This window comes from Brevibacillus sp. FW301-21C12A (assembly GCF_058788915.1).
Window position 1 is genome coordinate 2501 of the sequence record NZ_JBYTBG010000002.1, and the last position, 56740, is coordinate 59240.

53 protein-coding genes and 4 tRNA genes (2 of these 57 cut by a window edge) are annotated in these 56740 nt (G+C 55.3%); 36 read left to right on the forward strand and 21 right to left on the reverse strand.

Translation table 11 applies throughout. The annotated features are described in order from the left end of the window. The 3 genes from AC3WQH_RS01570 to AC3WQH_RS01580 form a co-directional block, all read left to right on the forward strand. Window positions 1-72 (forward strand) — tRNA-Cys (locus AC3WQH_RS01570); it begins 2 nt to the left of the window's first position. Between the two features lie 6 nt (window positions 73-78). After that, window positions 79-155, forward strand: a tRNA-Arg gene (locus AC3WQH_RS01575). A 525-nt stretch (window positions 156-680) separates the two neighbouring features. Beyond that, window positions 681-854: a hypothetical protein gene (locus tag AC3WQH_RS01580; protein WP_155808668.1), complete on the forward strand. Its 174-nt coding sequence runs from the start codon at window positions 681-683 to the stop codon at window positions 852-854. 1956 nt (window positions 855-2810) lie between these two features. Here AC3WQH_RS01580 and AC3WQH_RS01585 read toward each other — a convergent pair. Next, window positions 2811-3068: a hypothetical protein gene (locus tag AC3WQH_RS01585; protein ID WP_005831964.1), complete on the reverse strand. Its 258-nt coding sequence runs from the start codon at window positions 3066-3068 to the stop codon at window positions 2811-2813. A 345-nt stretch (window positions 3069-3413) separates the two neighbouring features. Between AC3WQH_RS01585 and AC3WQH_RS01590 the strand changes: the two genes are divergently transcribed. The 3 genes from AC3WQH_RS01590 (at window position 3414) to mnmL (ending at window position 6198) form a co-directional block, all read left to right on the forward strand. Beyond that, a tRNA-Leu gene (locus AC3WQH_RS01590) sits at window positions 3414-3498 on the forward strand. Window positions 3499-3787: 289 nt separating this feature from the next. After that, window positions 3788-5026 carry a glycosyltransferase family 2 protein gene (locus tag AC3WQH_RS01595; protein ID WP_005831962.1) on the forward strand — a complete coding sequence of 413 codons (1239 nt, stop codon included), beginning with the start codon at window positions 3788-3790 and terminating at the stop codon, window positions 5024-5026. 203 nt (window positions 5027-5229) lie between these two features. Further along, window positions 5230-6198, forward strand: a complete 969-nt coding sequence (mnmL, locus tag AC3WQH_RS01600; protein ID WP_005831960.1) for a tRNA modification radical SAM protein MnmL/YtqA — start codon at window positions 5230-5232, stop codon at window positions 6196-6198. 52 nt (window positions 6199-6250) lie between these two features. On the opposite strand, the gene AC3WQH_RS01605 is transcribed toward mnmL, so the two are convergent. Continuing rightward, window positions 6251-6979, reverse strand: a complete 729-nt coding sequence (locus AC3WQH_RS01605) for a glycerophosphodiester phosphodiesterase (protein WP_005831958.1) — start codon at window positions 6977-6979, stop codon at window positions 6251-6253. Between the two features lie 371 nt (window positions 6980-7350). Between AC3WQH_RS01605 and ablB the strand changes: the two genes are divergently transcribed. Continuing rightward, a complete protein-coding gene (gene ablB / locus AC3WQH_RS01610; protein WP_007784997.1) occupies window positions 7351-8205 on the forward strand; it encodes a putative beta-lysine N-acetyltransferase in 855 nt (284 codons plus the stop codon). A gap of 2 nt (window positions 8206-8207) precedes the next feature. Here ablB and AC3WQH_RS01615 read toward each other — a convergent pair whose 3' ends face one another. After that, window positions 8208-9752: a PucR family transcriptional regulator gene (locus AC3WQH_RS01615; RefSeq protein WP_007784999.1), complete on the reverse strand. Its 1545-nt coding sequence runs from the start codon at window positions 9750-9752 to the stop codon at window positions 8208-8210. A 148-nt stretch (window positions 9753-9900) separates the two neighbouring features. Between AC3WQH_RS01615 and AC3WQH_RS01620 the strand changes: the two genes are divergently transcribed. The 7 genes from AC3WQH_RS01620 to AC3WQH_RS01650 all read left to right on the forward strand — a co-directional run bounded on the left by AC3WQH_RS01620 (window position 9901) and on the right by AC3WQH_RS01650 (window position 17599). Next, window positions 9901-11253, forward strand: a complete 1353-nt coding sequence (locus AC3WQH_RS01620; protein WP_026557002.1) for an aspartate aminotransferase family protein — start codon at window positions 9901-9903, stop codon at window positions 11251-11253. Between the two features lie 15 nt (window positions 11254-11268). After that, complete coding sequence (locus AC3WQH_RS01625; protein WP_005827939.1) at window positions 11269-11961, forward strand: 3-oxoacid CoA-transferase subunit A; 693 nt, start codon at window positions 11269-11271, stop codon at window positions 11959-11961. Further along, the gene (locus tag AC3WQH_RS01630; protein WP_005827940.1) at window positions 11943-12620 is read left to right on the forward strand and encodes a 3-oxoacid CoA-transferase subunit B; all 678 of its coding nucleotides are present in this window, start codon (window positions 11943-11945) and stop codon (window positions 12618-12620) included. Before AC3WQH_RS01625 ends, AC3WQH_RS01630 begins: the two co-directional genes overlap by 19 nt. Before the next feature lie 33 nt (window positions 12621-12653). Continuing rightward, window positions 12654-13934, forward strand: a complete 1281-nt coding sequence (locus AC3WQH_RS01635) for a peptidase (RefSeq protein WP_005827942.1) — start codon at window positions 12654-12656, stop codon at window positions 13932-13934. A gap of 156 nt (window positions 13935-14090) precedes the next feature. Continuing rightward, a complete protein-coding gene (locus AC3WQH_RS01640) occupies window positions 14091-15509 on the forward strand; it encodes an aldehyde dehydrogenase family protein (RefSeq protein WP_007785009.1) in 1419 nt (472 codons plus the stop codon). 78 nt (window positions 15510-15587) lie between these two features. Next, window positions 15588-15676 (forward strand) — tRNA-Ser (locus AC3WQH_RS01645). 354 nt (window positions 15677-16030) lie between these two features. Further along, a complete protein-coding gene (locus AC3WQH_RS01650; protein ID WP_025848496.1) occupies window positions 16031-17599 on the forward strand; it encodes an acyl-CoA synthetase in 1569 nt (522 codons plus the stop codon). 164 nt (window positions 17600-17763) lie between these two features. Here AC3WQH_RS01650 and AC3WQH_RS01655 read toward each other — a convergent pair whose 3' ends face one another. After that, on the reverse strand, window positions 17764-20031 hold the full coding sequence (locus AC3WQH_RS01655; RefSeq protein ID WP_492331880.1) for an exo-beta-N-acetylmuramidase NamZ domain-containing protein: 2268 nt from the start codon (window positions 20029-20031) through the stop codon (window positions 17764-17766). A gap of 278 nt (window positions 20032-20309) precedes the next feature. Between AC3WQH_RS01655 and AC3WQH_RS01660 the strand changes: the two genes are divergently transcribed. From AC3WQH_RS01660 to AC3WQH_RS01690, 7 genes are all read left to right on the forward strand, one after another. After that, window positions 20310-21104, forward strand: a complete 795-nt coding sequence (locus tag AC3WQH_RS01660) for a copper amine oxidase N-terminal domain-containing protein (protein ID WP_237716671.1) — start codon at window positions 20310-20312, stop codon at window positions 21102-21104. A gap of 64 nt (window positions 21105-21168) precedes the next feature. Continuing rightward, on the forward strand, window positions 21169-21792 hold the full coding sequence (locus AC3WQH_RS01665) for a hypothetical protein (RefSeq protein ID WP_005827951.1): 624 nt from the start codon (window positions 21169-21171) through the stop codon (window positions 21790-21792). Window positions 21793-21909: 117 nt separating this feature from the next. Then, complete coding sequence (locus AC3WQH_RS01670) at window positions 21910-25134, forward strand: AfsR/SARP family transcriptional regulator (RefSeq protein ID WP_310670600.1); 3225 nt, start codon at window positions 21910-21912, stop codon at window positions 25132-25134. 204 nt (window positions 25135-25338) lie between these two features. Further along, window positions 25339-25920 carry a TetR/AcrR family transcriptional regulator gene (locus AC3WQH_RS01675; protein ID WP_005827954.1) on the forward strand — a complete coding sequence of 194 codons (582 nt, stop codon included), beginning with the start codon at window positions 25339-25341 and terminating at the stop codon, window positions 25918-25920. A gap of 47 nt (window positions 25921-25967) precedes the next feature. Then, the gene (locus AC3WQH_RS01680; RefSeq protein WP_005827956.1) at window positions 25968-27158 is read left to right on the forward strand and encodes an HlyD family secretion protein; all 1191 of its coding nucleotides are present in this window, start codon (window positions 25968-25970) and stop codon (window positions 27156-27158) included. After that, window positions 27151-28326 carry an ABC transporter permease gene (locus tag AC3WQH_RS01685; RefSeq protein WP_005827958.1) on the forward strand — a complete coding sequence of 392 codons (1176 nt, stop codon included), beginning with the start codon at window positions 27151-27153 and terminating at the stop codon, window positions 28324-28326. Before AC3WQH_RS01680 ends, AC3WQH_RS01685 begins: the two co-directional genes overlap by 8 nt. Before the next feature lie 93 nt (window positions 28327-28419). Continuing rightward, window positions 28420-28932: a DUF3907 family protein gene (locus AC3WQH_RS01690; protein ID WP_005827960.1), complete on the forward strand. Its 513-nt coding sequence runs from the start codon at window positions 28420-28422 to the stop codon at window positions 28930-28932. Window positions 28933-28995: 63 nt separating this feature from the next. Here AC3WQH_RS01690 and AC3WQH_RS01695 read toward each other — a convergent pair whose 3' ends face one another. From AC3WQH_RS01695 to AC3WQH_RS01725, 7 genes are all read right to left on the reverse strand, one after another. Beyond that, on the reverse strand, window positions 28996-29589 hold the full coding sequence (locus AC3WQH_RS01695) for an NAD(P)H-dependent oxidoreductase (RefSeq protein ID WP_005827962.1): 594 nt from the start codon (window positions 29587-29589) through the stop codon (window positions 28996-28998). Between the two features lie 33 nt (window positions 29590-29622). Then, complete coding sequence (locus AC3WQH_RS01700) at window positions 29623-31026, reverse strand: S8 family peptidase (RefSeq protein ID WP_005827965.1); 1404 nt, start codon at window positions 31024-31026, stop codon at window positions 29623-29625. A gap of 71 nt (window positions 31027-31097) precedes the next feature. Further along, window positions 31098-31730 carry a trimeric intracellular cation channel family protein gene (locus AC3WQH_RS01705; protein WP_005827967.1) on the reverse strand — a complete coding sequence of 211 codons (633 nt, stop codon included), beginning with the start codon at window positions 31728-31730 and terminating at the stop codon, window positions 31098-31100. Between the two features lie 19 nt (window positions 31731-31749). Further along, on the reverse strand, window positions 31750-32526 hold the full coding sequence (locus tag AC3WQH_RS01710; protein ID WP_005827969.1) for a Cof-type HAD-IIB family hydrolase: 777 nt from the start codon (window positions 32524-32526) through the stop codon (window positions 31750-31752). Window positions 32527-32660: 134 nt separating this feature from the next. Further along, window positions 32661-33776 carry an ABC transporter ATP-binding protein gene (locus AC3WQH_RS01715; protein ID WP_005827971.1) on the reverse strand — a complete coding sequence of 372 codons (1116 nt, stop codon included), beginning with the start codon at window positions 33774-33776 and terminating at the stop codon, window positions 32661-32663. A gap of 108 nt (window positions 33777-33884) precedes the next feature. Continuing rightward, on the reverse strand, window positions 33885-34919 hold the full coding sequence (locus AC3WQH_RS01720) for a PucR family transcriptional regulator (protein ID WP_025848506.1): 1035 nt from the start codon (window positions 34917-34919) through the stop codon (window positions 33885-33887). Window positions 34920-34963: 44 nt separating this feature from the next. Further along, the gene (locus AC3WQH_RS01725) at window positions 34964-35872 is read right to left on the reverse strand and encodes a metallophosphoesterase (RefSeq protein ID WP_005827974.1); all 909 of its coding nucleotides are present in this window, start codon (window positions 35870-35872) and stop codon (window positions 34964-34966) included. A gap of 162 nt (window positions 35873-36034) precedes the next feature. Between AC3WQH_RS01725 and acsA the strand changes: the two genes are divergently transcribed. Next, window positions 36035-37750 (forward strand): acetate--CoA ligase, encoded by a 1716-nt coding sequence (gene acsA, locus AC3WQH_RS01730; protein ID WP_005827976.1) that lies wholly within the window; start codon window positions 36035-36037, stop codon window positions 37748-37750. A 125-nt stretch (window positions 37751-37875) separates the two neighbouring features. Here acsA and AC3WQH_RS01735 read toward each other — a convergent pair whose 3' ends face one another. From AC3WQH_RS01735 to AC3WQH_RS01745, 3 genes are all read right to left on the reverse strand, one after another. After that, window positions 37876-38841 (reverse strand): cation diffusion facilitator family transporter, encoded by a 966-nt coding sequence (locus AC3WQH_RS01735; protein WP_327990839.1) that lies wholly within the window; start codon window positions 38839-38841, stop codon window positions 37876-37878. A gap of 27 nt (window positions 38842-38868) precedes the next feature. Then, complete coding sequence (locus AC3WQH_RS01740) at window positions 38869-39915, reverse strand: flavin-containing monooxygenase (protein WP_290426103.1); 1047 nt, start codon at window positions 39913-39915, stop codon at window positions 38869-38871. Window positions 39916-40050: 135 nt separating this feature from the next. After that, window positions 40051-40452: an ArsR/SmtB family transcription factor gene (locus AC3WQH_RS01745; RefSeq protein ID WP_005827982.1), complete on the reverse strand. Its 402-nt coding sequence runs from the start codon at window positions 40450-40452 to the stop codon at window positions 40051-40053. 139 nt (window positions 40453-40591) lie between these two features. Between AC3WQH_RS01745 and AC3WQH_RS01750 the strand changes: the two genes are divergently transcribed. The 3 genes from AC3WQH_RS01750 to AC3WQH_RS01760 all read left to right on the forward strand — a co-directional run bounded on the left by AC3WQH_RS01750 (window position 40592) and on the right by AC3WQH_RS01760 (window position 43158). Then, window positions 40592-41596 (forward strand): permease, encoded by a 1005-nt coding sequence (locus AC3WQH_RS01750; protein ID WP_007785036.1) that lies wholly within the window; start codon window positions 40592-40594, stop codon window positions 41594-41596. A 13-nt stretch (window positions 41597-41609) separates the two neighbouring features. Then, window positions 41610-42761, forward strand: a complete 1152-nt coding sequence (locus tag AC3WQH_RS01755) for a TIGR03943 family putative permease subunit (RefSeq protein ID WP_122952658.1) — start codon at window positions 41610-41612, stop codon at window positions 42759-42761. Window positions 42762-42885: 124 nt separating this feature from the next. Then, the gene (locus AC3WQH_RS01760) at window positions 42886-43158 is read left to right on the forward strand and encodes a gamma-glutamyl-gamma-aminobutyrate hydrolase family protein (protein ID WP_005827988.1); all 273 of its coding nucleotides are present in this window, start codon (window positions 42886-42888) and stop codon (window positions 43156-43158) included. 49 nt (window positions 43159-43207) lie between these two features. Here AC3WQH_RS01760 and AC3WQH_RS01765 read toward each other — a convergent pair whose 3' ends face one another. The 3 genes from AC3WQH_RS01765 to AC3WQH_RS01775 all read right to left on the reverse strand — a co-directional run bounded on the left by AC3WQH_RS01765 (window position 43208) and on the right by AC3WQH_RS01775 (window position 45162). Next, window positions 43208-43609 (reverse strand): SET domain-containing protein, encoded by a 402-nt coding sequence (locus AC3WQH_RS01765; RefSeq protein WP_005827990.1) that lies wholly within the window; start codon window positions 43607-43609, stop codon window positions 43208-43210. 99 nt (window positions 43610-43708) lie between these two features. Next, window positions 43709-44359 (reverse strand): response regulator, encoded by a 651-nt coding sequence (locus AC3WQH_RS01770; protein WP_005827993.1) that lies wholly within the window; start codon window positions 44357-44359, stop codon window positions 43709-43711. After that, window positions 44356-45162 (reverse strand): sensor histidine kinase, encoded by an 807-nt coding sequence (locus AC3WQH_RS01775; protein WP_005827995.1) that lies wholly within the window; start codon window positions 45160-45162, stop codon window positions 44356-44358. Before AC3WQH_RS01775 ends, AC3WQH_RS01770 begins: the two co-directional genes overlap by 4 nt. Window positions 45163-45268: 106 nt before the next feature. Between AC3WQH_RS01775 and thiD the strand changes: the two genes are divergently transcribed. Beyond that, entirely contained in the window at window positions 45269-46063 is a 795-nt protein-coding gene (thiD, locus tag AC3WQH_RS01780) for a bifunctional hydroxymethylpyrimidine kinase/phosphomethylpyrimidine kinase (protein WP_026557009.1), read from the forward strand. Between the two features lie 62 nt (window positions 46064-46125). Here thiD and AC3WQH_RS01785 read toward each other — a convergent pair whose 3' ends face one another. Further along, the gene (locus AC3WQH_RS01785; protein ID WP_492331881.1) at window positions 46126-47463 is read right to left on the reverse strand and encodes a DUF4179 domain-containing protein; all 1338 of its coding nucleotides are present in this window, start codon (window positions 47461-47463) and stop codon (window positions 46126-46128) included. A gap of 6 nt (window positions 47464-47469) precedes the next feature. Next, window positions 47470-47994 carry a sigma-70 family RNA polymerase sigma factor gene (locus AC3WQH_RS01790; RefSeq protein WP_025848525.1) on the reverse strand — a complete coding sequence of 175 codons (525 nt, stop codon included), beginning with the start codon at window positions 47992-47994 and terminating at the stop codon, window positions 47470-47472. Window positions 47995-48134: 140 nt separating this feature from the next. Between AC3WQH_RS01790 and AC3WQH_RS01795 the strand changes: the two genes are divergently transcribed. The 10 genes from AC3WQH_RS01795 (at window position 48135) to AC3WQH_RS01840 (ending at window position 55185) form a co-directional block, all read left to right on the forward strand. Beyond that, window positions 48135-48344: a hypothetical protein gene (locus tag AC3WQH_RS01795; protein ID WP_035317425.1), complete on the forward strand. Its 210-nt coding sequence runs from the start codon at window positions 48135-48137 to the stop codon at window positions 48342-48344. An 80-nt stretch (window positions 48345-48424) separates the two neighbouring features. Continuing rightward, window positions 48425-49498 carry a spore photoproduct lyase gene (splB, locus tag AC3WQH_RS01800; protein WP_005828004.1) on the forward strand — a complete coding sequence of 358 codons (1074 nt, stop codon included), beginning with the start codon at window positions 48425-48427 and terminating at the stop codon, window positions 49496-49498. Window positions 49499-49658: 160 nt separating this feature from the next. Then, window positions 49659-50300: a deoxynucleoside kinase gene (locus tag AC3WQH_RS01805; RefSeq protein WP_025848528.1), complete on the forward strand. Its 642-nt coding sequence runs from the start codon at window positions 49659-49661 to the stop codon at window positions 50298-50300. Between the two features lie 44 nt (window positions 50301-50344). Then, entirely contained in the window at window positions 50345-51034 is a 690-nt protein-coding gene (locus AC3WQH_RS01810; RefSeq protein ID WP_005828008.1) for a deoxynucleoside kinase, read from the forward strand. A gap of 268 nt (window positions 51035-51302) precedes the next feature. Continuing rightward, on the forward strand, window positions 51303-52040 hold the full coding sequence (locus AC3WQH_RS01815) for a class I SAM-dependent methyltransferase (protein ID WP_005828009.1): 738 nt from the start codon (window positions 51303-51305) through the stop codon (window positions 52038-52040). An 88-nt stretch (window positions 52041-52128) separates the two neighbouring features. Then, window positions 52129-52413, forward strand: a complete 285-nt coding sequence (locus AC3WQH_RS01820) for a 4a-hydroxytetrahydrobiopterin dehydratase (protein WP_005828012.1) — start codon at window positions 52129-52131, stop codon at window positions 52411-52413. Window positions 52414-52518: 105 nt separating this feature from the next. Continuing rightward, the gene (locus AC3WQH_RS01825; protein ID WP_007785058.1) at window positions 52519-52842 is read left to right on the forward strand and encodes a hypothetical protein; all 324 of its coding nucleotides are present in this window, start codon (window positions 52519-52521) and stop codon (window positions 52840-52842) included. Further along, window positions 52839-53612 carry a DUF3109 family protein gene (locus tag AC3WQH_RS01830; protein ID WP_197187735.1) on the forward strand — a complete coding sequence of 258 codons (774 nt, stop codon included), beginning with the start codon at window positions 52839-52841 and terminating at the stop codon, window positions 53610-53612. The genes AC3WQH_RS01825 and AC3WQH_RS01830 overlap by 4 nt, the downstream gene beginning before the upstream one ends. A 67-nt stretch (window positions 53613-53679) precedes the next feature. After that, window positions 53680-54189, forward strand: a complete 510-nt coding sequence (locus tag AC3WQH_RS01835) for an acyl-CoA thioesterase (RefSeq protein ID WP_025848534.1) — start codon at window positions 53680-53682, stop codon at window positions 54187-54189. A gap of 75 nt (window positions 54190-54264) precedes the next feature. Next, window positions 54265-55185, forward strand: coding sequence for an aldo/keto reductase (locus AC3WQH_RS01840; RefSeq protein WP_026557012.1), 921 nt, complete (start codon window positions 54265-54267; stop codon window positions 55183-55185). A gap of 106 nt (window positions 55186-55291) precedes the next feature. Here AC3WQH_RS01840 and AC3WQH_RS01845 read toward each other — a convergent pair whose 3' ends face one another. Next, window positions 55292-55720: a thiol-disulfide oxidoreductase DCC family protein gene (locus tag AC3WQH_RS01845; protein ID WP_005828022.1), complete on the reverse strand. Its 429-nt coding sequence runs from the start codon at window positions 55718-55720 to the stop codon at window positions 55292-55294. A 105-nt stretch (window positions 55721-55825) separates the two neighbouring features. Then, window positions 55826-56740, reverse strand: partial view of a histidine ammonia-lyase gene (gene hutH / locus AC3WQH_RS01850; protein ID WP_197187734.1) — the 3' portion only. The gene runs 594 nt beyond the window's last position; only the last 915 of its 1509 coding nucleotides appear in the window; its start codon lies off the right edge, out of view; the stop codon is at window positions 55826-55828.

The window sequence follows — 56740 nt, forward strand, 5'->3', positions numbered from 1 at the left end:
GAGTATAGCCAAGTGGTAAGGCACGGGTCTGCAAAACCCTTATCCCCGGTTCAAATCCGGGTACTCCCTCCATCATCTGTCCCAGTAGCTCAGCAGGATAGAGCAACGGCCTTCTAAGCCGTCGGTCGGGAGTTCGAATCTCTCCTGGGACGCCACACTTGTTAAAACTGTGATATGACAGCGTTTGTCAAACGTCAATGATTGCGTGATTGCGTCAGGCCATTTGAAGGTCGGCGGTCATATGGTCAGCGAACGTGGAGAACGTGGGAATTATCCAGGCTGGGATTTTAGACAGCACGACACCTTTTGGTTAAAAAAGATCTCTTACAGACTCAAGTTTCTCATTTGAGTTTGAAAGAGGTCTTTTTTCGTGAGGTAAGATATGCGAGCTAGATGTAGCGTTGTCCGATATAAACAGGAAACGACAGTAACTGGGGGAAAGGGAAGATTCCGACGCCGGAAACAGAAGGTACTTTTCATTTCAGCTATTCAATTAAAAGGCAAGATCAAGCGGGGAACGTATGGGGTGGATTTGACTGTCAAAAAATCGAAACCCATTATTTTTAGCCCACCGGAAGCAACAGTCAAAGTAGGGAAAAGATCTTTTTAGTTGGAAAGCACTCAAAAGGCAAGAGCGCCAAAACGGTTGGAATGCGTCCAGCGATACCGGGTGTTATAAATTGACGAAGAACGTAGAAAAGCTGGCAGATGCGGATGGATACCGCAGGGAAGTGCCTTCTTTCGTAGCGGGGAAGCCAGGGGTTTACACGATTTATTATGGAATTGATTACAAGGAAAACGGTCAAAACGTGCGCGTGTATCTTTCCACGAAAATTACGGTAGAGAAACAATAAGCAAACGCCCACTAAGCGGAGTCGGTTCCGGTCGGTGGTTTTTTTACCCCAAACTTCTGCAGCAGGGAGACACGATGTCAAAGACGACCAGGAGCGTGTTTGAGTCGTTTTTGGTTCCACAGTAACATTGGGCAGCAGGGCATACGCTCCGTTGAACAGCAGACGGCCTAGGCAGGCGTGAAGTCGAGCGCAAAGTCTGCGTTTCCAGACGACACGATGAAAGGCTTTGTGCGCCGCAAAATTAGCGGTTGTAGACCAACTGCAAGCAGGAAGCCGGGTCTCATCATTTTCACGATTGTACAAGAGAACTGGCGGCATGTATGCTGCACGTGTTCGGAAAAATGGAAGGCAATTCGGCCACGATGGTGTATGCGAATCCGTATGTAGAGGCGTGCTTCAAGGAACGGCATAAGTAGGAGAGGTAAAAAGTTTACAGAAGTTGTGAAGCTGTTAGCGACGCCTAAGACCTGGTACCGCTATATTTAGTACGAATTAGACAATGTGTACATATCCCACTGAGAGCACGATGCAGTGCAGCTACTGGCGCCCGCTTTCGTTCCCATGTCAGTTTCTCACGAAGGTTAGAGCGAGAAAGCAGAAGGCGTACGCGCGAGTTCAGGAGGAAAGAACAACAAATGCACGAGGGGTGTTCTCAAGACTTGCCGACTTGCCGTATGATGCCGCATGCCTTTTGCATCTGACCAATTTTCATCTGTTTGACTTCTGCAAAACCGCAACGCACAATCCAGCCTTTTTGCGAAAAACGATCCTGCTTGCGATTAGGCGGCCTTTGCTGCCGCGAGATATAGGGGCCTCTTCGCTCTCATTCAATAGCAGAGCGTGCGTAGACAGGAGAGGGGAAGGAAAGCTTCCGTGCATGATACATGAACAGCGCAAAGTACTCTCTTACCACGTTCTCACTTTTATCCGTACGCAGCACGAAGCATGTACGTGTATTACAAGGAGGTGTTTACAGGACGACTTACTCCGCAAATAACTCCCCACCTTTCCTACCTCTACGATCTATTCAGATCTATTCATACCTGCAAAGCAGCTTTTATGTATATAGCCGACCAATCCTATAACACAAACGAGCCAAAAAAAATTCAAAAACGCACAGCCTCTCATAGCTATCTTTCCTACACGCTAGGGCAACTCAAACCGATTTTTGCAAGGCGAAGAGACTTTAGGTTGAAAACCCATTAAGAGCTGAACGGCAAAACGTAGAGACTCGCAAAAATGTAACAAAATAAGAGCCATTTTGTCGACAGAAAATGACTAAAAATGACACACATATAATAAGGAAGCTTTTCGATGGACGAGCATATTCACTACGAGTAGATTCCCCTGAAAATTCACTCGCTATTCTATATAACGTATCACAAGAAAAAAAGATACTCCTCTCTGCAAAAATGATTTCAAGGGCTGCTATTTTTCTCCGTCCTCGGAAAGTAGAGTGTCAGTGGCGAGAGGACCGTCGTCAGAAAGAGGACAGTCATTGGCAAGTGGACGAAAGGAAACAGGCTACAGACCATGCAAGCCGTTCAGGGACATTCCTTCGTGTTATCCGATCATTGCCCGGCGACCTTTGCTATTTTCACAGAGCAAATAGTCTAGTAGCAAAACGCAAGGGCAAGAGGACAAAACGACAAAACGATACAATCCAACCGATGGTGGGAGTCAGGGTCAAATCCAGGTCCTGAAAAGTCCTGAAAGGTGCTGAAACTCGCCTGGAGACGCCTAAGCATGAATAGCTACTTGACGCTACAGCAGTCGTTTTGCACCACGCGGTATGCATCAGAGAAGAAGAACGGCAAAAGAACACCCAAAGAACAGAACAGCCAAAACAAAGCCAAGTACAACAGAAACCCCCACAAGTAGAAACCTGGCAAAGCCCTTGCTCAAACCGCAGCCGCTGCCCCCACCCCAGAAAGGAAGACCACGAACATATCGTGGTCAAATAAAGGGATTGTAGTAGTAAAGGCCATGCAGGTAACGCCGCTCTGCTTTTTCTAGCGCAACCGCCTTTTCGCTCTCAAGGGAAGCACGGAGCTTCTCCCAATACTCGGGAGTGGCATCGCTCAAATCGACCTCCAGCTCGTCGCCAACCAGGTTGCGGATTAGCTGCCAATCATCTGGATGCTCATACTGCTTCATGCCGCCGCCAATGAGCCGAATATCGTGCAGAAGCTGTTTGATATTCTCGGGAATCATCGTTTTTCCCCCATGACGAAAAATTTTTTTGAGAAAGTTGGCCTTCCACTACTGGTAATAATTTGTCTTTTTCGCCCTGAAATATGTAAGAAAGCCGAAAAATATGGCGCTGCGGTCTATGCATAATCGTGGCGAATCGAGGAGAGCGGATCCCAAAACTACTGTCCCTATTTTTGGAAAAACAAACAAAATCCGCGTGTTTTCGACAGGAAATAAATGCGGTTCCCAGATAGAATTTGGGCACTCAGATGGAGGAAAACGCTATTGACTTCGAAAAATGGATTGTGTATACTCAAAAACGTGATTCTGCGGCAGGTAACCTGCACAAACGGTCACGGATAACAGGCGGTCGTGGTGGAATTGGCAGACACACCATCTTGAGGGGGTGGCGGGGCGACCCGTGCGAGTTCGAGTCTCGCCGACCGCACCATCGTATCGAACCGGGGACTAAGCTTGGACCTCGTGTTTTCGAAATAAATCAAGCCTTTTCGACAAGGGCTTTTTTTTCTGCTCATGTTCAAGGCTTGTCGAATAGAAAGAGAAAAAGGTGGGAAAGGTGTTAGCAGTGCCTTCTTTTTTCCCACTTTTGGGTCATTGATCTTGAAACGCTTTTGATGTACACTCCCAATTGGGAGAAATACAATAGAGAAATGTTGGAAAAACAACACTACCTGAAGTCAGATCAGACCCAATTTGATTCAGGTCGAGGAGAAGAACCCATGAGTGTAATTAGAGAGATCATTGAGGGATTATTCATCGGATTCACTTCAACGGTAGGTGTGATTAGCACGTACCAAACGCTGGTTTCTTGTGCGGGCCTGTTCCGCAAAAAGGAGCAGGTGACAAGCGAGCCACAAAAAACATTTGCTGTACTGGTTGCGGCGCATAACGAAAGTGCCGTAATCGCTCCACTGATTGAGAACCTGAAAAAGCTGGACTACCCACGCGAAATGTACGACATCTTCGTCATTTGCGACAACTGTACTGACAACACTGCTGAGATCAGTCGGGCACACGGAGCCATCGCGTGCGAGCGTTTTGACACGTCCAAGCGCGGAAAAGGCTACGGGATTGAGTGGATGCTGGAGAACCTCTGGGCAAGGCCAAAGCAGTACGATGCAGTCGTCATGTTTGATGCAGACAACCTGGTTGAAAAGAACTTCCTGAAAGTGATGAACGACCGTCTGGTCAAAGGGGCGCGCGTGATTCAAGGCTATCTGGATTCGAAAAACCCGTTTGACTCCTGGATTACCCTGTCTTATGCTGTGACGTATTGGTTTACAAACCGCATGTGGCAGTTGGCCCGTCACAACCTTGGCCTGCCGAACACGTTAGGCGGTACGGGCTTGTGCATCGAGAGCAATCTGCTCAAGGAGATGGGCTGGGGAGCAACCAGCCTGACGGAAGACCTGGAGTTTGCTACGCGTTGTATTGAGCGCGGCATTTATCCGACCTGGGCCCATGATACGAAAGTATGGGATGAGAAGCCGATTGACTTGAAAGCTTCGATGCGCCAACGCTTGCGCTGGATGCAAGGTCACTACGATGTGGCTGGACGCTACATCGGAAGCGTACTGAAAAACGGCTTGAAGGCAAGAAGGCTGGGCATGCTTGACGCGGCTTTCTACCTGTTCCAGCCGATGTACGTGCTGATGGTGACGATGATGTCCTTGCTGTTTTTGGGCCGATATTTTGACATTGCGGCTCTGACGCCTGCTGCTACCATCCTGCCAACCTGGCTGGTGTACGGATCTACGGCTGTGTTTTATTTATTGCCGATTCTGGCGCTCTACCTCGAGAAAGTGCCACTAAAAGGATATTTGGGACTGCTCTTGTTGCCGTTCTTTTTCCTGACGTGGCTGCCGATCATGTTTTACGCGTTTTTCACCAAGAAAAATCAGGTGTGGAGCCATACGTCCCACACTCGCGCCATTCGTATCGAGGAGATCCAGCAATAGGCACGTGAAGCAAAAGACCACAGGTGCATCTCGCCCTGTGGTTTTTCTGTTAGCGAAAGTGGCGAAAGAAGCCTGTGATCTGGTATAATGACGCGATCACCACACGAAAAGAGAAAGCGTTGCAACTGGGAAAAAGGCACCCTGAGCGTTGGTTGCGCGGACAAAACCGAACCCGCAGCCGGGCGACGAGGAGGAATACGGCGATGAAGCTCGCACCACAACATTGCGATCACGATACTCCCTTGCTGTGGGGAGATAAACGATACCATACATGGAACTACCATTTGCGTTCGACTTTTCACGAAAAAATTTTCAAGGTTCCGCTGGACGGGGGCTTCAGTTGCCCGAACCGGGACGGCAAGGTCGCGACGGGTGGCTGCACGTTTTGCAGTGCGCGCGGCTCCGGCGATTTTGCCGGGGACCGGAGAATGGATCTAAAGCGCCAGTTTCACGATGTGAAAACCCGGATGCATGAAAAGTGGCCCCAGGCCAAATACCTTGGCTTTTTCCAGGCGTACACGAACACGTACGCCCCTGTAGACGAACTGCGCGAGATGTACGAGGTCATTCTCCGGCAGGAAGGAGTTGTCGGCCTCTCGATCGCAACGCGTCCTGACTGTCTCCCGGACGATGTGGTGGAGTATTTGGCGGAGTTGAACGAGCGGACGTATCTGTGGGTGGAGCTGGGCCTGCAAACGATCCACGAGCATACCGCGCAACTGATTAACCGGGCGCACGACTACGCCTGCTATGTCGATGCGGTGGAGAGGCTGCGCAAGCACAACATTCGCGTCTGTACGCACATCATCTACGGGTTGCCGGGAGAATCGCACGAAGAAATGATGCAGACGGCCGATGCGGTCGCCCATCTCGACGTGCAAGGGATCAAAATTCATTTGCTGCACCTGCTGCGCAAGACGCCGATGGTCAAGCAGTACGAAGCGGGCCTGCTGGAATTTCTTTCGCAGGAGGAGTACACCAAGCTCGTCGTCGATACACTTGAAATTTTGCCGCCGGAAATGATCGTCCACCGCATCACAGGCGACGGGCCAAAGGATTTGCTGATCGGTCCGATGTGGAGCCGCAAGAAGTGGGAAGTGCTGAACGGGATCAATGCCGAGCTGAACCGCCGAAACAGTTGGCAAGGGAAGTTTTATGTTCCGCACAGGTAAAAGTTGATTGATAAACAAAAAGGAGCCTCCGAGAAGGCTCCTTTTTTCGTGGCTATTCAACATGGATGATTTTTCTGGCGCGCCCCGGATAGTTGGTAATGATCCCGTCCACGCCGATATCGACGGCCCGCTGGATTTGCCGACTGCTGTTTACCGTCCAGCCGTAGACGGTCAACTGGCGCTGTTTGGCCTGTTGAACCAGTTCGGGTGTGAGCTGGTCGTACGGGACGTGCAACTGCTCGCAACGATACTGGCTTGCGACTGCCCACGGTTTTGCGAGCGGGCCGACGTATAAAAGGCCGGTCGTTTGCGCAGGATCCAGTTCTTTGATGCGCAACAAACTGTCGAAGTTGAACGTGGAAATGATCGTTCGCTCCGTGAGCTGGTAGCGCTGGATCAGCTCAATGACTTTTTCTTCAAGGTGGGGCTGGTTTTGAAAAAAATTTTTCAATTCGATAATAAAGCGTAACGATGTATCGGAAAAGGCTTGAAATACCTCGCGCAAAACGGGAATCCGGGCTTTTGGATAACGCGTGGAGCAAGTTTTGTCTGCGCGAAGCTGGCGCAGCTCCCGCATCGTATAGCCGCGCACAGGACCGGAGCCGTTTGTCGTCCGTTCCAGTCGGTGATCGTGAATGACGGCCAGCTTGTTGTCGCGGCTTAGCTGGACGTCCAACTCAATCCCGTCCGCCCGCTTGCGGACAGCAGCGTGAAAGGCTTCCATCGTGTTTTCCGGATACAGGCCGGAAGCGCCGCGATGCGCGAACACAAGTGTGGACACGTGGGCTTCCTCCCTTCTCAGACGTGTCATGCATATTACATGCATATGTAAGTGGCCCCTCGATACTACCTATCCTGAGGGGCACAAAAGAGATTCTATGAGATTGAGACGAGAACGATGACGAGGAGAACGAACAGGACCAAAACAAGGGCGAAATCGTTGTTTCTGCTGCAGCTCATTAATACCCCCTCCTTCCCAGATGGAGCAACTCCCTTCATCTTATGAACCCATAGGGAAAATGGCGCTCGTCGAATGCCCAACCTGCCCGCATTTGTGCCTGGCTGCCCACTTTTTATACAGATTGGCAGATGACGGAGAAGCTCCATTTGCTACAATGAAAGCACAAGGAAACAAAGGGGAGGGGTAGTTTCATGACACAGACACAGATTGAGGAAATGCTCGCTGCGGGCGATTTGGTGGACGATCGGCAAAACCGCAGGGTCAAGCTGCATCTGTACGACCGGGCGCGGCTGAAGGAATACGACCAGATGCTGCGGCAGGTGGCCGAGAAGTCGAATGCCACCAAGCTGATCGTCTACGGGAAAAAGCGGGACGTAGCGGAGTGGCTCGCGCTTGGCTATCGGCAGGAAGGGGTCATTGACGGATTTTTTCGCGGAGAAAATGCCTACATGCTCACGGCGTATGTGACAGAGGAACGGGCGACGTCGACAGCGCCTGAGCTGGCGGAGGAAATTTTGGCGCTGAGTCTGGCAAAGGCGGGAGCGGGGGAAGAAAAGCCGCTGCCGGAAGGGTACAGCATGCGTCCGGCAACAGAGGCAGATGCAGAGGAGCTGGCACGCCTGTACGGCCTTGTGTTCGCGACGTATCCTACCCCCATGGATGATCCGGAGTACGTGCGCAAGACGATGCAGGAGGGGACGGTGTACTTCGTCGTCGAGCATGCCGGGAAGATCGCCTGCGCAGCGTCTGCCGAAGTGTCGGAGCGGATGGGCTCGGCGGAGATGACCGACTGTGCCACCCACCCCGATCACGCCGGAAAAGGCCTCCTCCAGCCGCTGTTTTGCGCTCTGGAAAAAAAGATGGAGGAGGCAGGGATTTACTATCTCTATACCTTGACCCGGGCGCAATCGGCCGGGATGAACGTGACAGCAGCCAAGATGGGCTATGAATACCGCGGTCGGCTCATCAACAACTGCACGATTTTTTCCGGATTCGAAGATATGAACATCTGGGTGAAGCCGCTGCGGCAAACCAGGGACGAATAAGGCTACTCGCGGGAAGGAAACAGTTGCTGCTGCAGGCGGCGGGCCATGAGCGCCAGTTGAAGCTGCCAGCGCTGATGGGCATCCTCCAGGCGGTAGCCTGTTTTTTCCTCGATCTGGGTCAGGCGGTATTTCAAGGTGTGGCGGTGAATATATAACGCTTGGGAGGTTTGCAGGCCGTTCCCGTTTTGCGCGAGGTACACCTCCAGCGTCTCCAGAAGCTGCTGGTTGTATTTGCTGTCGTAGCGAATCAACGGCTCCAGGATCGGCTTCCACAAGCCGAGCATGCTCTGCTCGTCGCGGTGGTAAGGAAACAGGAACTGGTAGCCTTGCATGTCCCGGTAGCGCAGCATTTGCGGGGCGCGGGCGAGCAAAGGATAGGCTTGCAGCGCGAACATGGCTTCCTCGGACGCGCCAGAAACATCTGTCAACTGATCGCGCGGATTGCTGATGGCGACCTGCAAGGGAGTGGAGGAATGCAGCCCCTCCCAGCGGGCTGTGAACTGCTCCAAGAGCTGCAGGCTCGTCCGGTCATCGGGCAGCACGAACAGCAGGCAATGAGGCCGTTCTCGCAACAAATACGAGCGCTGGTGGCGGTCGCAAAGCCTGCGCATCAGCGTGATGGCGCTTTGGTGCAGCTCCCCGAGCCTGTCCGGTTCGGCAGTGTCCACCTTGACGGCCACGACGAGATGCTTGCCCGACAACGGGTATCCGAGCATGCGACAGCGGCTTTCCAGCTCTTGCGGACTCATCGGCTTTCCGTTTAAAAGCTCCTCGACGAAGTCGCCTTTCAGCCGCCATTCTGTCGCAGAAACGGCGCGTTCTTTTACATATTCGAGCGCACACAAGGTAGCTGCGTGCTGGAGCGCCACATCGTCCAGCTCCTTCCACGCTTCCCGCGGCTTGGCCAGGCTGAGCGTGCCGAAATGCTCGCGACTGGCGCGGATGGGTACCGTATGCACGTGCTCTCTCGCTTCGTCATCGGTCGGCGCTGTCGGGCAGCCGTGCTGGGTCACTTCAAAGCCGAGCGCATCCAAAAGCGTCACGCCGCCGCCCGTCAGCTCTGCCAACTCGGCGGCGATGGCAGGCAGACCGCCTTTGGACAGGGCAGCGTCGATCATCCGGTTGTGGATCGCCTGCGAATAGGCGAGCGTCTCGAACTGCCGGTTGACGATCGGCTGCAAAATGGCTCTGGTAATCGTCGAGAAGTTGATTTCGGTCGGAATTTCGATGAGCGGGAGCTGGTGGCGATCAGCCAGCTCAAGAAAGCTTTCGGGAATTTCCCGCAAGTAAAATCCGGTATGGATGGCGACTCCGCTCAGCTTTTGCCTCGCCAACGTCGGAATGAACGAGCTTTGCCGCTCCATATTTTCAGCGAGGCCGAATCCGGTCGTAATCAAAAACTCGCCTTCCTGCAGCCGGCTGGCGTCTTCGAGCACCTCGACAATCGTCACCCAGCGAATCGGATTGTCCAGTCCGCCCGCTCCGGCGATCAACCGCGTCTGCACCATGTCAGGCAGTTGCAGAGCCTCTCTGATCGTAATCGTCACGAGGCACACCTCCGTGTTGCAAAGTTCTTTATACAAAATGTACAAAAGATTTTGTCTCTTCGCCATATTTTTTTGCCAGCGCGTCGGATGGATGAACCGCACAGGTCAGCTAGGATAGAGGGAGAGAATAAGCGAGGTGGCGACGATCATGAGCAGAAGCTATGTAATCAAACCGGAGTTGGGCAAGACGTATCCGTTCATTTCTCATGGCAAAGGCATTTATTTATACGATAAAGACGGCAAGCGCTATATCGACGGCTGCAGCGGGGCTGTGACTGCGAGCATCGGCCACGGGGTGGAAGAAGTCGCCGAAGCGATGTACCAGCAGGCCAAAGAAGTATCGTTTGCGTACCGCTCGCACTTCAGCAGCGACGCTGTGGAGGAGCTGGGGGCGAAGCTGGCCGAGTGGGCGCCAGGTTCGTTGAACTGGACGTTTTTTGTGAGCAGCGGCTCCGAAGCGACGGAGACAGCGCAAAAAATCGCGATCCAATACTGGCAGGAAAAAGGCAGGCCGACGAAAAACAGAATCATCTCCCGCTGGATGAGCTACCACGGCATCACCATGGGGGCGCTCTCCATGTCGGGGCACGTGCTGCGCCGGAAGCGCTTCGTACCGCTTTTGGAGGACTATCCGACGATTACCGGGCCGTATCCGTACCGCAGACCAGCAGGCATGTCGCTGGAAGCGTACGCCCTGGAATGCGCGAATGAGCTGGAGCGGGCCATTCTGCGCGTCGGAGCCGAGCAGGTGGCGGCCTTTATCGCGGAGCCGGTTATCGGGGCTTCCGGTGGCGCGGTCGTCCCGCCAGACGGCTACTTCCAGCGGATTCGCGAAATTTGCGACAAGTACGAAGTGCTGTTCATCGCCGACGAAGTGATGACAGGGGTAGGGCGCACCGGAAAAGCGTTCGGGGTCGATCACTGGGGTGTCGTGCCTGACCTGATGACGCTTGGCAAAGGGATGAGCGCCGGCTATACGCCGATGGCTGCCACGATGGTGACGGATGAAATTATCGAGACGATCACCCAGGGAAGCGGGCTGATTATGGCGGGACACACATACAGCGCCAACCCGCAGTCTGCTGCCGTCTCGCTCGCGGTTTTGAAGTACGTCGAGAAGCACGGCCTGATCGAGAAAGCGGCCGAGCAAGGCGCTTACTTGCTGTCTCGCCTGCAAGAGCTGGCAGATGAATTGCCGCTGATTGGCGAGGCGCGCGGTTTGGGCATGCTCTGCGGTCTGGAATTTGTCAAAAACAAAGAAACGAAAGAGCCGTTCGCCTTGTCAGAAGGAGTGGCGTCCAAGGTCATCGCGAAGGCATTCGAAAAAGGTCTGCTCATCTATCCCGCCATGGGGGGAATCGAAGGCGTGGCAGGAGACTCGATCATCGTTTCCCCGCCGCTGACGATTACAAAAGAGCAGATTGATGAACTGATCGCCCTCTTGAAAGATGCGATTGTCAGCGTCCAGCAGGAGCTAAAAGACAAGGCGCTGATTGGCTAGAGGGGGGAGACTGAAATGACAAACCGTTTTGATAAAGTGGTGACCGTACAGGAGGCGTTGTCCCATTTTCGCGATGGGATGACGCTGCTCGCGGGCGGCTTTGGCGGGGTAGGCAATCCGCCGACACTGATCCAGGGCATTTTGGATCTGGGTGTGCGCGACTTGACGCTGATTAGCAACGACACGGCGTTTCCGCACATCGGAATCGGCAAGCTGGTGACAGAACGACGCGTGAAAAAAGTGATTGCCTCTCACATCGGCTCCAACCCGAACGCAGGGGCGCAAATGACGGCAGGCGAGCTTGAGGTCGAGTTTTGCCCGCAGGGGATTCTCGCCGAGCGTGTACGGGCGGGCGGCGTCGGTCTGGGCGGGATTCTCTCCGACGTCGGCATTGGCACGATCGCGGAAAAAGGCAAGCAAAAAGTCGTGCTGGACGGAAAAGAGTACCTGCTGGAGACGCCGCTGACGGCGGAAGTGGCGATCGTCCATGCGAAAAAAGCGGACCGCTTCGGCAACCTGGTGTACGATACGAGCGCGCGCAACTTTAATCCGCTCGTGGCGATGGCGGGCGACATTACGATCGTGGAAGCGGACGAGATTGTCGAGGTAGGCGAGCTGGACCCGGAAGAAATCGTCACGCCTGGCGTCTTCGTCAACTACATCGTGCAAAGTGAAGGGGTGAACTGGCAATGGGCGTGGGAGAAGTAAAAGAGACCGAGAGCTACCGCGAGCGAATCGCGCGCAGGGCGGCGATGGAAGTCGAGGACGGCATGATTATCAATTTGGGGATCGGCATTCCTACGCTGGTGGCCGATTTTATCCCTGCTAACAAACGCGTCATGTTTCACGCGGAAAACGGCATATTGGGTACCGGACCGAGCCCGGCCAAAGGAGAGGAAAACGCCATGCTGTGCAATGCGGGCGGTTTTCCGGTCACGCTTGCGGCGGGGGCGTCTTTTTTTGACAGTGCCACGGCCTTTGCGATCATTCGCCGCGGCTTGCTGGACATGACGATCCTCGGCGTCCTCGAAGTGAGCCAAAACGGGGATATCGCCAACTGGATCGTGCCAGGCAAACGCGTGCCGGGAATGGGCGGAGCGATGGAGCTGGCGCAAAAAGCGAAAAAGGTCATGGTCGTGACCACGCACCTCGACAAAAACGGCCGCTCCAAAATCGTGCGCGAATGCTCGCTTCCGCTGACAGCGAGCAAGGCGGCAGACTGGATCATTACCGATATGGCCGTGATGGAAGTGAAGCCGGACGGCCTGTATTTGCGCGAGGTCATGTATCCGTACAGCGTGGCCGATGTGATCGGAGCCACCGAAGCTGAACTGAAGGTAGAGGGAGAAGTGGGCGTATTCCGCTAGGCAAAGACGATTCCAAAAGAACGGGGGAAGAACATGGCGAACTGGCAAGCGCTGATACGAGAGCAGTTGGAAAAAGATCGGGAGGCTTCCGTCAAGCTGCTGCAGGAATGGGTGCAAAGCCCGAGTGTGCAAGGAGCGGAGGAGTCCATTCAAAAAAGCATCGCCGAGCTGTTGGCGAAAATGGGTCTGGACGTCGATTTGTGGGTCATGGCGGGGGAGGAGCTTGTTTCGCATCCGTACTTCGTGTCGCCGCGCCAAACGTTTGAAGGCAGTCCGAACGTCGTCGGGGTCTGGAAGGGCGCAGGCGATGGCCGCTCGCTCATTTTGAACGGGCACGTCGATGTCGTTCCCGCTGGCGATTACGCGCAGTGGAGCGACGATCCGTTCAGCGGAAAAGTAGCGGATGGCAAGCTGTACGGCCGCGGCGCGACAGACATGAAGGGCGGCAACCTGTCCTCGCTGCTCGCGATCTCTGTCTTGCAAAAGCTGGGCGTGCGGCTGAAGGGGGACGTCATCTACCAAAGCGTCGTGGAGGAAGAGAGCGGGGGAGCAGGAACGCTCGCTACGATTCTGCGCGGCTACAAGGCAGATGCCGCGCTCATCCCTGAGCCGACCAACATGAAAATTTTCCCGAAACAGCAAGGCTCGATGTGGTTCCGACTGACCGTCAAGGGGCGTTCTGCTCACGGCGGCACCCGCTACGAAGGGGTGAGCGCCATCGAGAAGAGCATGCTGGTCGTGCAAGCGATTGGCCGCCTGGAAAAAGAGCGCAACGATCGCCTGGACGATCCGCTGTACGCCAAGCTGCCGATCCCGATTCCGATCAATATCGGGGTGATCGAAGGCGGAAAATGGCCGTCGTCCGTCGCCGATCTCGTCAAGCTGGAAGGCAGGATGGGAGTAGCGCCTGGCGAGCAGATGGACGATGCCAAGGCGGAGATGGAGACGGCTTTGCAGCGTCTGGCCGAGGTCGATCCGTGGTTTGCCGAGCAGCCAGTCGAGCTGGAGTGGTACGGCGCGCGCTGGGTGCCGGGAGATGTCGCGCAAGATCATCCGCTCATGGAGATTTTGCAGGACAAGTTCGCGGCAGTGACTGGCGAGCGCGCGATCGTGGAAGCTTCGCCATGGGGAACAGACGGAGGCTTGCTGACGGCGCTGGCCGACACGCCTGCGATCGTCGTGGGGCCGGGCGTCACACAGGTCGCGCACTACCGGGACGAGTACATCGTGCTGGATGACGTGTTCCGCTGCGCGGAGATTTTTGCGCTGACCATGCTGGACTGGTGCGGCGTTGCAGAAGGGCCAGCGAAGTAGGAGAGCGGGTAGCGGGCAGCTTTCGGCTTAGGGTTCGATTTTTTATGCGAAAAATGAAAAAGTTTCGCCTCCACGCAAGGAAGCGCGATCTGCTCTGGAGAATGATTGGAGGATGAGATGCGATAGTCCAATCGTTGAAGGACGGAGGAGATGGCGATGAAAAGAGCGTGTTATATCGGGGGAAAATGGGTGCCGATGGCAGAACATGCTCCGTTGTATTCACCTTGTACGGGCCAGGCAATTGCCCATGTTCCCCAGGCCGACGCGCAGGCAGTAGAACGGGCGATCGCGGCAGCCGAGGAAGCGACGACGGTGATGCGGCGGATGCCTGCTTACCAGCGGGCGGCTATCCTGGAAAAAATCGCGCTCCTTTTGGACGAACGGATGGAGGAGGCGGCCCGGATCGTCGCGCTTGAGGCCGGAAAACCGATCAGGACGGCGCGGGGGGAAGTGATCCGCACCGTGCAAACGTATCGGTTTGCAGCGGGAGAAGCCAAACGGCTGCACGGAGAAACGATCCCGCTCGACGCCGCAATCGGCGGAGAAGGTCGCCTGGCGTACACGGTCCGCGAGCCTTTGGGCGTCGTCGGGGCGATTACGCCGTTCCCGTTTCCGCTCAATCTGGTTGCGCACAAGGTCGGACCTGCGCTCGCTGCGGGCAATGCCGTGGTGCTGAAGCCCGCTTCGCAGACGCCGCTCAGTGCGCTTTTGCTCGCCGAACTGGCCGAGCAGGCGGGACTCCCGCCAGGGGCGTTGAACGTCGTCACAGGCAGCGCAGCCGTCGTGGGCGAAAAGCTGGTGACAGACCCAAGAGTTCGCGCCTTGAGCTTTACGGGAAGCCCGGCGGTCGGGATCGACATTCGCAACCGCGCTGGCCTGAAAAAAGTGATTTTGGAGCTGGGGGCCAACTCTGCGGTCATCGTCGATTCCGACGCGCAACTGGACGAGGTGGTGCCGCGCTGCCTGTTTGGCGCATTTGCTTATTCCGGCCAAGTCTGCACGTCCGTCCAGCGCATTTACGTCGCAGAGGGCCTGTACGACGAGTTTGTCAGCCGCTTTGTGGCGCAGACGAAGGCGCTCTGCGGCGGCGACTCGCTCGATGAGCACGCTGACTTTTCCGCAATGATTCACCCGCGGCAGACCGAGCGTGTGCTGGAGTGGATTGGCGAGGCGCTGCAACAGGGAGCACGGCTTGCCTGTGGCGGCGAAGTGGTGGAGCGGATGCTGTTGCCGACCGTTTTGACCCATGTGCCGCATACGGCCAAAATCTGTTGCGAGGAAGTGCTTGGGCCTGTCGTGCTCATCAACCCGGTAGCGTCCCTGCAAGAAGCGATCCGCCTGGTCAATGACTCGCGCTACGGTCTGCAGGCAGGCGTGTACACGAACAACCTGAGGGCTGCGCTGGAAGCGGCAGATGAGCTGCGGGTTGGAGGCGTCATCATCAACGACATTCCCACCTTCCGGGCCGATCATATGCCGTATGGAGGCGTCAAGGAAAGCGGCTTGGGAAGAGAAGGCGTCAAATACGCCACAGACGAGCTGAGCGAGCTGAAGCTCGTGGTGGTCAAGCGCTGAGACAGCCAGCGGCAGTCGGTCTGGAGGCGCTTGCAAGCGCGCTTGGCGCTATGCTATAGTTAAATCAGTCAGCAACGCGGAGGGATACCGAAGTGGTCATAACGGGGCGGTCTTGAAAACCGTTAGAGTGCAAGCTCACGCGGGTTCGAATCCTGCTCCCTCCGCCATCTTTTTTGCAAGCAGCCGATATAGGATGTACAGGACGAAGCGATCTCTTTTTTGCAGAAGAGGTCTTTTTCTTTTACAGCAGGAAAAGGTCAAGCTGCGGGTTTGGCAGCAACGAGACGGTCGCTGGGCAGGACAGCCGTTTTTTTCCTGAAAATCCAGAAGAACCAATATCGAAGCTTGGCGCGATATGATATATGCTGTACACAAGGACTCGATTGTTTCTTGGGGCCTGCGGCAGCTTCAATAATGCAGAGGGGGCTTCCGCTTTTTTTAGGATAAAATATCAGAAAATAAACATTATATAGAAGATTAAGATATAATAAAAGGGAAACGAGGATGAGGGAGGTATCACGATGATCGAAGCCCAACGAGCCAGAAGAAATACGCTTGGTGACATCCTGCGAAGAAGCCGAATGCGTTACCCGGACAAGATTGCCTTGCAGTTTGAGGAGGAAGTTCTTACATACAGCGAGCTGGATCAGCTTGTCAATCAGGCGGCGCACACCTTCCTCGCCAACGGTTTGCAAAAAGGCGAGAGAGTGGCGGTGCTGTCCCGAAACTCCATGGATTTTGTCATTCTCAACTTCGCGCTGGCCAAAGCGGGACTGATTATGGTGCCAATCAACTTCATGCTGAATACGAGCGATGTGGCGTTTATTTTGGGGCACGCGGAGGTGAGCGCCTGCTTTGTGGCACCGGAGTTTCTCGCCGTGGCGCAAGAGGCGATTGGACAGGCCGATCTTTCGCCCAAGCTGCTGTCGCTTGTCTCCAGACCCGCGAAGCCGGAAGGGGAGTGGGTGCCGTTTCGCACGTTGATTCAGGACGCGAGCACGGACGAGCCGGAGCAGGAGCTTTCCGACGACGATGTCGCCCACATTTTGTACACGAGCGGTACGGAGTCGCGGCCAAAAGGGGTCATGCTGACGCACGGCAGCATTTTGTCCGAGTACGTGAGCACGATTATTGATGGGAACATGTCCCACGACGACGTGGCGATCCACGCGCTCCCGTTGTTCCACAGCGCACAGTTGCATTGTTTTCTCGGTCCCTATATTTATCTCGGGGGCACGGGCATCATTTTGGAGCAGGCGACGCCTGGCCTGATGCTGGAGATGGTCGAGACGCATAAGGCGACACAGCTTTTTTGCCCGCCAACAGTTTGGATTGCCTTGCTGCGCTCTCCCGATTTTGCCTCCCGCAACCTGTCCTCGCTGCAAAAGTGCTACTACGGAGCGGCGATCATGCCGGTGGAGGTGCTGAAGGAGCTGGGGACACGCTTGCCGAACGCACAGTTCTACAACTTTTACGGGCAGACAGAGGTAGCGCCGCTGGCGACGGTTTTGTCGCCGAAGGACCAGATTCGCAAAGCAGGCTCGGCAGGCAAGCCCGCGCTGAACGTGGAGACGAAGATTGTGGATGATGAAGGTGTCGAGGTGCCAAGAGGCTGCATTGGCGAGATCGTGCATCGGACCAGCCATGCCATGATCGGCTATTTCCGCGACGAGGAAAAGACGCGGGCTGCCTTCCAGGGAGGCTGGTTCCATAGCGGTGACCTGGGGATTATGGATGAGGAAGGGTATATTACGGTCGTCGATCGGAAAAAGGACATGATTAAATCGGGTGGCGAGAACGTAGCGAGCAGGGAAGTGGAGGAGCTGATTTATCAGCATCCGAAAGTGTCCGAGGTGGCGGTGATCGGCGTTCCGCACCCGTACTGGATCGAGGCGGTGACAGCGGTCGTTGTGCCGAAGGCTGGCGAGACATTGACGTCAGAGGAGTTGCTCGCGTTTTGCAAGGAGCGTCTTGCCTCGTTCAAGGCACCGAAGTACGTCTTCATCACCGACACGCTGCCGCGCAACCCTAGCGGGAAAATATTGAAGCGCGAACTGCGTCTGCGGTACGATACGCTTCCGACTTCGTAGTTGCCTGTTTGCAGACGGGCAGGGTGATGGTGATAAATGAAAGTCCGGTTTGACTGTGGCAGGTGGGTAGAGGGATAGTGGCAGACTGACAGACTAACTGCGATAACAGAAAACCCGCCCGATGGCCGGAAGCGTCCGGTTTGTCGAGCGGGTTTTTCCGTGTTCTATTTCACATTGGAGACAGTCGGCCGGTCAGGGCTGATGACTTCGAAGCGGTAGCCTTTTGACTTTAAAAAGGTGATGACTTCCGGAAGTGCTTGCGCTGTTGGCGTTTTGGTGCTTGCGTCGTGCATGAGTACGACAATCTCTTTTTGCGATTTTACTTGCTGCTTGATATTGGCGAGCGTCTGTTGGGCTGTGTATTGATTGCTGCGGGCGTCGCCGTTGGTGACATTCCAGTCGATGAAGATGTAGCCTTTTTTGTTCGCTTCGGCTTTGATGGCACTCATGACTGTTTTTTGCTTGTTGTACCGTTTCGGGTCCTGGTATTTGAGGCTGACCGTGTTGGTGCTGCCGCCCGGGTAGCGGAACAAAACAGGCTTGGTGCCGATCGCTTTTTCTATGAGCTGATTGCCTTTCTCCAGGTCGGCGAAAAAGGCTTCGGTGCTTTTGTAAACGACTTGGTAATCGTGCGAGTACGTATGCCCGCCGATGGCATGGCCTTCCGCGACCGCCCGCTTCAAAATCGCTTCGTTGCCAGGGACGTGTCTGCCTACGATGAAGAAAGTAGCTTTCACCTGGTATTTTTTCAGTGTATCGAGTACGTGCGGCGTCACAGGCGACGGGCCGTCGTCAAACGTCAAATACGCGATTTTTTCCCCTGGCTTCGGCGCTGGTGCAACGGGCGGCTTGGGAGCCGGAGCGGTCGCGCCAGGTGGCTGGGCAGTTCCCGGTTTCGGAGCCGGAGCCGTCGTGCCGGGCGGTTGAGCAGTTCCAGGCTTCGGACTGGGAGCCGTCGTACCCGGAGGCTGAGCAGTTCCAGGTTTCGGAGCCGGAGTAATCGTGCCAGGCGGTTGAGAAGTCCCAGGCTGCGGAGCCGGAGCCATTGTACCGGGCGGCTGAGAAGTTCCAGGCTGCGGAGCTGGGGCCGTTGTACCGGGCGGCTGAGCCATTCCAGGCTGCGGAACCGGAGCCGTCGTGCCGGGCGGCTGAACCGTCCCAGGCTCAGGAGCCGGAGCGGTTGTACCAGGCGGCAGTGTTGCCCCAGGCTGGCTGTGGATCGCCTCAGTCGGAATGAACGGGGCATCGCCATAGATTAAAAAGCTTTTACGCAGCTCCGTAAATTTGCCCAAGGCTTCTGCATAAGAGTCAACGATTTCTTGCGGGCTTTTGCCTTGCGCAAGCAGTGGGCCGATCTTGCTTGTGCCCATCACATGCTCGAACAGCGTCTTTTCCTTGTCAGTGCCAAGCGGTACGGGAAACGGCTGGAGCTGTCGCGCATAGGCAAGGGCGTACATCCCGGTTTTCACAGGATTGAAGCTGCGCGGATCGTAAATGTGCAGCCGGACGCCGCCCGCTTTCTCCTTTTTCTCCGGGAGAAAAATCACGCCAGGCAACAGGCTGCCGTTCATGAGATCGGCGTATTTCACGGAATCGATGCCTTCTGCGCCAACCCAAGTAAAATGGTCTGCCTGGGTAACAGGGGTGCCTTCGCCGAGTCCTGTCGCCATGTAACCGTAGACAGAAGCGAGGTCAGGCAAATGCGGGGAGCCCGGAACCCAGCTCAGCCCGGTCTCCTGATAGAGCATGGTGCGGGTGTAGCCTTGCATCGGGACGACGTACAGATCCGCGCCAATGGAACGGTTGAAAAACAAGGCAATCTCGCCGATGGTCATTCCGTGGGCCAAAGGCAGCTCGTCGACGCCGATAAAGGACTCATACGGCTTTTCCAACACGGGTCCTTCCACGATGGTGCCGCCGAGCGGGTTGGGCCGGTCGAGCACGATGACTTGCTTTCCCTGCTCCTTTGCCGCCGTCATGGCGTATTTCAGCGTCGATATGTAGGTGTACGTCCGGGAGCCAATGTCTTGCAGATCGACGAGAAGGGTGTCAAAATGCTCCAGCATTTCCGCTGTCGGCTGGCGGGTCGAGCCGTACAAGCCGTAGACCGGAATGCCGTAAACCGGATGGAGGAAGATCTCCGGCTGGTTCCCCACCTGTGCCTTGCCATCCAGCCCGTACTCGGGAGCGAACAAAGCTGTGAGGGTAACGGAGCGGTCACGACGCAAAAGGTCAATGGTGCTCATTCCTTGACTGTTGACGCCTGTTTGGTTCGTAATCAGCCCGACTTTTTTTCCTTCGATCAAATAATGGAATCGGTCGAACAGTACATCGCTTCCCAATTGAACGGCAGCGGTGTTGGCGGAGCTGCCTCCGGGGGGAATCATGGTCAAGATCAGTGCCAGGATAAGAAAAGGAATAAACTTTTTCATCATCATTGCCTCTTTCGAAGAAAAATACAGTCGTTTCTTGTTCATTGTAACGGTTTTTGTCAGGAGTATGGTTGTATTTTTGTAACAATTTGAAATTAGGTCTAAAGATAGAGGAATATCGTATTTATTGACGATTTCCAGTTGGTTTCTGCTTGTCCAATCGGGTTACTTCCTTCTACAATGACAGTACGATCTTGGTAGGCTATTTGCAGGAATGGCTTGAAACCGCTCCAAGCCTATAGTAGATTAAGAATCGTGTGAATCTTATTGGAAACGGAGTGGACATTTTGCTGAAAAAACTCGCATCATTCGTGCTGGCAATTGCCCTGGTGCCTATGGCAACATTTTCTGCCGCGGCAGCTCCTGCCCCTGCGCAGACTGCCGTCAAGGTGGAGTACAATAAAAAAGCGATTGTATTCCCCGATCAAAAGCCTTTGATCCGCGACAGCCGGACACTGGTACCGATTCGTCCCATCGCGGAAACGTTGGGCTTTAAAGTCGACTGGAACGAGAAAACGAGAACCGTAACGATCGACAAAGGCAACGACAACATCCGCCTGGTCGTCACGCAAAAAATTGCCAAGAAAAATGGACAAACCATCAATCTGGACGTGCCTGCGCAAATCGTCAACCAGCGCACCGTCGTGCCTGTTCGCTTTATTGCCGAGGCACTGAGCTACAAGGTTGATTGGGACCCGGCTACGCAAACGGTTTTGATTGCGGATCAGGCTGTTGCCAATCCAAATGGGACAGAAGAAAAGCCGCAGGAACAAACAAAGCCGACGGAAGAGGGCAAAAAGCAGGATACGGTGAGTCTGATCGACAAGGAGAGCGTCGTAGGCCAATTTTTTACTTTCTCGCCAATGGGGATATACAAAGTAGCAGGTAAGGTAGACCCTAAAGCAACGGTTATCGTCGATTTGGAAGGAACTTCCTATTCTGTTGATGTGAAATCAGACGGAACATTTGAATTTTATCAAACTACACACGATGGCATTCGCAATTTCACCGTGAAGGCAGAATTGGACGGTAAACAGGATACATTTGAAGGCGAATTGCAAAGTGCAAACTAAGCCAGCCACTTCCTGAGTAAGAACACCTCCCGCGCACAAACTATGCGCAAGGAGGTGTTTTTTGTTGAAGCGAATTGGTTTTGGCCTATACGCGTCCATTCTGCTTGCCGGTCTGTTGACGGGCTGCTCGCCAAACAAAGAACAAGGCACCGAAGATCGCAACGGAAACCAGGCCAAATTCGAAGCGTACGGCATCAACTATCGCAATGACAACGTCGGGATGGACAAAGGACCCGCAGCGATGATTAGCCAAAAAATGGTTCATAACCGCGAGCCGCACCTCGTCGCCTATCTGGAGCGGCATGCGGAGAAGGTGCCGGGCGTAGTCGATATCAAGGTGCTCGCGTACAAGGACAATCTGCTGGTCGGTGTTTTGCCAGTGGATACGCCCAAGCCGGATGAAGTCAATCCGCGGCCGTCGATCCCCTATACACCGGGAAAAATTATCCGCAACGACAACGGGCATACAGATGCGCTGCAAAAGCGCGTGGTAGACCGAATGCGCAGCAGGCTGCAGACGGAGTCGCGCTTCAATCTGATGTACGTGTCCACCAACAGGGCGATTTACGATCGCATATCCGATTTGCACCAGCGCATCCTTCGCGGCGAGGAAGTCAGCAACGAGGAGTTCCAGGTGCTGCTCAATGACATCGGCTATACGGTCAAGGGGTACAATCTCGTCGATTGACAAAAGACCACCTGGATGCCCGGGTGGGCTTTTTGTCGAGCGGGGCTTGCGGCAGGAGTTTTGCAAGAAATGGGGAAATAGTCTGGAAGAGTAGGTGAACGGCAAGGAGTGCAACCGATGAGTCAATTCCAGGTACCCATTTCCAAAATAACTCTTCCTTCGCAAAAGCCGTATGTGCTGAGGCGTCCTGCGCTGGCGCGGAAACTGCGGCTTCTCGCGCATGCACAGCTCTGTCTCATCCACGCGGGGGCGGGTTACGGCAAAACGACATCGTTTGCGACGTTTTTGCACGATGAAGCGCGCCGTGCCTCTTGGTATTTCATCACGGAGGAAGACGCGGCCGTCGCTGATTTTTTGTGGTGTCTCACGGAGAGTGTCCGCCGGGTCGTACCTGACTTCGGACAGACGCTGCGGGAGCTGCTGCAGCGGCAAGCGCAGCACAGTGCCTCATCTGAGCAAGAACGGGAACAGGCGACAGACGGCGAGCGGCTCGCGGACTTGTTTGCCCAGGAGTGCGCGCAGCTTCCGGACGATTTCGTGATCGTCCTCGACAACTACCACCGGATTGCCAGCGGCAGTGCGGCCGACTGCTTCGTTTCCCAATTGGTTGAGCTGTTGCCGCATAAAGTCAAACTGGCGATCTTGACCCGCGTTCGTCCTAACTGGACACAACTGGAGCTGCTCACGGCGCGTGGCGAATGCCTGGAGCTTGCGACAGACGACCTGGCGTTTACGCTGGAAGAGAGCGAAGCTTTTTACTCGGATCAGTACGATATCGCCCTGACAGACGACGAGTGGAAGCAAGTAGACGAGGTCACGCGTGGCTGGGTGATCGCACTGCGCTCGATCGGTGAAAAAATTGCGAGGGGGTTCAAGCTGGCCGACAGCCTGCACGAGCTGTCCCGGCTGCTGCATGTACTGGAAGCGGACGTGTGGATGGGGCTTGACGGGAACATACAGCAGTTTTTGATGGAGGCCGCGGCACTTGAGGCGTTTACCCGCGAAGACTGTCTGCAAGTACTGGGCGCAGGGGCAGAGGAAAAACTGCAGGAGGCGAGACGCAGCAACCTGTTTTTGCATGTAGATGAACGGGGCATGTACTTTTTCCATCCGCTGTTTCAGCGGTTGTTGTCGAGCAAGCTCGCGTCGCGCCAGGACATTTACCGACGGGTCAACCAGGGAGCGGCCGTCTGGTACCGCCGCAAAGGCGAAGAGGAGCGAGCATTTGAGCGTTTGCGCCTGATTGAGCAGTGGGATGTGCTCGGCGCGTGGCTTTGTCTCGCTGCGGAGCGGTTTTTGAGCGCAGGCGTGCTGGACGGGCTGTACAAATGGCTGGCGCTTGTGCCGGATTCGATCAAAGCGCAGGAGCATTGGCTCTGGTTTTACCAGGGAGAGGTGGAGCGATACCGCTGCCTGTACGCCAAGGCGTTTGCCTCCTATGAGCAGTTTCTCGCCTTTTGCGAGGAAAAGCACGATCAGATCGGCCTGTGCCGCGGGCTGGAAGGCAAAGCGAGAGTCCACCTCGACAGCGTGCAGGGCGTCAAGGCGGAGGAGTTGCTCAAGCGGGCGATCCAGCTTCTGCCGCCGCAAGAGCAGGAGAGCGAAATGGCGCCAAGGCTGTATCGCTTGCTGGCGGAGATTTATACGAACCGCGGCGACTCCAGGCAGGCAGCGGCTTGGTATGAAAAAAGCCAGGAGCTGGAGCAGCAGACAGAGGTAGAGCTGGAGTCGCGGCTGCTGTTTCGCACAGGTCGGCTGCAGTCGTCCATCCAGCTTTTGGAGAACAAATGGCAGTTGGAGCAGACCCGGCATCCGACCTTGACGCGCTCGTATCGGGAAACGTCGCTGCTGCTGTCCTTTGTCTATGCGTTAAACGGCGAGTGGGAGCGCGGCTTCGAGGCGGCAGAGACGGCTATTCAGCTCGGGCGTGCGGCGCATTCCCCGTTCGTGGAGGCGAATGGCTACGTCCGCAAAGCGCACGCGGCGCTCATCAGCCAGGGGCTGCCTGCCGAGGAAATTCGCCAGCTCTACGAAAAAGGCTTGCAAATGATGGAGGAGTTGCAGTCGACGCGCGGAAAGTCCGAGACGCTACTCGGGCTGACGCTGTTTCACGCCAGTCAAAAGGCGCTCGACCAGGCGCTGTTGTACGGCAGGCGAGGCATCCACGAGACGGAGGCGATGCGCGATGACTGGCTGGGCAGTCTGGTGCGCATGGCAATCGGCATCGCCTATGCCAAATACGGCAAGGACAGCGAGGCGCTGGAGACGTTTCGCGATTGCTCGGAGCGGCTGAGTCATTGCGGAGACAGCTACCACGTGGCGATTTGCCAACTGTGGCAGAGCTTTCTTGCGTACCGCAGCAAGCAGTGGGAGCTGTTCGTCCCCGCCGTGACCCAGGCGCTGTCGCTGATGCAGACCGGGGAGTACTCTTTTTTGCTGCAACGCCCGACTTTGCTCACTCCGTACGACGTGCAGCAGTTGATGCCGATTTTGTTGGAAGCGGAGCGGCGCAAAGTGTCGCCGGACTACGTTTCACAACTGCTAAACGATCTCGGCCTGCAAAATGTCACGTTTCACCCGGGCTATACGTTGCGCATCCAGACGTTGGGGGCGTTTCGCGTCTGGCTGGGAGAGCGCGAACTGAGTGAAAAGGCATGGCAGCGCGGAACCGCCAAGCTGCTGTTCCAGTTGCTGTTGACCAAGCGCCATCACCTGCTGGCCCGCGAAGAGATCATGCATCGCCTGTGGCCGGACAGCGTCGAGGAAGCGGCGATTCGCGACTTCAAGGTCGCGCTTAACGCCTTGAACAAAGCGTTGGAGCCAGATCGGGCGGCGCGGACCGACACCTTTTTTATCCAGCGCCACGGCAGCTCCTACGGCTTCAACCTCGCGTCGGGGTATCACCTCGATGTGGAAGAATTTGAAAAGCTGGTCACATTGGGTTTGGCCGAGCAGGACGAGCGCCAGGCTGCGCTTTTGCTGGAAAAAGGGCTGGGCTACTACTTGGGCGAGTACATGCCGGAGTGTCGCTATGAGGAATGGTGCGTGGAAGAACGGGAGCGACTTCAGGCGCTGTTTTTGCGGGGCGCAGAAAGGCTGGCGAAAATCAGGCTGGAGCAGCGGCAACTGGAAAAGGCGATTCGCTGGTGCGAAGCGATCTTGCGGGTGGACGATTGCTGGGAGGAAGCGTATCGCCTGCTGATGACGGCTTACTACGAGCAAAACAACCGGACGCAGGCTATCCGCTGGTACAAAAAATGCGTGGCCAAGCTGCAGGAACAGCTCGGCGTCGCGCCGATGCCAGCGACAGAGGAGACGTACAACCGCATCCGGGAAAAATGAAAGACCGCGTACAAGCGGTCTTTTTTGCGTGCCCTGCGCCCGACACGGCTTTTCGCCCGTCCTTGCCCAAATGCAGCGGGAGTTTTCCCCGTCAAAAAAGCCGCCAGCGGATGCCGCACAGAGCTATTGACAAAACTAGGAGTGTTCCGTACACTGTTTTTGTACTGACCAGTCAGTTCAATAAAGACAAGGGGGACGGGAGTGATGGCACCATCCAAAAAAGACCAAATTGCCCAAGGAGCGCTGACGGCGTTTGCCCAGTTGGGCTATAGCGAAACCACGATGGACGCGATCGCAGAAATGGCACAGGTAGCGAAAGGAACGCTGTACTACCATTTCTCGACCAAAGAGGAGCTTTTTTTGTACGTGATTGAAAAAGGCGTGAAGATGCTGATTTACCATGTTGACAGTGTGATGCAAAACGAAGAGCTGTCTTTGGAGGATCGCATTTTAAATGTGCTGGATGAGCATCTTCGCTTCTTTTGCGAAAATCGCGAGCTGTGCTTCCTTTTGCTCAGCGTCTTTACGGGCGACGAACAGCGCGATTTGACAGTCGCCAAGTTGTTGACGGGCTATTTTACGATGATGGAAACGTATCTGAAGCAAATGCAGGAGCAAGGCTACATACGCCCGGATATCGAAATCGGAACGCTTGCTTCGGGCCTGTTCGGCATGGTCGGCTTTACGGCCATCCGCAAGCAATATCGCAAGGAACCGTTGGACACGGAAGAAAACAAGTATACGCTGCGCTGCTTTTTGGCAGGCATGCTGCAAGCGAAACAGTGAAACAGCCGTAAGGACCATACAGAAAAGACACAGAGGAGAAATCGACTATGAAAAAACGAGCATGGATCGGGGTGGCCGGTTTTGTGGCCGGAATCGCAGTGTTGGGAACCGTTTTGTTCGCATCCGGCGGAAGCAGTCTGGCCGGGGAAAAATCGACCCAGTTGACAGGCGTCATCGAAGGAACGGAAGTGGACCTGTCCTTTAAAATGGGCGGCTCCATCGAGCAGATCGCCTTTAAAGAAGGCGATGAAGTAAAAGCAGGGCAAGTGGTCGCCACGTTGAACAACGAAGAACTGCTGGCGAAAAAGGAACAGGCAGAAGCGGCCTATCGACTGGCGCAGGTGAAGCTCGAGCAGGCGAAAAAAGGTGTGTCGCTGACAGACAGCTCAAGCAATGCCCAAGTCGATCAGGCGCAGGCGGTAGTCAGTTCGGCCGCGGCCCAGCTTGCGGCGAACAAAAACGGAGCGCGCAGCGAGGAAATCGCCCAGTTGAAAGCGAAGCTGCAAGCAGCGCAAACAGCGAACCAGATCGCGGCTTCGAACCTGGAGCGGATGCAAAAGCTGCTCGCTGAGGGAGCGGTCCCGCAAGTCAAAGTCGAGGAAGCGCAAATGCAGGCGGAAAAAGCCCAGGCAGAGCTGAAGGCCGCTGACGAACAGTTGAAAATGGCTCAGTCCGGCGCACGCCGCGAACAGGTCGATGCCGCGCAGGCTCAGCTTGACCAGGCCAAAGCAGCGTATAAGCAAGCGGTAGCGGCGCGCGGTCAGGTAGGTTTGAAGGAGCTGGATGTGAAATCGGCCGAGGCTGGCGTGCTGCAAGCCAAAGGCGCTCTCGCGGAAATCGAGGCGTATTTGAACAATACGAAGCTGGTCGCGCCGATGGACGGAGTGGTCAAATCCGTTGCCGTGCAAAAAGGCGAGCTGGTAGCGCAAGGCTTTACCGTTCTTACCTTGCAAACGAAATCCGATAACTACGTGAAGCTGTACGTAAACGAATACGCCCTCGGCCAGATCAAAACAGGCGACACGGTCAAACTGTTCGTCCCTGCGCTCAAACGGGAAGTAGAGGCGAAAATTGCTACGATTGCCCCGGCAGCGGATTTTGCCGTCAAAAAGGCAACCCAGGAGCTTGGCGACCGCGACATCCGTTCGTTCCAGGTGAAGCTGCTCGTCTCTGACCCAGAGCTGCGGCCAGGCTTGACGGTCGAGTGGAAGCTCGAAGGAGCTGTTGAAGGTGAGTAATTTCTCCCGGCTCTTCTGGAGCGAATGGCAAAACTTGTTTGCCAACAAAACGATTCGCAATGTGCTGTTTATCGTGCCGATTATATACTTGACGCTGTTCGGCTTTTTGTACAGCGAAAAGAAGGTAATGAACATCCCGACTGTCATGGTAGACGCGGACCAGACAGAGCTGAGCCGCGAGCTGTACCGCGCGTTTGAAGTCGACCAGACGTTCAAGATTACTTCCATCGTCGGAACAGAGGAGGAAGCGATGCGCCTGGTTGACAAAGGCGAGGCGAACATCGCCCTGATTATTCCGGCGGAGCTGGAGAAAAACGTCAAAGCCGGACGGCCCGCAGAAGTTTTGACCGTCATTGACGGCAGCAACATGATGATCTCGAACACCGCTGTCCGCGCCGCGAGCACGGTAGTCAAATCCGTGTCCGCAGGTGCGACGCTGAAAAAAATGGAAGCGAAGGGTAGCTGGGGCGAGGAAGGGAAAAACTTGTTCACCGGGATCGACTACCGCTATCGCGTCTTGTACAATCCGACGTTCAGCTACATGTCCTTCATGGTCTTCGGCTTGACGGGAACGGTGCTGCAGCAAGTGCTGTTCCTCGGGATTGCCTTGTCGGTAGCGCAGCAGAAGGAAGAGGGGACGTGGAAGGAGACGCTTAAGTCGCACAGCTTTTTCGCGATCACGGCAAGCAAGCTGCTGCCGTACTTTTTGGCAGGCACGCTCAATGTGTTTTTAGGCTTCACCCTGCTGCTGAAAGGGTTCGAAATTCCGTACTACGGCAGCACCTTTGACCTGATGCTCGTCGCAACGGCGTTCAACCTGGCGGTGCTCGCCATCGGCTACGCGATTTCCTTTTTCTCCAAAGACCAGTTGCAAGCTACACAGATCGCGATGATGATTGCCGTTCCTTCGTTTATGCTCTCCGGCTTCACCTGGCCGCTCGCTTCGATGCCGACTGCGGTTGCCGCGATTGGTAAATCTTTGCCGTTGACGTACTTCCTCGACGGCGTGCGGGAGATTTTGAGCAAAGGGCATGACCTGTCCTACGTGACGCATGATTTGGCCGTTTTGGGCTTCATGACCCTTTTGGGCCTGTTCTCTGCCTACGTCATATACTTGTTACAGACAAGGAAAAAAAAGGAAGTCGTTGCCGAAACAACAACGGTTTAGCAAGATTTGCAGAAAAGAAACCCTTGTGTTGTAAAGAATCTTTCCTATATACTTACTTAAAAAAGGCAGATTCTTCAACGCAAGGGGGACAATATGTCAGCGACTCATCTGAAGCAATTGTGCGAAGAGACGTACACCAAGTTGAAAAAGGTAAGCATGGAACTGGAGCGTTATCTCAATCAGGTTACCTTGTCTAGTCTTGTATCCGCATCGGGCGACCCGGAAGAATTTGAAACTTATTATCGAGCGTATCTTTCCGATCTGCGCCACCTTTTGGTTTACTGTGAAAATGCGTACGACAGGCTGGGGGTATCCCTGCGCCGAGCACGATTTAACGAGGAGTTTGCCGAAGAAGTTCTGTACCAGGTGTACCACACTTGTGTGAATTACTTCTATTATCCCAAAGGCGAGGTTTATGAGGAAGACGGCCGCTATGCCTACACGGGACAAGACTGTATCATTTTCCGCAAACAAGTAACACCCGAGTTGCAGCAGTTGACCTTGTCCTTGTCCAGAGTGTTTGAGCAAATGCGTGATGAATTGCAATACTACGAAAATGACTATATAGCCAAAAAACGGCTGCATAAAGAACAAGCACAGGTGTAATGACCTGTGCTTGTCGTCTTTTATACAGATAAAAATTTGGCGCAGCCAAGTTTGCTAATCCGGCTACACGCCGAGCGGCTGGCGCGCACTCGCAGCGATTTTCTCGACCTCGGCAAGCATTTGCTCGCGGGCGGCGTTGTCTACGTAAGGGACGGCGGCAAAATTGCGGTAGGTCACATCGTAGCCGATCATGGCGAGCGTGCCGTCCACGATCTGTTTTTTCACCACAGCGTCGAAGCCGCTCGTCTGCATTTCCGCTTCGGACTCCCGGGTTGTCGTAAACACAATCGCCTGTTTGTTTGACAACAGGCCGACGGGGCCATTGGCGTCGTAGCGGAAGGCGAAGTTGTTCGTAAACACCCGGTCGATATAGCCTTTGAGGATCGCAGGAGGCGACCACCACCAGACAGGGTAAATCATCACCAGCAAATCGGCATCGGAAATCAGCTCCTGTTCGGTGGCAACATCTTGCGAGGCTGACCCGTTCGCTACTTTTTGCATGTCTGCCGCATCGAAGACAGGCTGGAATTTCATCTGATACAAGTCGCGCACCCCAAAGTCGATTTGTTGCTGTTGCAAGGAGCGGGTGACGCGGTCGAGAATGGCATGGCAGAAGCTTTCCTTTCCTTCGTGAGCAAAAACAATGCACGCTTTCATCGTCCATCCCTCCGTGGGTTACCGTTTGTATGCTTATTCGAAGCCAAAGCGCAGGCGCATAAAAAATTTGTTCAATAGTCCACCGACCGTATGCTCTGTTTTTTCCGTGCGCGCCGGCTCTGCCGGTTTGATTTGCCGCAGCGTCTGATTGACGTCAATCATGCCGTAGCCGTACAACTGATCGTGTCCGGGGGCGCCGAGGTCTTTGGCCGATTGGCGGATCAGCTCCATGACATCGTGGTTTTTCATGTCAGGATGGACGGAGCGCACCAGCGAGGCGAGCGCTGCGACGTGCGGACAAGCCATGGAAGTACCGGAGAGCGCGGCGTAGTCGCTGTAGATGTACGTGCTAGGAATATCGACGCCGGGAGCGGCGACATCCACGTAATCGCCAAAGTTGGAAAAATCGGCGCGTTCCTTGCGATGGTCGACAGCGGCGACGGCGAGCACTTCTTCATAGGCTGCCGGATAGCTCGGCTGATCGGTGGCGTCGTTTCCGGAAGCCGCGACGAGCACGACGTTTTTTTCATACGCATAGCGGCACGCTTCCTTCAAAGCGGCAGATGACGTGTAGTTGCCGACACTGAGGTTAATCACGTCAGCTCCGTGATCGGTCGCCCAGTAGATGCCTTGGGCGATATCGACAGCCGAGCCGGAGCCGTCCGCGCCGATGGCTTTGATCGGCATCAGCTTGCTGTTCCACGACATCCCGGCGATGCCCTCCTCGTTGTTCGTTTTTGCGGCAATTACGCCAGAGACGTGCGTGCCGTGCCCGTTGTCGTCCTCTGGTCGATTGTTGTCTTCCAGCACGTTGTAGCCTTCTACGAGCTTTCCGGCAAACTCGGGGTGATTGAGGTCAATCCCCGTATCAATGACCGCGACCGTGACGTCACTGCTGCCCTCGCTCACGTCCCAGCTCTGCTCCATGCCGATCAGCGGCAAATTCCACTGGTACTCCGCGTAGTACGTGTCGTTTGGCTTGCGGTTGGGCAAAAGCAGGTAGTTCGGCTCGGCAAACACCGAGTCGGGATGCTCGGCCAGCTTTTTCATTAACTGCTTCGTCGTCAGGCTTTTGGACTTGATGATGATAAATTGCTCAAAATCGCGTTTGATCTTGGCATCCAGCGAACGGACCAACTGGTCAATTTTTTTCTGTTCAGGGCGTGGGGAGAAGCGGACGACCACTTCATGCTCGACATAATGGCTGCGGTCGCGCGGATTGTGGTGGAGCGTCTGTACGTGGCTGCTTTTTTCCAGATCCCTGCGAATGTCTTTGACCTGCTCGATATAGTTGATCCGCGGTATGCTCGCCTCGATGGAAGTGACGCGGGGATGAGGTTCGCGCATTTCCTGCTCGGCATTTTGATGGTGACGATAAGGCAGGACGACCAGACCGACCAAGGCAAGGGCGGCGATAATTGGGGGCAAGACGCGCAAAAAAAACTCACTCCCTCCAGTGCTGATGACTATAGCGTGCACATGGAGAGAGTGATTATGAAGGAAATAGCTTACATTCGGTTGTCAAAAGGGCGAATCGGGACGGGACGAAGCGAGCGGCGTGGCAGCTTCCAGCCTTGATAGACGGAAATCATCCGGCAAACGATGATGGCGGAAAACAGCGTGTACAGCTCGCCGACGGTTGTCGCCCACTTGAGGCCGACAGCCAGCCCGGCGACCATGGCCCAGACCGCATAAATTTCTTCCTTGAACACGAGCGGCTTGCGTCCAGCGAGAACGTCGCGAATGATTCCGCCGCCGATTCCGGTCAAAACCGCTGCGACGATCGTCGCGCTGAGCGGGTAGTTCATTTGTGTGGCGTAGATAGCGCCCTGAATGGCAAAGGCAGAGAGCCCGACTGCGTCAAAAAACATCCCCCAGCGATTCCAGTAGTCAAGGTATTTGTGGGGGAGGACAAAAACGATGAGCATGGAAACGAGTGCGATTGTAAACAGTGTTCCCTGATTCCAAAAAGCGGTCAGCGGGATGCCGAGCAAAATATTGCGCATGATCCCGCCGCCAAATGCTGTGGCCATTCCGAGAACGATTACTCCCAAGATGTCGTATTCTTCCTCCATGGCGATGATCGCGCCGCTAATGACGAACGCTACCGTGCCAACGATGTTAAACCATTCCCAAGACATGTATCTTTCAACGTCCTTCCTAATTGATGAGTCCAAGTTGCAGCAAGCCGTGCCGGATGCCGTCTTCGTTCACATGACGGGTCACCATCTTGGCAAAAGGCTTCAATTCTTCATGGGCATTTCCCATGGCGACGCCCATTCCGACGTAGGAGAGCATTTCCCTGTCGTTGAGTCCGTCCCCGAACGCTACGGCGTCAGCGGGAGTGAGGCCCTCGTGCTTGAGGATCGCTTCGATGCCGCGCGCTTTCGAGCCGCCTTTTGGCAAAATGTCGAGGACGTGCTTGTGCCAGCGCACGTACGACACTTGCTCGAAACCTTCCGTATAGAGCGCTTCTTCTTCGGCGGTGCAATACAAAAACGCCTGATAGATCGGAGCGACCTCCCAGTAGCGATGGTGATGGGCCGGAGCGGGCAAGCGCAAAAAGTCGAACGAGTCGAGGACGTGCGGGTGATCGGATGTGTTCGCATAGCACTCTTCATGGCTTAAAAACACCATCGGATGCGCGTTTCCGTTTGCCATCTGCTCCAGTTCGGCCAATGTCGTCGTGGCAAATGGAGTATGGTGAATGACTTTTTGTTCGTTCACGACGTAGGAGCCGTTGAACCCGACAAACGTATCAATCCCGAGCTGCCGGGCGATCGGCATCAGGTGGTACGGCGAGCGGCCAGTTGCGATGGCAACCCGGATGCCGTTTTGCTTGAGCTTGCGCACAGCGTCCACGGTTGCTGGCGGAATCGCGTGCTCCGTGTTCAACAGAGTGCCGTCGATGTCGAAAAAGACAATTTTGTAGGCCATGTTTGCTCTCTCCACTCTTTCTCTATTTGTAGCCATAAAAAAGCAGCGGCAGTACAGAAGCCGCCACGGACGAAAAACGGTTGAGGACAACAGAAAAAGGAATGCCGGAAAAGACATTCCTTTTCACTTTGCTATTAGAATACAGCCACTTCCGTCTCGCTGTCAAATAGATGACATTTGGAAAGATCCATGGCGAGCTTGACCGTCATTTTCGGCTTCAAATCTTCGCGAGAGTCCACGCGGGCGACCATTTGTGTCTGGCCGATATTATGGAAGTAAACGTACAGCTCGGAGCCCATGTTTTCCACGACTTCAATCTGCGCCTCAAGCGAGCTTTCGAACGGATTGGCCTCCATAAAAGCGGCATCGCTGTAAATGTCCTCCGGGCGGATGCCGAAGATCGCCGGCTTGTTTACATAGCCTTTGTCGCGCAAAACTCTTGCTTTGTCCTCTGGGAAGCGGACGTGGATGTTTTCCGCATCGAAGTACAGGGCGCCGTCCTGTTCCGAAAGCTGCCCTTTGACGAAGTTCATCGCCGGGGAGCCGATGAAGCTCGCCACAAACAGGTTGACGGGGTGGTTGTAAATCTCGTTCGGCGTCGCCACTTGCTGAATCAGGCCGTCCTTCATGACGACGATCCGGTCGCCCATCGTCATCGCTTCCGTCTGGTCGTGGGTCACGTAGATGATCGTCGTGTTCAGCCGCTGGTGCAGCTTCAAAATTTCTGTGCGCATCTGGACGCGCAGCTTGGCGTCGAGGTTGGACAAAGGTTCGTCCATCAAAAAAACTTGCGGCTCCCGCACGATGGCGCGTCCGAGCGCGACACGCTGCCGCTGGCCGCCGGAAAGCGCCTTTGGCTTGCGGTCCAGCAGGTGGGAAATGTCGAGGATGCGGGCTGCTTCCTGAATCCGCTTGTCGATGTCGCTTTTGGAAAACTTGCGCAGCTTCAGACCGAATGCCATGTTTTCATACACGTTCATGTGCGGGTAGAGCGCGTAGCTCTGGAATACCATCGCGATGTCCCGATCTTTGGGAGCGACGTCGTTGACGCGGCGGTCGCCTATGTACAAATCGCCTTCGGAGATTTCCTCCAGCCCGGCAATCATCCGCAGCGTCGTCGATTTTCCGCAGCCGGACGGCCCGACGAGGACGAGAAACTCCCGATCCTGAATCTCCAGGTGAAAATCATCTACTGCCGTTACATTTCCGCCGTACCGCTTGTATATGTGGTTCAGTGTCACTTTTGCCATGGAAGAGGCACCTCCTTGAATGATAGGGGAGCAATTCTCGGATGACTTTTTGCAAGAGTAACAATTTTTAGACAGTTGGACTATGGGCGAAATGTACAAAATGTTTTGTTAATGCTGCCGAAAGAGCAAATAGAGCTGGAGCAAAACGGCGTCAGGAAACTGGCGCGGATCAAGGCCCGTCTGTTCCGTCAGCTTGTCCAGCCGGTACAAGAGCGTGTTGCGGTGCAAAAAAAGCTGCCGGGCTGTCTCGCTGACATTGAGCTGCCGCGCGAACAGCGTCTCCAACGTTTCGCGCTGCTCGCTGCTGATTTGCGGCACAGACATGAGAGCGGCAAGCTCGCGGGCAATCGACTTCGCCGTTTCCGCAGGCAGAGAAGCAGCCCAGCGCTCCAACGGATACATCCAGTCGCCCGCGACCATCACTTGTGCCCGGTATTGATGCAAGGCGCGGGACAACAGCAGTTGCCCGGCGAGCGTTTTTTCCAGAGAGGAAGGCGCAGCTACGGGCGCGCTGACAATGATGCGCACAGGCTCCATCCATTCGGTCGAGATCAGGTCGTACAGGCCGGATGCCCATTCCAGCAAGTCAGCCCGCTCCTTTGCGCCCTCCAGGATTGAGATCGGGAGCAGCAGGACAGAATAAGCATGACTCAATGCAAAAAAGGCGAGGCTCGACGCTTTTGGCGCGTAGGCAGCCGTTTCGCGGAAAAACGGGTGCAAACAGCTTTGCAACGCTTCCCACGTGCCTGTGCCTTCCGTCCGGTTGCGCTCGATCAAAAAGACGAGGCGCTCTTCCTTCCACGGCCAGCGGGCATCGAGACGTTCAGGGGGAGCCTGGCGCAATCCTGTGACCATGGATTGCAGCCATACCGCAATCTGCTCGTGCAGCGTCGGAGGCGCTTTTTCTTCGGGACGGGAAAAAAACAGACTCAGCAAGGAACGGGAAGACGCGGGCCACTGCATCGCTTCAATCAGCACGAGGTAGGCGGCATCGTGCTCAGACGCAAGCGAAACAAGTTCCCAGCCTTTTTGCTCCCATTCTTGCTGAGTCTGGCTGATCTCGTGTTCACAAACTTTCACGCAAACGATCGGCAAGTTCGTAACCTGCCTGATTTGCTCGACTTCCTTCATCCATTTTTCCACAGCGAAGACCTCCGTTACAAACTCTTGCGTAGGTCTATTATACATTACTCCAGGGCAAGCGTGGCGGCGCTTTCCTGCAAAGCGGAAGGCTGTGCTGCCGTTGCCTCTGGGACCGCAAGCAGGCTTGCGCTGCCTAGCGTGTGCAGTGTCATTTCCGGACGAGAGCGAAGGCGGACGTTCAGCCCTGTTTGCCCCAGGCCCTCACTAATGTAGAACGGCCGTCCGTCCATCTCATGCAGCCCTTTGACCATGTTCAGCCGCGGCAACTTCCCCATTTTGGCGAGGTGGTAAGGACGCGGCCAATGAATTTGCCCGCCGTGAAAATGTCCGGCCAGCAAGTAATCGTAGGCATAATCTTTCATATGCAAGACGATATTCGGGTCGTGCGTGAGAACGAGGCGCACGCCTGTCGCGGGAACGGCTTGAAACGACTTTTCCAGTTGGCTGCGGCGCGTACTGTAATCGTCGACGCCGATGATGTGCAGCGGCTGGCCTTTATGGTCGACCGTCACATGTTCGTTGATGAGGACGCGGCAGCCGATCCGCGTCAGCTCCGATTTCAGTTGCGCCAGCTTTGGCGGCGAGAGAACGTAGTCGTGGTTGCCAAAAACGACATACGTACCGAGCGCAGGCTGCAATTGCATCAGCCGCTCGACGTAGGCGACTGCTTTCGGAATGTTTTTATGGCGATCGAGCAAATCTCCGGTAATCGCGATCAAATCGACCGATTGCCCGGAAAAATCGCGGACGATCCGCATCGGGTCAATCGACAAATTTTCCATGTGCAAATCGGACAGATGCAAGACAGAGAGCGGTTCGAAGTCTTGCCGATCATCTATATGCTGCGACGGTTGCAGCGGAATGGAAACATAGTTGGTATGGACATCGAATGTATTGCGATACGCTTTGACAAAGAGCAAGGCGACAGCGACAATCAGTAAAAACCATAACATCTCTTCGGCCATCTCCTTTATCCCCAAGGTAGTGTCATTATACTCGATTTCTGCGCTTTTCGAATAAGTAGGTTCTGGCAGAAGGAATTTAGCGAAAAGTGCAGAAATATTATGAATGTTGCGTAGTGAAGAATCCATTAAGGGGTTTAGGAGAGTGAGAGCATGAACGTAGAAAAAATTCCGGCGACAGAAGGCCGATTCAACCTGGAGAATTACGACGAGACGTACGCCAATTTTGACTGGAAGGATGTCGAAAAGCAATTTTCCTGGTATGAGACGGGAAAAGTGAATATGGCTTATGAAGCCATTGATCGCCATCTTTCTACCGAGCGCAAGGACAAGGTCGCGCTGCTGTACAGCGATTTGACCCGGGAAGAAGCCTACACCTTTGCCCAACTGAGCGAGCTGTCCAATAAATTCGGAAATGTACTGCGTGACCTGGGAATCGCAAAAGGCGACCGCGTGTTCGTCTTCATGCCGCGTACCCCAGAGCTTTATGTAAGCGTTTTAGGAACGCTGAAGGTCGGTGCGATTGTCGGCCCTTTGTTCGAGGCATTTATGGAAGCAGCGGTGCGCGACCGTCTGGAAAACAGCGAAGCGACCGCGATTGTGACGACTCCTGCGCTGCTGCCGCGCATCCCGGTATCCGAGCTGCCAGCCCTCAAGCACGTCATTATTGTCGGGGCAAAAGAGGAGCTTGCGGAAGGGCAAGTCAGCTTTGAAGAAGCGATGGCAAAAGCATCCTCGGAGCTGGAGATCGAGTGGGTGGATCGCGAGGACGGCATGATTTTGCACTACACGTCCGGCTCGACAGGCAAGCCAAAAGGCGTGCTGCACGTCCACAACGCGATGATTCAGCACTACCAGACAGGAAAATGGGTGCTGGACTTGCAAGAAGACGATGTGTACTGGTGTACAGCCGACCCGGGTTGGGTGACAGGCACTTCGTACGGCATTTTCGCTCCGTGGCTGAACGGCGTCACGAACGTCGTTCGCGGCGGACGATTCACTCCGGAAGACTGGTATAAAACGATTGAAAAATATAAAGTAACGGTCTGGTACAGCGCGCCTACCGCGTTCCGCATGCTGATGGGCGCAGGCGATGAGGTTGTGAAGCGCTTCGATCTGTCCAGCCTGCGCCATGTACTGAGCGTCGGCGAGCCGCTCAATCCGGAGGTTGTGTATTGGGGACTGCGCGTATTCAACCACCGCATCCACGACAACTGGTGGATGACAGAGACTGGCGGCCAACTGATTTCCAACTACCGCAGCATGCCGATCAAGCCAGGCTCGATGGGCAAGCCTGTCCCGGGCGTCTACGCGGCGATTATCGACGACCAAGGCAACGAGCTGCCGCCAAACCGGATGGGCAACCTTGCGATCCGCGTCGGCTGGCCGTCGATGATGCGACAAATCTGGAACAACCCGGCGAAATACGCAGAATATTTCAGCATCCCGGGCTGGTACGTGTCGGGCGACTCGGCTTACAAGGACGAGGAAGGCTACTTCTGGTTCCAGGGCCGGATTGACGATGTTATCAACACGTCCGGCGAGCGCGTCGGTCCTTTCGAGGTCGAGAGCAAGCTGGTCGAGCATCCGGCAGTCGCCGAAGCAGGGGTAATCGGCAAGCCCGATCCGCTGCGGGGCGAAATTATCAAGGCGTTCATCTCGCTGCGCGCGGGCTACGAGCCGAGCGAAGCGTTGATGGACGACATCCGCAAGTTCGTGAAGGAGGGGCTGGCAGCCCACGCCGCACCGCGCGAAATCGAGTTCCGCGACAAGCTGCCAAAAACGCGCTCCGGAAAAATCATGCGCCGCGTCCTCAAGGCGTGGGAGCTGGGCCTGCCGACAGGCGACCTGTCCACGATGGAAGACTAGGCGAACAGACGAAGAACCATCTCTCTTGGTAAGGGAGATGGTTCTTTTTTTGCTCAGTGGGGCGGGGCTTGGAGATGGGACGTTCGTGGTTATGGCGGTGTGCGTGAACGTGTGAGTTCGCGTGTTCAGCGGGAGTGTCCGTGCTCATGCACATGCCCCCGCGCCCCTCCCTGACAATGCAGCTTGCCGTGCGAGATTGAAGAGTTCTCAATCTGGATCGTCGCGTGCGTGATGCCAAATTCTTTTTGCAAAAGCTCCAGCGCCGCATCCAGGACAGGGTAGCTCGGCAAGCCGTCCTCGACGATGAGGTGGCACGTCAGCGAGTCAAAGCCGGAAGTGACCGTCCAGATGTGCAGATCGTGCACCTTGCGCACGCCGTCGAGCTGGCCCAGGCGCGCTTCCACCTTTGTCGTGTCGAGGCGGGAGGGCGCTCCTTCCAGCAAGATGTTGACCGATTCCTTGGTGACGCGCCAGGCGCTGAGCAAGATCAGGAAGGCGACGATAATGCTGATGAGCGGGTCGGCGATGTACCAGCCGAAAGCGAGCATCAGGATACCGCCGAGAATGGCGCCGACAGAGCCGAGCATGTCGCCCAGAACGTGCAGGTAGGCGCTGCGCACGTTCACGTTGTCCTTGTAATCGCCGCGCATGAGGACGAAGGCAGCGGCGATATTGGCGAGCAAACCGATGGCGGCAATGACGATCATTTTTCCGCTGGCCACCTCGGGAGGCTGGAGCAGGCGCTGGAAGCCTTCCCAGAAAATGAACAAGGAAATCAGCACGAGCGTGAAGCCGTTTGTCAAGGCAGCGAGAATTTCAAAACGCTGCATCCCGAACGTTTTTTTGGCCGAAGGGGGACGCGCGGCAAAGTGCAAGGCAACGAGGCTGAGCAGAAGCGCCAGGGCATCGCTCAGCATGTGGCCGGCATCGGATAAAAGCGCAAGACTGTTGGTCAAAAAGCCGCCGATCGTCTCGACGATCAAAAACACCGTGATGATGAGAAAAGAAGTGAACAGCGCTTTTTTGCTCGCTCCTTTTCCATGGTGATGATGGTCGTGTCCATCTCCGTGGTCGTGATGGTGGAATCCCATAGTGTTGCCCTCCTCTATTGGGTCGCTTTAGCGGACGAGTTGTTCAGCAAGAAAGAAAGCGTCTTTTCCCACGCCGCCCATGAGCGCGGAGGCGCGTGTATGCTGCCAGGGAAGCCCGAGAAAAAACAGTCCCGGCACGGCTGTGACACCGCGATCATGCCGCGGCCAGCCGCTTGGGTCGAGTACGTCTGCCATGGACAGCCAGCCGTAGTCGGGGCGAAATCCGGTCGCCCATAAAACGCTCTGGAAGCTCGCCTGCCCGCCGTCTACGAAAAAGGCGGTTTTGTCCGCAAGGCGAACGGTTCTGGCCGCGATGCGCATGGCTCCAGTTTTTGCCAGAGCTTTCATCTGTTTTTGGTAGCCAAAAATCGGATCAGGTCGTTTCATCAGTTGCTTTCCGACCCACGACGAGCGCGGGGCGTCCAGCAAGCCAAACAACTGCATGTAGTCAAAAATAGTTTTGCCCAAAACGTACAAAGGCAGATGAACGCGCGGCTGTCCGCTGGAAAAAATGACGGGGCGGTGCATGGCCAGCTCCACGGCGATTTGCGCGCCCGAATTGCCTGAGCCGACGACGAGGACGGGCCCGGCGGGGAGCTGGCTCTCGTTTCGGTAGTGCGCCGTATGGAGCGAGACGGCATTGGGGGCCAACTGCCCGGCAAACGGCGGGATGTAAGGCGATTGAAACGGGCCTGTTGCGACGACGACGTTTTTCGCTCGCAGCGCTTCGTGCCCTGTCTGCACGAGAAAGCCCGATGCCGTGCGCTCGACGGAGACGACCGCCGTATTCAAACGGACGGGCAATTGAAAATGACTGGCGTACAGCTCCAGATAGTCCGCGGCTTCGTCTTTCGTCGGAACGGTATGCGGCTCTCCGGGAAAGGCCAGGCCGGGGAGGGCATTGTGCTTGCGCGAGGTAAACAGCACGAGGGAGTCGTAACGCTTGCGCCAACTGTCCCCGACGCGTCCGTTTTGGTCCAGAATGACGAAGCGTACCTGCCGCTGCTGCAAAAAATGGCCCAGCGCAAGGCCGGACTGGCCGCCGCCAATGATGATGACTTCATAGTCGTGCATGGGAGACCCCTTCTTTCGGCCGGGAATTTACCTAAATCATACCACATTCATTATTATATTCAAACAATCATTTGAATGTTAGGTAAAAACAATAAAAAAAGCCGCCACAAATGTGACGAGCCACAATGGAACTGCTCAAGAACGAGCTGTCTTTTTCGATTGCTTCAATTCGGCCGCATGCTCGATCCCGCACATAATCAGATGGCGAACATGGTCGTCGTCCAGGGCGTAGTAGACGAGCTTTCCGTCCTTGCGGTGCCGGGCAAGCCCCATGTTGCGCAGCAAGCGCAGATGGTGGGAGGTGTTGGCAATCGAGCTGTTGATCGTGGCCGCGACATCGCACACGCACAGCTCGCCCTCCAGCGCCAGGGCGTAAATGATTTTCGCGCGCGTGTCGTCCGCCAGCGCCTTGAACAAAGGGGCGACGCCTTCTGTTTCGCTCATCTTCGGCCGCAGCCTGTTTACCTTCGCTTCATCGACCGTTTGGATCTCGCAAACGTCTCCTTCTTCAGCAGCACGCTGAAATTCCAGCTCCATGTTCTTCCCCCCGCACAGTCGGTTTTATCCATTATAAAACGGAAAGGGACGGAAAAAAAGACGGGAACCAGGAGGAAAGTGCGCAAGGAGTATCTAATTAGGAATGATGACGATTTGCTAAAAGGAGTGGACAGCTTACGTGATTGCTAAAATTCGTCATTTCCTCATAGAGATTATAGGGGCCGTCCTTCTTGGATTGTGTGTAGTCTGGCTTACCACTGGCAGCCAGAATAGCTGGTTTTCCGGCTTTCGCATAGAATGGTCGCCGCGTTGGCTCGATGTCAAAACGTTTTTTCTCAGCATTTTGCTGGAGGCCATCCCGTTTGTGCTGCTGGGCGTGTTTTTTTCCGCCTTCATTCAGACGTTTGTCTCGGAAGAGCAGGTTAGGCGCTGGATGCCAAAACATCCGCTCGTCGCGTTACCGATTGCCGGGCTGCTCGGCTTTTTGTTTCCGGTGTGCGAGTGTGCGATCGTCCCGGTTGTCCGCCGCCTGATTCAAAAAGGGATGCCCGTATCCGTCGGCGTCGTGTTTTTACTCGCCGGACCGATTGTCAATCCGGTCGTGCTCTCCTCGACGTACATCGCCTTCGCGCGGCAGCCGGATATGGCGCTGTACCGGGGAGTCGCCGGTTTTCTCGTCGCGCTGGCCGTCGGCTTGTTGGTCTGGCTGTTTGTGAAAAAGAACCCGCTGCGGCTCGGGACAGAGGCGCAAATTCGCCACGAAGCCGCCCATAGCGAAGCGATGCGGGGCAAGCTGTCGGCAACTTTTGCGCATGCCGTTGACGAATTTTTCGACATGGGCAAATTTTTGCTGTTCGGGGCGTTGGTCAGCAGCATCCTGCAAGTGTTCATGAGCCGCGACATTTTGGTGGAGATCGGGCAAACGCCGATTACGTCCCATCTGGTCATGATGGGCATGGCTTACTTGTTTTCGCTTTGCTCGGAGGCGGATGCCTTTATTGCCGCATCGTTTTCGGGCACGTTTCAAAGCAGCTCGCTGCTCGCTTTTCTCGTCTTTGGACCGATGCTTGATTTCAAAACGACGCTGATGCTGCTCGGCACGTTCCGCTTCGGATTTGTCGTTAAGCTCGTCGTCGCCATTACAATACTGGTGTTGGCCGTTACGATGCTGATGCCGATCTAGGGGGAGGAAAGAAATGGAACAGACGAACTGGACCAGACACTATTTGATGCGCAGCCTGATTTTGGCAGGGTTCGCCGCGCTGTTGTCCTACCTGATCTGGACGGAAAAGCTGGGGCATTACCTCGCGCCGAAGCTGCACATGCTCAGCTACGTCACGCTAGGCATTCTCGTCATTTTGACCATTGTGAGCGTGCGCCAGTTGTTCAGCAAAAACCGGGCGTACGAGTGCGACTGCGAGGAAGCGCACCAGGTGCCGCGCACGCGCTGGGGCTCGCTTGTCATCTACAGCCTGTTTTTGCTGCCGATCTTCATGGGCTTTTTCATGCCGGATAAAATATTGGGGAGCGCCGTAGCGGAAAACCGCGGGGTTACTCTGCTCAGCAGCGACGCCAGAAAATTGGCGGCAGTGGCGACAGGAGCTGGGCAACCAGAAGCAACGTCCCAGCCGTCCAGGGAGCAGGGCGGCCAGGCTGCACCGCCAGAGCAGACAGGCGAGGACGCATCGCCATCACAGCAGGCAAATGCGCCAGTCGTGGTGGAAACAACAGGCGAAGGCCAGAAGGGCGATCAGCAACAGACGCCACAGCAATCCGCGCAGCCGCAAGCGATAGAGCAAGCAGTGCCCGCAGACGCAACGGCTGCGAACCCGACAGCAAGTGGCACAGCACAGGCTGCTTCTGGTGCCAGTCCGTCCATGACGGACGAGGAGCTGAAGCGATACTTTTCGGGCGGGGGCTTCGGCGATTTTTACACCGACATCGCCGCCTCCATGTACAGGCAGCCCGTGATCTCGCTTCATGACAAAATCTTTTTGGACGGCCTCACCACGCTGGAGCTGTACGCGAAAGACTTCGCGGGAAAACAGCTCGAAACGCTCGGCTTTGTCTACAGGGAGCCTGGACTTGGCGACAAGCAATTCGTCGTGGCGCGTTTTTCGGTGACGTGCTGCACGGCGGATGCCAGCGTCTTCGGCATTCTCGTGGAGAGCGAGGACGCAGGCAAATGGGCGAAAGACAGTTGGGTCAAGGTGCAGGGCAAGCTGGAACTGCGCCAGGTCGACGGCTATGACATGCTCGTGCTGAAAGATGCGAAAATCCAGGCGGTCAAGGCACCGAAAGATCCGTATGTGTACTACAGCTACGAGGCGGCAGATATCACTCCATAAAAATCGTGCTCACCCATTGGCTTCGCCAGTTACGTCTGGCGGAGTCATTTTTTTGTGCAGAACAGAGCGAGACTGCTGAGCTTTTGATAACCCGCATGAAGGCTTCGGCGGGAAGCTGCGGGGATTGGCCGGACAAGGCTTTAGCGTCATCGGGCACGACTATTTGGATGCCGTGCGAAAAGCAGGAGCGATTCCGCTCGGGATTCCTGTCGGGGATCTCGATGCTTGCCAAGAGCTTGTAGCGGCGGTCGATGGCATTGTGCTGGCGGGCGGAGAGGATATCGACCCGGTGCGGTACGGGGCCAGGATTGACATGCGCTGCTCGGCGCTTGCGCCGGAACGCGACGAATACGAACTGAAGCTGCTGGAGGCGGCGCTGGCTGCCAACACGGGCTAAAAAACAAAAAGGCAAGGGAAAAGCTCCCCTGCCTGTTGATCGCGCTTGCCTATTCCTTTTTATTGCCGGACTGCTCTTCTTCGTAAAACCAGAGCGGATCGTCGCAATCCTCATCGCCGTTGTAGTTAATCAAAATCTCTTCGCCCGCCTGAATGTCGCGATAGGCGTAGAAATCGAACGTGTGGTTGTCAAAATTGATGCTGTACGTGGCGTTTGGCGTGTAGGAATGGTTGAATAGCATGCCGTAGCCGAGCAAAAACGCGGTATGGTTGGCACCGTATTCAAAGGCGTAGTCCGCCAAAAGCGTTTTTTCAATGTGCTCGTGTTCCTCGTTCAGATAAGGAAGAACCGGAGCTTCATGGAGCAATTCGCCTTTTGCAAAGTCGCGCATGGCGAAAACGCCTCTGTTTAATTCTCCGTTGCTCAGCTTGGAGGTCTTGACTTCGAGCATGTGGTTCACCTGCCATTCTTCATGTCTGGTATCGTAAAAACGGGTCCTTCTAAGGATGACAGTGGTTGGCGCGGAAAGCAACTGTTTTCGGTTGGGAGCTTACTTTTTCATAATCAGATGGTGGCGCACCGCGTAGGCGGCGAGCTGCACGCGATTGGCCAATTGCAGCTTTTCCAGGATGTTTTTCAGGTGGTTTTTCACCGTGTTTTCCGCGATAATCAACGCTTCGCTGATTTCCCTGTTCGTCTTTCCGGCTCCGACGTACATGACGATTTCCCGTTCGCGCGGCGTCAGCACATCCGGCACCAGATCGTCCACGTGCTCCTCCTGCCTGAACCGGTACATCAGCCGGGTTGCCATTTCCCGCGTCAGCTCGCTGTCTTCGCCAAGCAACGCGTGCAAGTAGTTGATCCAGTCGTCTGGCTCCAAGTTTTTCAGCAAATAGCCTTGCGCGCCGAATTGAATCGCGGTAATCAAGTCTGCGACGTCATCCGAGACGCTCAGGATGACGACCTTGATGTGCGGGTACGCTTTTTTCACCTCGCGGGTCGCTTCCAGGCCGCTCCATTTCGGCATGTTGATGTCCATCAGCACCAGATCGGGCTGCAACTGTCCACAGAGCAAAAAAGCTTCCTCGCCGTTTTCGGCCTCGCCGATCACTTCAAACGAAGGGTCCGGGTCCAAGAGCGAGCGAATCGCCATGCGAGCCATCGGGTGGTCGTCAGCGATCAGCACACGGTATGCGTTCATTGCGAAAAACCTCCAGGATGGGCTGTCAGGCGAATGATGGTGCCGCCGTCTGCCCGTTTTTGAATGTCAATTGCGGCGTTCAACTGGCGCGCCCGCTCGCGCATCATCGACAAGCCGTATTTTTTCGTGTCTGGCTTGGTATGGGCAATTCCCACGCCGTCGTCCTCGATCACGAGCTGCCAGCTCCGCGGCTCGCCTGTCGTCAGTCGAATCCAGGAATGCTTGGCCTGCGCATGTTTGCGGATGTTGGCAAAAGCTTCCTGGATGATTCCGAACAGTTGCACTTCCTCCGCAGGGGTGAAAAAGCTTTCCTTCACGCGCAAATCCGCTGCGACATCGACGCCGGACAGCGCGCTCCACTGCGTCAGCCATTTTTCCAGCCGCTGGTCGAAGCTGCCTTCCTCCGGCAACGAGCGCAGGTTGAAAATCGCCTGGCGCACGTGGTTGTCGATGGCCGAAACCGCTACTCTGGCGTCATCCAAATGCCCCTGCTTCAGCTTGACATTGAGAAAAAACAAAGATTGCGCGATGCCGTCGTGCAACTCCCGGGCCAAACGCTCGCGCTCCTCGTACACGGCCCTCCTGGCTTGCTCCTCGACGATCCGCGCGTTCATCTGCTTGATCGTGCGAAACATCCAGGTGGCGAACAAATAAGACAACAAGAGCGTCAGCAAAGTAATATATACGTTGCCCGTTTCCATGGACATATAAGGCAGCAAAAAATCGTGCCGAACAAATTCGAAGCCCCCGATAATGATCGTGGGAATGAGCACGGTCAGCCAGTAAAACAAGCGATACGACATAACAAATCCCTTCTTTGCGGTTGGTCATCACTCCTAAGTATACCGAATGGGACAAGCGGATGATATACTCGTAGGAGAAAAGGTGGCGAAAGCAGGAGGGAGATTCATGCATACAATCGCGAGAGCATTGACGATAGCAGGATCAGACAGCGGGGGCGGAGCGGGCATCCAGGCCGATTTGAAGACGTTTCACCAACTCGGCGTTTACGGAATGAGCGCGATTACGGCGATTACGGCGCAAAATACGTTGGGCGTGGCCGGGGTGTATCCGCTGCCGACAGAGGCGGTGGCCCAGCAGATGCGCGAAGTGTTGCGCGACCTGGGAGCGGATGCGGCGAAGACGGGAATGCTGTTTGATGCGGACATCATCCGCGCAGTGGCGGCAGAGGTGCGCGCCGCGAGTCTGCAAAAGCTGGTCGTAGACCCGGTGATGATCGCCAAGGGCGGGGCCAAGCTGCTCCTGGACGAAGCGATTGACGCGCTGAAAACAGAGTTGCTGCCGCTCGCGGAAGTCGTGACGCCGAATTTGCCGGAGGCCGAGTGCCTGACAGGTATGACGATTCGCACCCCGGACGATATGCGCGAAGGCGCCCGCGCGATTCATGCGCTCGGAGCGCGCAACGTCTTGATGAAGGGCGGCCACCTCGACGGTGATACCGTCGTCGACATTTTGTTTGACGGCCGCGACTTTTTCGAGTTGTCGCATGAGCGCATCCATACCCGGCATACGCACGGAACGGGCTGCACGTTTTCCGCTGCGTTGACGGCAGAGCTGGCGAAACATACGCCGCTCGTGGCTGCGGTTGAAAAAGCGAACCGCTTTATTTTCGAAGCGATCAGGACCGCTCCGCAATTGGGCGGCGGCCACGGTCCGACCAATCACTGGGCGGTTGTGGAGTAAAGCGAAGGGGAGCGACAACAAAATGGCCTCGCGGAGAGCAAATTCTCTGCGAGGCCATTTTGCTATTTGACTTGCACGGTAAACCCGCCTTGCAAACGAGCGGGATAGTCCGTGAGGGTAAAAGTGTAGAAATCAGGGGCGCCGTTCTTCGTCAGTCTTTGGTAAATCAGGCTGTACGTCTGAAGACGCCTCGCCGGATAGCGCGAAGAAGAGCTTCCCTGGACGTAGTCGTATTGATTCGCCCGATTGTCCGTGATGTCGCTTCCCAGATAGACGTAGCGATGCGCGTCCGCTTCCTCGATTTGCAGTTCCCAGTCCATGCCGACCACATCGTCGACCTGGCGCAGCGCTGTCAGCTTGAGCCTGGCATCAGGAGCTTTGGCGAGCGTCTGCGTCTTCGCGTCGATCACCACCTGCAGCTTGTCGCGGTCCAGCGCCCGAATCCCGTTTGCTTTCAAAAACAGCTTTTGCGGCTCCAGAAAATAGATGCTTTCCAGATTGTACACTTTGCCGTTTTCCCCGTTGTCACGCGTCGGCACGCCATTTCCCCAGAAAGCGTACGTCTGGCCGTTTTCATCCACCAGCCGCAGATCGTCAAAGCCGAAAATATGTTTGGAGTTGCCCGGATCGAAGCGGATGCTGACTTCTGTTTGCGTAGGGAACACCGTCATTTGCTCGATGGTAAACGTCTGTCCGTCCACCGTCACTTTTTTTCCGACAGGAACCACTTTTTTCTCAAATGTCGTGTATTTGCTATGGTCGATCGGAAACGTAATCGCAAGCGGAGGGTTCAGCTCTACGCCGTCGAGGTCGAGCGTCACTTTGGCTGTCAGCGCGTCAGGTACTTCGCTTGTTTCCGGGAGAAAAATATCAATCCGGTTTTTTTGCTCCTCGTTCGCTTCCACGTCCATGCTAGACCAGCTCGCTCCGTGCTCCCACTCCTTGCCGGAGGCGTCAAACAGCTCCAGCTTGCGCATCCCGACCTTTTGGCCGCTACGTTCGTGCTTCAAGGTGTAAAACAGCAGCATCCGCTTCTGATCGGTCAGCACCTGGTCGATCGTGAACGTGATGCCTGCAAGCGAGCCGCCTGTGCCGATGTCCTGGACCATCTCGTGCTCGGCAGCCAGCTGCAACCCTTTGTCATCGCGAATCAGCTCGACGAACTTTTCCATCCCGGGAATGTGGCTGACATAAGCGGCAACCGCCGGGGAGAGGCGCACCGAGAACACAAAGGCCAGGAGCAGACACCCTGTCGCAATTCCCGAGCAGAGGCGAACCAGACGGCTGCGGCGGCGTCTGCGTTGAAGGCTTTTGGCCTGGGCGATGCCAGAGCGAATGTAGTGCTCGATGTGCGGCGGTACGTGCGCGTCGGTCTGACCCTCTGTTTTTTCGATATCCATATACATTCACCAGCCTTTCCCGAGTTCTTTTCGCAATGTAGCCAACGCCTTGTGCAGCCAGGTCTTGATCGTTCCTTCCGGATGGCCGAGCCGTAACGCAATTTCGCGAATGGTCAGATCTTCAAAATATTTCAGGATGATGATGCTGCGGTAAGCAGGCGTAAGCTTGGCCAGCGCTTCCTCGATAACGAGTTTGTCCGCCGTGTGCTCCCACTGCTTGCGATCCGGGTCCGCCAGACCGTCGCCATCGGGAAAGTCGGGGGCAAACCGTTTTTTTCGTTTCAGCTCGTCCAGACATACGTGGATGAGAATGCGTGTCAGCCAGGTGCGAAAATGCGCGGGCTGCTTCAGGCGAGACAAGCGGAGATAGGAACGGCAGGTCGCTTCCTGTATCGCCTCCAGCGCGTCCAGTTCGTTGCGCAAAAAGGCGTAAGCCACGCTGTACAGCTGCTGTTGCTGCTGGCAAATCAACTGGTAAAAAGCTTCGTCGTCTCCTTGCCTGGCTTGCGAGACAAGTTGTTCCAGATTCACATTTTCCCCCTCCTACACGTATTAGACTGCGCAAAGGCGAAAACAGTTTTGGGAAAATCGGCAATCGCTGCGTCTTTTTTGAACCAACTGCCTGCTTGTTGCTTACAGTAAAGGAAGAAGCAATGAGGGTGGGGGAAGGCATGTGGACCAAATGGGTAACGATTCATGAATCGTACGGGCTTCCTAGAGTGGCGAGCGAGTGCCGGCGATATTTGGAGATAAAAGGAATCCGGGTCAGGCTGTTGTCCAGAGAAACGAAAAAAGGCGGGTATGTGTACACGCTGCAGGTGCCGTCCAGCCAGGCGGCGGAAGCGCGACAGTGGCTGCGCGAGTTCAAAAGCACGCTGTAGAGCGTGAGCAGCCAGTGATCTCCTCGAAAGCTTGTCCGACTGTGCAGGCCATACTACACACTGGGAGGGATCTTGCGCTTATGGTGACGACACTGCTGGAAGCACCCGCGAAAACAGGGCAGAAAAAAGCTGGCCTGTTTGTGCCCGACTACGTTTTCGTCGAGCCAAACGCACTGAACTATCCGCTCGGCCAGGAGCTGTACCAGCGTTTGCAAGCGGAAGGCATCCCGCTGCAAATGACAACCAGCCACAATCAGGTGCGCGGCATTCCCGGCGAGACAGAGGTGGAAAAGTACCGCAATGCCAAGCGAACATTGGTCATTGGGGTGCGCAAAACGTTGAAGTTCGAAACCTCCAAGCCGTCTGCCGAATACGCGATTCCGCTGGCTACAGGCTGCGCGGCGCATTGCCACTACTGCTATTTGAATACGAACATCGGGTCCAAGCCGTACGTTCGCGTCTACGTCAATACCGATGAAATTTTGGCCCAGGCGAAAACATACATCGAGGAACGGCCGGGAGAGATTACCCGATTCGAGGCAGCCTGTACGTCCGATCCGGTCAGCATCGAGCATTTGACAGGCAACCTCAAGCGAGCGATCGAATTTATGGGGGAACAGGAGTATGGCCGTCTGCGGTTCGTTACCAAGTTTCACCACGTCGATTCGTTGCTCGATGCGAAACATAACAAGCATACCCGTTTTCGCTTCAGCATGAATGCCGATTACGTCATCAAAAACTTCGAGCCGGGCACTTCCAGCTTTGCGCAAAGAATTGAAGCGGCGGGCAAAGTGGCAAAAGCAGGCTATCCGCTCGGCTTCATTTTGGCCCCCTTATACTGGTTTGACGGATGGGAGGAAGGCTACACCGACTTGCTGGAACGGCTGCGAAACCAGCTCGTCCCGGAAGCGCTGGCCGACCTGACTTTTGAGCTGATCCAGCACCGCTTCACCAAAATTGCCAAAAACTTGATTTTGCAGCGCTATCCGAAAACCAAGCTGGCGATGAACGAGGAGGAGCGCAAATACAAATGGGGCAAGTACGGCAAAGGCAAGTACGTCTACCCGGACGTGCAGGCCAAAGCCTTGCAGGCGCATTTGGAGAGGGAGATTGCGAGACTGTTTCCCAAGGCCAAAATCGAGTATTTTACGTAGCGCAAAAGCGTTTGTCCGACCGACTGCTCTGATCGTCAGGAGCAGTTTTTTTTATTGGAAAAAAGCGGCATGCGACAGAAAAGGAATGGTTTCGACAAATGGAAGTACGCGTGCTAAAATATGGAGTGCTCTCATTTTGGCGAAAGGAACAGAGGCGTATATGAAGTCCATATTAATAACTGTCGAGGGACCGATCGGTATTGGAAAAACCTCGTTGGCGCGGGAACTGCACCGCACTTGCGAATTGCAATTATTGGAAGAAATTGTTTATGAAAATCCGTTTCTAGGAAAGTTTTACGAGAACATCGCGGAGTGGAGCTTTCAGCTAGAGATGTTTTTCCTGTGCAACCGCTACAAGCAGTTGCAGGATATTCACGCCCACTATCTCAACCAGGGCATTTCTGTCGTATCCGATTACAATATTTTTAAAAATACGATTTTTGCCAAACGAACGCTGTCCGACAACAATCTCCCGAAGTATCTCAAAATTTATGATATCCTGACAGAAGATTTGCCGCAGGCCCATCTGGTCATTTACTTGACGGCGTCCATCGACACGGTCATGAAGCGGATCGCCATGCGCGATCGCGAGGTGGAGCGGACGATGGATGTGGGCTATATGGAAAATCTGATCGCCGATTACAACGAATTTATGGACGAGTTTGAAAAGCACCACCCGGATACGCCTGTCATCAAATTCAACTGTGACGAGCTGGATTTCGTCCATCGGCCAGAGGATCGGCAGTATATGCTCGATCTCATCCTGCCGCGCATTCAGGAGCTGCGGGGGCAACAGGCATAACGATGCCGTGTGATTGGCAAGTATTTCAATAAGGAGTTGCGTACATGTCTAGGTTTCAAAACAGCCATCTTCGTGAAAAATACGGCATTCCGAGCAATGCGGTCATCACCATCGGCGGAACGGTAGGCGTCGGCAAATCGACGTTCACACACGCCCTGGCCGATCAGCTCGGTTTTCGCGTGTCCGTGGAAAAAGTGGACAACAACCCTTACCTTGGCCGTTATTACAACGATTTGTCCCGCTGGGGCTTTCACCTGCAAATCTTTTTCCTGGCCGAGCGCTTCAAGGAGCAGAAGCGGATGTTCGACTACGGCGGCGGCTTCGTCCAGGATCGCTCGATTTACGAGGATACCGGCATTTTCGCCCGCATGCTGTACGAGCAGGGCAACATGACGGAAGAAGACTACCGCACGTACACAGAGCTGTTCGAAGCGATGGTCATGACGCCGTACTTCCCGCATCCCGATATTTTGATCTACCTGGAAGGCAGCTTCGATGACATTATCGGGCGCGTCCAGGAGCGGGGACGCCCGATGGAGCAGCAGACCCCGATCGACTACTGGCGCGATTTGTTCAACCGCTATGATAGCTGGATTCACTCGTTTACCTCCTGTCCTGTTCTGCGGGTGAACATCAACGAGTACGACGTCGTGGACGACCCGGCCTCCGTGGAGAGCATCATTGCCCGTGCGGCGGAAAAAATTCGCCTGGGACGAGCTGCGCGCCTGCCGTAGCCAGCCCCAAAACCCCCTGTCCTCCTACTGTATGGCAAGGCTTGCCGCCAGCAGGAAAGACAGGGGGTTTTTGTTTTCGGACTGTGTTTGCCATTCACCGGACGGGATAGTCTTCGAGCCTCAGCGCATCGCTGTCGTCGTTTCTTCGCGAGTGTGCTTTTGGTCAGGCTTCCTGCGGTTTTCCGTGCACTTCGGCGGGGGGAAATCGGCTGCGGATAAACCCCGCTGTGGTATAATGAGAGCATCTTGGAATTAAAGGAGCTAGGGAATGGCAGAAGAATGGTTTGAACGCAGCTTTCGCGAAGATTACGTACTTGTGTATCGGCATCGGGACGATTCGGCGGCCGACAGCGAGATCGCCAATCTGCTCGAGCGATTGCCGATAAAGAGCACGGGGCGCGTACTTGATCTTTGCTGTGGGAGCGGGCGGCATTCGCGTGCGCTGGCTCGCAGAGGATACGAAGTCGTAGGTGTCGACCTGTCCCCCGTGCTGCTGCAGCTTGCGGAAGAGCAGAACACCTATCCACAGCTCAGCTTCGCTCGCTGCGACATGCGCCATATTCCGTATCGGGACGAATTTGACATCGTAGTCAACCTGTTCACCAGCTTTGGCTATTTTTCGTCCGATGAGGAAAACGCGCAGGTCGTCCGCAATATGGCGCAGGCATTGAAGGTGAACGGGGAAGTCGTCATCGACTATTTGAACCCCGCCTACGTGAAGCAGCATCTTGTCCCGCACTCCACCAAAGAGGTCAGCGGGATGCTGATCGAGGAGAAGCGCTGGATCGAGGACGAGGCGGTAAAAAAGCGGATTTTGATTCGAGACGATCCCGCCGCGCAGCCGAGGGAGTACTTGGAGCAGGTTCGGCTTTTCTCCGTGGAACAGATGACGGCCATGCTGGAGCTGGCCGGATTCGGACAAATTCAGGTATTCGGCAATTACCAATTTGAACCGTATATAGCCAGTCAATCGCCGCGCATGATTTTTTACGCGATCAAGCAATAGGTAGCGCGGATAAGCGTGACTAACCTTTCTGTCTGCTGAATATGATGGTGTTACCACCGATTCATCGGACAAAAGGGGGGCGATGTGAGTGAGCAAGCTGTCTTTGGAACAGGTCAAACTGTATTTGAGCAAGGTTCCGGGCTGGAAGCTGGTAGAAGACAGGATGGCGCTGTCTCGCACATATCACTGTAGAGACTTTGCCACGGCTGTGAGCTTTGTAAACCGTGTGGCGGAAATGCTTGAGCATGACAGTCAGCATGTCGAGATTCACCTGTCTGGCGGAACTGTGACGTTTACGCTCGCGACCCGCGAGGCAAAAGGGCTGACGGGCAAAGATTTTGCCCTCGCCCAGACGATCAGCAAAGTAAGCTAGCGTCAGGAAACAGCCGCTTCGGTTTGGGAAGCGGTTTTTCTTTTGGCTTTTCCGCTGCACTTTGCTATGATGGGCAGTAATGATATTTTTTCGGAGGGATTGACAATGGAAATTCAACAGCACGAACAGCTTTTGCGCCTGCTTGCGGACGAGTTTGCCAAGCAAACGCTGTCTGTCACTTTTACGCAATGGGACACGGAAAGCGAAGACGATGAAGAAGTCGCGCAGTTTCAGGGACAACTGACAGAAGTGAAGCTCACCGACAACGAATTTGACGAAAAAGACCTGTTGCTGCTGTTTGTGGCAGCGGACGAGGAAAGCGTGGAAATTTTGATGGAAATTCCCGGAGAAGAAGTGGATCTCGCCACCTATGCAGACGGAAAACTGAACATTTTCGGTACGGAAGCGGAGATCGTCCTGGAAAAATGAACAGGAAGCCATCCTATCGCTACGTCGGAACACCCGATCCGATGAGTGAAAAAGAAGTGTACAGTTGCGAAAAGTACATGAAAAAAAACAGGCATGCGATGATAAAGGCAGGGCGGTACATGGTGGACGTACCCGCTCTGCTCGCTTTGTTTCACCTGGACTGCTGGAATTGCCGGGCGGTTCACCGCGAGACTTGCTGCGAAGGCGGCCAGCCATACGCCGTCGAGGAATGGCAAATCCCGCTGCTGGAAAAACAGGTTCCGGCGATCGCTGCCCGTTTGCAGACAGCAGGTGAGCGGGAAAACTGGGAGCGCTACGGCGTGTGGGACCGGGGACAGTTGCCAGGCACGATTCGTATGCGGCATGGCAACTGTCTGTTTTATCAGGAAAACAACGGCCGCTTCGGCTGTGCGATCCACGCCTACGCGGAAGAGGCAGGGCACGATGTCCTGCCGCTCAAGCCGTTCAGTTGCCAGTTGTACCCGCTGGATTTGATTGATACGGGCCAGGAAATTTTGTTGACTGCCGTGACCAAAGAGACGTCGTCCTTTTCCCGCTGGGGAACGGACTATTTGGAGCAGTTTTACTGCGCGAACCGGGAGCGCAGGAAGCTGGCTGCGCACATCGACGAAAACTGGTTCGCGCTCGATGGCTACCGCCCCGCCTACGAATGGAACGTGCCGATGCTGCGCTATTTTTTGCAGGAGGAGGCGGATACCGTGCTGGAGCGCCTGCGCGAGCGCAGCCATATGACAACTGTCAGTATGTAATTGGAACAGCGGATGCCTTGTGATATGATGGGGGAGCATGAACATGATTGACAAAGGAGCAACAGTGATGAACGTCAAGACTACACAAGAATCCCGCACGATCCAGGCATCCTTGGTTCAACCGTCCGATACGAATTACCACGGGACCATCTTCGGCGGGACGATGATGGCCTATATAGATGAGGTAGCGGCAATCGCTGCCATGCGGCATTCGCGCCGCCCGGTCGTGACTGCTTCCATAGACTCCATCGATTTTTTGGCACCCGTAAAAATGGGGCATTCGATCTGCCTGGAAGCGTTTGTCTCCTCGACAGGGCGCACGTCCATGGAGGTCTTTGTGAAAATCGTCTCGGAAAACCTGCAAACAGGGGAACGAGTCCTGACTGCCACTTCGTTTTTGACTTTTGTCGCGCTCGATGAAGCGGGCAATCCTACCGAGGTTCCGGCCATCGTTCCGGAAACCGAGGAAGAGAAAAGGTTGATGGCTACTGCCGAGGAGCGCAAAAAAATGCGCAAGGAACGGAAAGACAGCCTGCAAGCGTTTGTCAGCCAGTTAAACATCGAAAAAACAATCTGATGTTCGTTTGGTTTCACCCTGAGCGACAGTTCGCTCAGGGCCTTTTCTACATAGAGGCGCGAGGAGGAATCGACAATGAAGTACCGCAGATTAGGGAAAACGGAACTGACTGTTTCGGTCATTGGCGTAGGGACGTGGCAATTTGGCGGAGAGTGGGGGCAAGACTTTTCGCAGCAAGAAGTCGACCAGATTCTGGACAAGGCGCACGAGCTGGGGATCAACCTGATCGACACCGCAGAGTGCTACGGCGATCATCTGTCCGAGAAGCTGATCGGAGGCTATTTGAAAAAGAGCCGCCGCGCCGATTGGATCATCGCGACGAAGTTCGGCCACCATTTCCACGACAAGTTTTCGCGGACGAACGAGTACGGGGCTGCCGCTGTGCAGGAGCAACTGGAAAAATCGCTGCGGGCTTTGCAGACCGACTACATCGACCTGTACCAGTTCCATTCCGGGCCAGACGAAGCGTTTGACAACGACGAGCTGTGGACGTATCTGGACAAGCAGGTGCAGGCAGGGAAGATTCGCCATCTGGGCTTGTCGATTGCCAAAAACGACAACATGCATCAGGTGGGCGGAGCTTCCCGCGTCAACGCGCAGACGATCCAGGTCGTCTACAACCGGCTGGATCGCAAGCCGGAGGAAGCGGTGTTTGCGTCGTGCGCGGAGCAGGATTTGGGCGTGCTCGCACGCGTGCCGCTGGCGAGCGGTTATTTGAGCGGAAAATACAAGCCAGGAGCCGTGTTCGCCGGAAACGATGTGCGCCACCGCCACGATCCGCAGCACGTCGCCCGCCTGCTCGAAGAGGTTGCCAAAATCAAGGAAAGCGAAGTGCCGGAGGGCGTGGACATGGCGCAGTGGGCGCTGGCGTGGTGCCTGAAGCACCCGGCCGTCACGACGGTCATCCCGGGCAGCAAAAGCCCGGCACAGGTGGAGGCAAACGCCAAAGCCGCTGCCTTCGCAAGCGACGATCACCCGCAAGCGCGGGTCAAATAGCGAAAAGAGGAGCCGACAGATCGCGACGGCTCCTCTTTTTTTTGTACATAAGTGCCACAAAGGCGTCGCCAAGGGTTTGGCGCAGCCAAGTTTTCTAACCGATCAGTCAGTCCAGAAAGCGAGCCTTGATCTCGGGAGTAGGCAGCATGCACTGTTCCTGTTTGCCAAACCAGCGGTAACGGTTTTTGGCCACCCAATCGTAGGTGAAATCGCGGACGGGACGGGGGAACAGACGGCCGAGGTAGTAGCACAGCGGCCAGGCCCCGGACAGCTTGCGCGCCACTCGCAAAATCGCGTCTGACTTGGTGTATAAGCGTCCATGGGCAATCAGGACGACAGATGACAGCCCGCTTTCGGCATACGAATAGCGGGACAAAATTTGCTGCGCTTTTTCCGACTGCAAAGAAGCGAAGTGAATGCTGCCGGAAGGATCGCGCTTGAGGATGAATTGAACGGCGCTGTTGCACAAATGGCAAACACCGTCGAACAACAAAAGATAGTCAGGGTGTTGCAGCGGCTCAGATGCTGGCTTCATCAGGCAGCCCTCCATGCTCTACAGCGAATCGAATGGTCGTGCGGTCGTGCCGCCTTCGCTTTCATCATAGCAGAGAAGGGAGGGCATTCCCAGCGCGGATCACTACTAGAGAATGACAAGCGCTCCTTTTTGAATCAGTTCCTCTGCTTTCACCAGGTCGGGGTGCATTTCCCGGTCCTCGTGCAGACGGGGAATGACGCGGCGCAGCTCTTCGTAAGCTTTTTTCGTGCCTGCGCCCAGCTCTCCATTCCCGAAGTCGATCGCCTGTGCTGCCGCCAAATATTCGATGGCGAGCACCTTTGTCACGTTGGAAATGACCGTGCGCAGCTTGCGGGCGGCGGTTGTCCCCATGCTGACGTGGTCCTCCTGGTTTGCCGAGGACGGGATGGAATCGACGGACGCAGGATGGCACAGCACTTTGTTTTCCGAGACGATGGAAGCGGCTACATATTGCGTAATCATAAAACCGGAATGAAGACCGCCGTTTTCGGTCAAAAATCCGGGCAGGCCGCTAAGCTGCGGGTTGACGAGTCGCTCTGTGCGGCGCTCGGAGATGTTGGCCAGCTCTGCCATGGCGATCGCCAAAAAATCGGCGGCAAAGGCCATCGGCTGCCCGTGGAAGTTTCCGCCGGAGATGACATCGCCTGTTTCCGTGAACAGGATCGGGTTGTCGGTCACGCTGTTGCACTCCCGGGTGACCGTCGCCCAGACGTATTCCAGCGTATCGCGTGTCGCTCCGTGGACTTGCGGGAGGCAGCGCAGACTGTAAGGGTCCTGGACGCGCAGCTCGCCCTGCTGCGAGGTTCTTTCGCTGCCGGACAGGTGCGCGAGCAGTCGTCTCGCCGATTCCTGCTGTCCGGGATGCGGGCGGACGAGGTGCAGTTGCGGATCAAACGCTTTCGGTATGCCGCGCAACGCTTCAATCGTCATCGACGCGATCAGCTCCGCGCTTTCCAGGACGACGCGCGAATCGTACAAGGCCAGGCAGAGCAGGGCGGTCATCGCCTGCGTGCCGTTAAT

Bases quoted from the DNA above. Each gene is read 5' to 3' on its own strand.
- AC3WQH_RS01585 (WP_005831964.1), bottom strand. From the start codon at position 3,068: ATGATTCCCGAGAATATCAAACAGCTTCTGCACGATATTCGGCTCATT.
- AC3WQH_RS01595 (WP_005831962.1), top strand. From the start codon at position 3,788: ATGAGTGTAATTAGAGAGATCATTGAGGGATTATTCATCGGATTCACT.
- mnmL (WP_005831960.1), top strand. From the start codon at position 5,230: ATGAAGCTCGCACCACAACATTGCGATCACGATACTCCCTTGCTGTGG.
- ablB (WP_007784997.1), top strand. From the start codon at position 7,351: ATGACACAGACACAGATTGAGGAAATGCTCGCTGCGGGCGATTTGGTG.
- AC3WQH_RS01620 (WP_026557002.1), top strand. From the start codon at position 9,901: ATGAGCAGAAGCTATGTAATCAAACCGGAGTTGGGCAAGACGTATCCG.
- AC3WQH_RS01625 (WP_005827939.1), top strand. From the start codon at position 11,269: ATGACAAACCGTTTTGATAAAGTGGTGACCGTACAGGAGGCGTTGTCC.
- AC3WQH_RS01630 (WP_005827940.1), top strand. From the start codon at position 11,943: ATGGGCGTGGGAGAAGTAAAAGAGACCGAGAGCTACCGCGAGCGAATC.
- AC3WQH_RS01635 (WP_005827942.1), top strand. From the start codon at position 12,654: ATGGCGAACTGGCAAGCGCTGATACGAGAGCAGTTGGAAAAAGATCGG.
- AC3WQH_RS01640 (WP_007785009.1), top strand. From the start codon at position 14,091: ATGAAAAGAGCGTGTTATATCGGGGGAAAATGGGTGCCGATGGCAGAA.
- AC3WQH_RS01650 (WP_025848496.1), top strand. From the start codon at position 16,031: ATGATCGAAGCCCAACGAGCCAGAAGAAATACGCTTGGTGACATCCTG.
- AC3WQH_RS01655 (WP_492331880.1), bottom strand. From the start codon at position 20,031: ATGAAAAAGTTTATTCCTTTTCTTATCCTGGCACTGATCTTGACCATG.
- AC3WQH_RS01670 (WP_310670600.1), top strand. From the start codon at position 21,910: ATGAGTCAATTCCAGGTACCCATTTCCAAAATAACTCTTCCTTCGCAA.
- AC3WQH_RS01675 (WP_005827954.1), top strand. From the start codon at position 25,339: ATGGCACCATCCAAAAAAGACCAAATTGCCCAAGGAGCGCTGACGGCG.
- AC3WQH_RS01680 (WP_005827956.1), top strand. From the start codon at position 25,968: ATGAAAAAACGAGCATGGATCGGGGTGGCCGGTTTTGTGGCCGGAATC.
- AC3WQH_RS01690 (WP_005827960.1), top strand. From the start codon at position 28,420: ATGTCAGCGACTCATCTGAAGCAATTGTGCGAAGAGACGTACACCAAG.
- AC3WQH_RS01695 (WP_005827962.1), bottom strand. From the start codon at position 29,589: ATGAAAGCGTGCATTGTTTTTGCTCACGAAGGAAAGGAAAGCTTCTGC.
- AC3WQH_RS01705 (WP_005827967.1), bottom strand. From the start codon at position 31,730: ATGTCTTGGGAATGGTTTAACATCGTTGGCACGGTAGCGTTCGTCATT.
- AC3WQH_RS01710 (WP_005827969.1), bottom strand. From the start codon at position 32,526: ATGGCCTACAAAATTGTCTTTTTCGACATCGACGGCACTCTGTTGAAC.
- AC3WQH_RS01715 (WP_005827971.1), bottom strand. From the start codon at position 33,776: ATGGCAAAAGTGACACTGAACCACATATACAAGCGGTACGGCGGAAAT.
- AC3WQH_RS01725 (WP_005827974.1), bottom strand. From the start codon at position 35,872: ATGTTATGGTTTTTACTGATTGTCGCTGTCGCCTTGCTCTTTGTCAAA.
- acsA (WP_005827976.1), top strand. From the start codon at position 36,035: ATGAACGTAGAAAAAATTCCGGCGACAGAAGGCCGATTCAACCTGGAG.
- AC3WQH_RS01735 (WP_327990839.1), bottom strand. From the start codon at position 38,841: ATGGGATTCCACCATCACGACCACGGAGATGGACACGACCATCATCAC.
- AC3WQH_RS01740 (WP_290426103.1), bottom strand. From the start codon at position 39,915: ATGCACGACTATGAAGTCATCATCATTGGCGGCGGCCAGTCCGGCCTT.
- AC3WQH_RS01745 (WP_005827982.1), bottom strand. From the start codon at position 40,452: ATGGAGCTGGAATTTCAGCGTGCTGCTGAAGAAGGAGACGTTTGCGAG.
- AC3WQH_RS01755 (WP_122952658.1), top strand. From the start codon at position 41,610: ATGGAACAGACGAACTGGACCAGACACTATTTGATGCGCAGCCTGATT.
- AC3WQH_RS01765 (WP_005827990.1), bottom strand. From the start codon at position 43,609: ATGCTCGAAGTCAAGACCTCCAAGCTGAGCAACGGAGAATTAAACAGA.
- AC3WQH_RS01770 (WP_005827993.1), bottom strand. From the start codon at position 44,359: ATGAACGCATACCGTGTGCTGATCGCTGACGACCACCCGATGGCTCGC.
- AC3WQH_RS01775 (WP_005827995.1), bottom strand. From the start codon at position 45,162: ATGTCGTATCGCTTGTTTTACTGGCTGACCGTGCTCATTCCCACGATC.
- thiD (WP_026557009.1), top strand. From the start codon at position 45,269: ATGCATACAATCGCGAGAGCATTGACGATAGCAGGATCAGACAGCGGG.
- AC3WQH_RS01785 (WP_492331881.1), bottom strand. From the start codon at position 47,463: ATGGATATCGAAAAAACAGAGGGTCAGACCGACGCGCACGTACCGCCG.
- AC3WQH_RS01795 (WP_035317425.1), top strand. From the start codon at position 48,135: ATGTGGACCAAATGGGTAACGATTCATGAATCGTACGGGCTTCCTAGA.
- splB (WP_005828004.1), top strand. From the start codon at position 48,425: ATGGTGACGACACTGCTGGAAGCACCCGCGAAAACAGGGCAGAAAAAA.
- AC3WQH_RS01805 (WP_025848528.1), top strand. From the start codon at position 49,659: ATGAAGTCCATATTAATAACTGTCGAGGGACCGATCGGTATTGGAAAA.
- AC3WQH_RS01810 (WP_005828008.1), top strand. From the start codon at position 50,345: ATGTCTAGGTTTCAAAACAGCCATCTTCGTGAAAAATACGGCATTCCG.
- AC3WQH_RS01815 (WP_005828009.1), top strand. From the start codon at position 51,303: ATGGCAGAAGAATGGTTTGAACGCAGCTTTCGCGAAGATTACGTACTT.
- AC3WQH_RS01825 (WP_007785058.1), top strand. From the start codon at position 52,519: ATGGAAATTCAACAGCACGAACAGCTTTTGCGCCTGCTTGCGGACGAG.
- AC3WQH_RS01830 (WP_197187735.1), top strand. From the start codon at position 52,839: ATGAACAGGAAGCCATCCTATCGCTACGTCGGAACACCCGATCCGATG.
- AC3WQH_RS01835 (WP_025848534.1), top strand. From the start codon at position 53,680: ATGAACGTCAAGACTACACAAGAATCCCGCACGATCCAGGCATCCTTG.
- AC3WQH_RS01840 (WP_026557012.1), top strand. From the start codon at position 54,265: ATGAAGTACCGCAGATTAGGGAAAACGGAACTGACTGTTTCGGTCATT.
- AC3WQH_RS01845 (WP_005828022.1), bottom strand. From the start codon at position 55,720: ATGAAGCCAGCATCTGAGCCGCTGCAACACCCTGACTATCTTTTGTTG.